General features: G+C 33.6%; 50 protein-coding genes, 6 tRNA genes, 1 rRNA gene and 1 other annotated feature. Of the genes, 51 read left to right on the top strand and 6 right to left on the bottom strand.

The features are described from left to right. Position 1: 1 nt before the first annotated feature. A 5S ribosomal RNA gene (gene rrf / locus QRN68_RS05725) occupies positions 2 to 117 on the top strand. Positions 118 to 331: 214 nt separating this feature from the next. Here rrf and mbcS read toward each other — a convergent pair. After that, complete coding sequence (mbcS, locus tag QRN68_RS05730; RefSeq protein ID WP_285395791.1) at positions 332 to 1,909, bottom strand: acyl-CoA synthetase MbcS; 1,578 nt, start codon at positions 1,907 to 1,909, stop codon at positions 332 to 334. 268 nt (positions 1,910 to 2,177) lie between these two features. Here mbcS and QRN68_RS05735 point away from each other — a divergent pair. The 28 genes from QRN68_RS05735 (at position 2,178) to QRN68_RS05870 (ending at position 31,315) form a co-directional block, all read left to right on the top strand. Beyond that, positions 2,178 to 2,254: transfer RNA gene (locus QRN68_RS05735), tRNA-Asn, on the top strand. A gap of 115 nt (positions 2,255 to 2,369) precedes the next feature. Beyond that, positions 2,370 to 2,444, top strand: a tRNA-Glu gene (locus tag QRN68_RS05740). 73 nt (positions 2,445 to 2,517) lie between these two features. Next, positions 2,518 to 2,593 (top strand) — tRNA-Val (locus QRN68_RS05745). Between the two features lie 14 nt (positions 2,594 to 2,607). Then, positions 2,608 to 2,691 (top strand) — tRNA-Tyr (locus tag QRN68_RS05750). Between the two features lie 15 nt (positions 2,692 to 2,706). Continuing rightward, positions 2,707 to 2,781, top strand: a tRNA-Gln gene (locus QRN68_RS05755). A 12-nt stretch (positions 2,782 to 2,793) separates the two neighbouring features. Then, positions 2,794 to 2,866, top strand: a tRNA-Lys gene (locus QRN68_RS05760). A gap of 294 nt (positions 2,867 to 3,160) precedes the next feature. After that, complete coding sequence (gene rocF / locus QRN68_RS05765; protein ID WP_285395793.1) at positions 3,161 to 4,066, top strand: arginase; 906 nt, start codon at positions 3,161 to 3,163, stop codon at positions 4,064 to 4,066. Between the two features lie 133 nt (positions 4,067 to 4,199). Next, a complete protein-coding gene (sigW, locus tag QRN68_RS05770) occupies positions 4,200 to 4,763 on the top strand; it encodes an RNA polymerase sigma factor SigW (protein ID WP_285395794.1) in 564 nt (187 codons plus the stop codon). Between the two features lie 13 nt (positions 4,764 to 4,776). Beyond that, complete coding sequence (locus tag QRN68_RS05775; RefSeq protein WP_285395795.1) at positions 4,777 to 5,403, top strand: anti-sigma factor family protein; 627 nt, start codon at positions 4,777 to 4,779, stop codon at positions 5,401 to 5,403. A gap of 149 nt (positions 5,404 to 5,552) precedes the next feature. Further along, a complete protein-coding gene (gene cdaA / locus QRN68_RS05780) occupies positions 5,553 to 6,389 on the top strand; it encodes a diadenylate cyclase CdaA (protein ID WP_285395796.1) in 837 nt (278 codons plus the stop codon). Beyond that, a complete protein-coding gene (locus QRN68_RS05785) occupies positions 6,382 to 7,521 on the top strand; it encodes a CdaR family protein (RefSeq protein WP_285395797.1) in 1,140 nt (379 codons plus the stop codon). The genes cdaA and QRN68_RS05785 overlap by 8 nt, the downstream gene beginning before the upstream one ends. 322 nt (positions 7,522 to 7,843) lie before the next feature. Next, positions 7,844 to 9,196, top strand: a complete 1,353-nt coding sequence (gene glmM, locus QRN68_RS05790) for a phosphoglucosamine mutase (RefSeq protein WP_285395798.1) — start codon at positions 7,844 to 7,846, stop codon at positions 9,194 to 9,196. Between the two features lie 425 nt (positions 9,197 to 9,621). Continuing rightward, positions 9,622 to 10,143, top strand: a complete 522-nt coding sequence (locus tag QRN68_RS05795) for a type 1 glutamine amidotransferase domain-containing protein (RefSeq protein ID WP_285395799.1) — start codon at positions 9,622 to 9,624, stop codon at positions 10,141 to 10,143. 932 nt (positions 10,144 to 11,075) lie between these two features. Beyond that, positions 11,076 to 12,878 (top strand): glutamine--fructose-6-phosphate transaminase (isomerizing), encoded by a 1,803-nt coding sequence (gene glmS / locus QRN68_RS05800; protein ID WP_285395800.1) that lies wholly within the window; start codon positions 11,076 to 11,078, stop codon positions 12,876 to 12,878. Positions 12,879 to 13,800: 922 nt separating this feature from the next. After that, positions 13,801 to 14,217, top strand: coding sequence for a hypothetical protein (locus QRN68_RS05805; RefSeq protein ID WP_285395801.1), 417 nt, complete (start codon positions 13,801 to 13,803; stop codon positions 14,215 to 14,217). A 228-nt stretch (positions 14,218 to 14,445) separates the two neighbouring features. Then, complete coding sequence (locus QRN68_RS05810) at positions 14,446 to 15,210, top strand: hypothetical protein (protein WP_285395802.1); 765 nt, start codon at positions 14,446 to 14,448, stop codon at positions 15,208 to 15,210. Then, positions 15,207 to 16,493, top strand: a complete 1,287-nt coding sequence (locus tag QRN68_RS05815) for a hypothetical protein (RefSeq protein ID WP_285395803.1) — start codon at positions 15,207 to 15,209, stop codon at positions 16,491 to 16,493. Before QRN68_RS05810 ends, QRN68_RS05815 begins: the two co-directional genes overlap by 4 nt. Positions 16,494 to 16,500: 7 nt before the next feature. Then, positions 16,501 to 17,157, top strand: coding sequence for an ABC transporter ATP-binding protein (locus tag QRN68_RS05820; protein ID WP_285395804.1), 657 nt, complete (start codon positions 16,501 to 16,503; stop codon positions 17,155 to 17,157). Positions 17,158 to 17,404: 247 nt separating this feature from the next. Further along, a complete protein-coding gene (locus QRN68_RS05825) occupies positions 17,405 to 19,489 on the top strand; it encodes an ATP-dependent nuclease (RefSeq protein WP_285395805.1) in 2,085 nt (694 codons plus the stop codon). Next, complete coding sequence (locus tag QRN68_RS05830; protein WP_285395806.1) at positions 19,489 to 21,468, top strand: UvrD-helicase domain-containing protein; 1,980 nt, start codon at positions 19,489 to 19,491, stop codon at positions 21,466 to 21,468. Before QRN68_RS05825 ends, QRN68_RS05830 begins: the two co-directional genes overlap by 1 nt. Positions 21,469 to 21,910: 442 nt before the next feature. Beyond that, positions 21,911 to 22,672: a PDDEXK family nuclease gene (locus tag QRN68_RS05835; RefSeq protein ID WP_285395807.1), complete on the top strand. Its 762-nt coding sequence runs from the start codon at positions 21,911 to 21,913 to the stop codon at positions 22,670 to 22,672. Further along, a complete protein-coding gene (locus QRN68_RS05840; protein WP_285395808.1) occupies positions 22,662 to 24,740 on the top strand; it encodes a Mu transposase C-terminal domain-containing protein in 2,079 nt (692 codons plus the stop codon). Before QRN68_RS05835 ends, QRN68_RS05840 begins: the two co-directional genes overlap by 11 nt. A gap of 12 nt (positions 24,741 to 24,752) precedes the next feature. After that, positions 24,753 to 25,655: a TniB family NTP-binding protein gene (locus QRN68_RS05845; protein ID WP_285395809.1), complete on the top strand. Its 903-nt coding sequence runs from the start codon at positions 24,753 to 24,755 to the stop codon at positions 25,653 to 25,655. 65 nt (positions 25,656 to 25,720) lie between these two features. Further along, complete coding sequence (locus tag QRN68_RS05850) at positions 25,721 to 27,523, top strand: TniQ family protein (protein WP_285395810.1); 1,803 nt, start codon at positions 25,721 to 25,723, stop codon at positions 27,521 to 27,523. A gap of 18 nt (positions 27,524 to 27,541) precedes the next feature. Continuing rightward, a complete protein-coding gene (locus tag QRN68_RS05855) occupies positions 27,542 to 29,614 on the top strand; it encodes a TniQ family protein (protein WP_285395811.1) in 2,073 nt (690 codons plus the stop codon). Positions 29,615 to 30,113: 499 nt separating this feature from the next. Further along, positions 30,114 to 30,326 (top strand): hypothetical protein, encoded by a 213-nt coding sequence (locus QRN68_RS05860; RefSeq protein ID WP_285395812.1) that lies wholly within the window; start codon positions 30,114 to 30,116, stop codon positions 30,324 to 30,326. Positions 30,327 to 30,449: 123 nt separating this feature from the next. Beyond that, a complete protein-coding gene (locus tag QRN68_RS05865; RefSeq protein ID WP_285395813.1) occupies positions 30,450 to 30,836 on the top strand; it encodes a septal ring lytic transglycosylase RlpA family protein in 387 nt (128 codons plus the stop codon). Between the two features lie 17 nt (positions 30,837 to 30,853). Next, entirely contained in the window at positions 30,854 to 31,315 is a 462-nt protein-coding gene (locus tag QRN68_RS05870) for a hypothetical protein (protein WP_285395814.1), read from the top strand. A 110-nt stretch (positions 31,316 to 31,425) separates the two neighbouring features. Here the strand turns inward: QRN68_RS05870 and QRN68_RS05875 are convergent, their stop codons facing one another. Continuing rightward, positions 31,426 to 31,854, bottom strand: a complete 429-nt coding sequence (locus tag QRN68_RS05875; protein WP_285395815.1) for a hypothetical protein — start codon at positions 31,852 to 31,854, stop codon at positions 31,426 to 31,428. 848 nt (positions 31,855 to 32,702) lie between these two features. On the opposite strand from QRN68_RS05875, the gene QRN68_RS05880 reads away from it, so the two are divergent. From QRN68_RS05880 to tyrS, 6 genes are all read left to right on the top strand, one after another. After that, positions 32,703 to 33,662 (top strand): hypothetical protein, encoded by a 960-nt coding sequence (locus QRN68_RS05880; protein WP_285395816.1) that lies wholly within the window; start codon positions 32,703 to 32,705, stop codon positions 33,660 to 33,662. Positions 33,663 to 33,830: 168 nt separating this feature from the next. Then, positions 33,831 to 34,142, top strand: coding sequence for a hypothetical protein (locus QRN68_RS05885; protein ID WP_285395817.1), 312 nt, complete (start codon positions 33,831 to 33,833; stop codon positions 34,140 to 34,142). Positions 34,143 to 34,275: 133 nt separating this feature from the next. Continuing rightward, positions 34,276 to 35,844, top strand: coding sequence for a glycoside hydrolase family 10-like protein (locus tag QRN68_RS05890; RefSeq protein ID WP_285395818.1), 1,569 nt, complete (start codon positions 34,276 to 34,278; stop codon positions 35,842 to 35,844). 892 nt (positions 35,845 to 36,736) lie between these two features. Continuing rightward, positions 36,737 to 37,240 carry a GNAT family N-acetyltransferase gene (locus QRN68_RS05895; RefSeq protein ID WP_285395819.1) on the top strand — a complete coding sequence of 168 codons (504 nt, stop codon included), beginning with the start codon at positions 36,737 to 36,739 and terminating at the stop codon, positions 37,238 to 37,240. 312 nt (positions 37,241 to 37,552) lie between these two features. Continuing rightward, positions 37,553 to 38,089 carry a DUF7010 family protein gene (locus QRN68_RS05900; protein WP_285395820.1) on the top strand — a complete coding sequence of 179 codons (537 nt, stop codon included), beginning with the start codon at positions 37,553 to 37,555 and terminating at the stop codon, positions 38,087 to 38,089. 226 nt (positions 38,090 to 38,315) lie between these two features. Continuing rightward, positions 38,316 to 38,557, top strand: a binding site (T-box leader). A gap of 134 nt (positions 38,558 to 38,691) precedes the next feature. Then, positions 38,692 to 39,906 (top strand): tyrosine--tRNA ligase, encoded by a 1,215-nt coding sequence (gene tyrS / locus QRN68_RS05905; RefSeq protein ID WP_285395821.1) that lies wholly within the window; start codon positions 38,692 to 38,694, stop codon positions 39,904 to 39,906. A 131-nt stretch (positions 39,907 to 40,037) separates the two neighbouring features. On the opposite strand, the gene QRN68_RS05910 is transcribed toward tyrS, so the two are convergent. Next, positions 40,038 to 41,702, bottom strand: coding sequence for a methyl-accepting chemotaxis protein (locus QRN68_RS05910; RefSeq protein WP_285395823.1), 1,665 nt, complete (start codon positions 41,700 to 41,702; stop codon positions 40,038 to 40,040). Between the two features lie 424 nt (positions 41,703 to 42,126). On the opposite strand from QRN68_RS05910, the gene QRN68_RS05915 reads away from it, so the two are divergent. From QRN68_RS05915 to QRN68_RS05940, 6 genes are all read left to right on the top strand, one after another. Then, positions 42,127 to 42,408 carry a CD3324 family protein gene (locus QRN68_RS05915; RefSeq protein ID WP_285395824.1) on the top strand — a complete coding sequence of 94 codons (282 nt, stop codon included), beginning with the start codon at positions 42,127 to 42,129 and terminating at the stop codon, positions 42,406 to 42,408. A gap of 133 nt (positions 42,409 to 42,541) precedes the next feature. Next, positions 42,542 to 43,123, top strand: a complete 582-nt coding sequence (locus QRN68_RS05920; RefSeq protein WP_285395825.1) for a GNAT family N-acetyltransferase — start codon at positions 42,542 to 42,544, stop codon at positions 43,121 to 43,123. 42 nt (positions 43,124 to 43,165) lie between these two features. After that, positions 43,166 to 43,738: a GNAT family N-acetyltransferase gene (locus tag QRN68_RS05925; RefSeq protein ID WP_285395826.1), complete on the top strand. Its 573-nt coding sequence runs from the start codon at positions 43,166 to 43,168 to the stop codon at positions 43,736 to 43,738. Positions 43,739 to 43,869: 131 nt separating this feature from the next. Then, complete coding sequence (locus QRN68_RS05930) at positions 43,870 to 44,373, top strand: GNAT family N-acetyltransferase (protein WP_285395827.1); 504 nt, start codon at positions 43,870 to 43,872, stop codon at positions 44,371 to 44,373. A 5-nt stretch (positions 44,374 to 44,378) separates the two neighbouring features. Beyond that, positions 44,379 to 45,314 (top strand): alpha/beta fold hydrolase, encoded by a 936-nt coding sequence (locus QRN68_RS05935; protein ID WP_285395828.1) that lies wholly within the window; start codon positions 44,379 to 44,381, stop codon positions 45,312 to 45,314. Positions 45,315 to 45,549: 235 nt separating this feature from the next. Next, entirely contained in the window at positions 45,550 to 45,741 is a 192-nt protein-coding gene (locus QRN68_RS05940; RefSeq protein WP_285395829.1) for a hypothetical protein, read from the top strand. On the opposite strand, the gene QRN68_RS05945 is transcribed toward QRN68_RS05940, so the two are convergent. Then, a complete protein-coding gene (locus QRN68_RS05945; protein WP_285395830.1) occupies positions 45,731 to 46,300 on the bottom strand; it encodes a TetR/AcrR family transcriptional regulator in 570 nt (189 codons plus the stop codon). The genes QRN68_RS05940 and QRN68_RS05945 overlap by 11 nt on opposite strands. A gap of 124 nt (positions 46,301 to 46,424) precedes the next feature. On the opposite strand from QRN68_RS05945, the gene QRN68_RS05950 reads away from it, so the two are divergent. The 6 genes from QRN68_RS05950 to QRN68_RS05975 all read left to right on the top strand — a co-directional run bounded on the left by QRN68_RS05950 (position 46,425) and on the right by QRN68_RS05975 (position 50,875). Then, complete coding sequence (locus tag QRN68_RS05950; RefSeq protein WP_285395831.1) at positions 46,425 to 47,369, top strand: DsbA family protein; 945 nt, start codon at positions 46,425 to 46,427, stop codon at positions 47,367 to 47,369. Positions 47,370 to 47,399: 30 nt separating this feature from the next. Further along, positions 47,400 to 47,702 (top strand): monooxygenase, encoded by a 303-nt coding sequence (locus QRN68_RS05955; protein ID WP_285395832.1) that lies wholly within the window; start codon positions 47,400 to 47,402, stop codon positions 47,700 to 47,702. Positions 47,703 to 47,906: 204 nt separating this feature from the next. Beyond that, a complete protein-coding gene (locus QRN68_RS05960) occupies positions 47,907 to 48,764 on the top strand; it encodes an ABC transporter ATP-binding protein (RefSeq protein WP_285395833.1) in 858 nt (285 codons plus the stop codon). A 4-nt stretch (positions 48,765 to 48,768) separates the two neighbouring features. Beyond that, positions 48,769 to 49,383, top strand: coding sequence for an ABC-2 transporter permease (locus QRN68_RS05965; RefSeq protein ID WP_285395834.1), 615 nt, complete (start codon positions 48,769 to 48,771; stop codon positions 49,381 to 49,383). Between the two features lie 387 nt (positions 49,384 to 49,770). Next, on the top strand, positions 49,771 to 50,148 hold the full coding sequence (locus QRN68_RS05970; RefSeq protein ID WP_285395835.1) for a GntR family transcriptional regulator: 378 nt from the start codon (positions 49,771 to 49,773) through the stop codon (positions 50,146 to 50,148). A 112-nt stretch (positions 50,149 to 50,260) separates the two neighbouring features. Next, entirely contained in the window at positions 50,261 to 50,875 is a 615-nt protein-coding gene (locus QRN68_RS05975) for an ABC-2 transporter permease (protein ID WP_285395836.1), read from the top strand. Positions 50,876 to 50,915: 40 nt separating this feature from the next. Here the strand turns inward: QRN68_RS05975 and QRN68_RS05980 are convergent, their stop codons facing one another. After that, positions 50,916 to 52,535, bottom strand: coding sequence for a hypothetical protein (locus QRN68_RS05980; RefSeq protein ID WP_285395837.1), 1,620 nt, complete (start codon positions 52,533 to 52,535; stop codon positions 50,916 to 50,918). Between the two features lie 2 nt (positions 52,536 to 52,537). Further along, positions 52,538 to 53,314, bottom strand: coding sequence for an ABC transporter ATP-binding protein (locus QRN68_RS05985; protein WP_285395838.1), 777 nt, complete (start codon positions 53,312 to 53,314; stop codon positions 52,538 to 52,540). Positions 53,315 to 53,451: 137 nt separating this feature from the next. On the opposite strand from QRN68_RS05985, the gene QRN68_RS05990 reads away from it, so the two are divergent. The 4 genes from QRN68_RS05990 (at position 53,452) to QRN68_RS06005 (ending at position 57,531) form a co-directional block, all read left to right on the top strand. After that, positions 53,452 to 54,153 carry a class I SAM-dependent methyltransferase gene (locus tag QRN68_RS05990; RefSeq protein WP_285395839.1) on the top strand — a complete coding sequence of 234 codons (702 nt, stop codon included), beginning with the start codon at positions 53,452 to 53,454 and terminating at the stop codon, positions 54,151 to 54,153. A gap of 11 nt (positions 54,154 to 54,164) precedes the next feature. After that, complete coding sequence (locus QRN68_RS05995; protein WP_285395840.1) at positions 54,165 to 54,689, top strand: GrpB family protein; 525 nt, start codon at positions 54,165 to 54,167, stop codon at positions 54,687 to 54,689. 468 nt (positions 54,690 to 55,157) lie between these two features. Continuing rightward, positions 55,158 to 56,606: a MocR-like pyridoxine biosynthesis transcription factor PdxR gene (gene pdxR / locus QRN68_RS06000; protein ID WP_285395841.1), complete on the top strand. Its 1,449-nt coding sequence runs from the start codon at positions 55,158 to 55,160 to the stop codon at positions 56,604 to 56,606. Further along, complete coding sequence (locus QRN68_RS06005) at positions 56,590 to 57,531, top strand: D-alanine--D-alanine ligase (RefSeq protein WP_285395842.1); 942 nt, start codon at positions 56,590 to 56,592, stop codon at positions 57,529 to 57,531. Before pdxR ends, QRN68_RS06005 begins: the two co-directional genes overlap by 17 nt. Positions 57,532 to 57,671: the final 140 nt, after the last annotated feature.

Here is a 57,671-nt window from a genome sequence, read left to right on the forward strand (position 1 = left end):
GTCTAGTGATGATGGCAAAGAGGTCACACCCGTTCCCATACCGAACACGGAAGTTAAGCTCTTTAGCGCCGATGGTAGTTGGGGGCTTCCCCCTGTGAGAGTAGGACGTCGCTAGGCGCAAAAAGTCGCTGCTGATAAACTCAGTAGTGGCTTTTTTTTGTCTTCATTCAGCAAATCTTTTCTGTGCGAAAGCTAAGCGACAGCAACAAATGTTTTTTAGCGAAAGCAATAGGGGAACTTATTTTAAAGAATAGCAAAGAGTAAATAGTAATATATATAAAAGACATTTCAACCGAGTAATGATCGATGAAATGTCTTTTTTTATTATATTTTATACAGTTGCTGCTCGTAGGTCTATACGACGAATCTTGCCAGACGTTGTTTTTGGTAGTTCATCAATAAAGACAATACTACGAGGATATTTATAAGGTGCTGTTAATGCTTTAACGTGCTCCTGTAGCTCTTTTGTTAACTCGTCTTCATCTCGATCTCTGAAGCTTTCTCGCAAGATGACGAAGGCTTTAACTATATTTCCTCTAATTTCATCTGGTGCTGCAACAACAGCACATTCTTGTACAGCTTCATGTTTATTTAAAGCATCCTCTACCTCAAATGGACCAATTGTATAGCCTGATGAAATAATAATGTCATCTCCTCGACCTTCAAACCAGAAGTAACCGTCTTCATCACATTTTGCTTGGTCACCAGTAATATACCAATCGCCACGGAAGGCAGCTTGTGTACGTTCAGGCTCGCGGTAGTACTCTTTAAATAGAGCAGGAGATGTTTTGTGTACAGCAATATCTCCGACTTCTCCAATCGGTACCTCGTTGCCTTCATGATCTATAATACGCACAATATTGCCCGGGGTAGGAACACCCATTGATCCCGGACGTAACTCGATATTTTCAAGTGTGCCGATTAATAAAGTATTTTCCGTTTGGCCATAGCCATCACGCACTTTAAGACCAAAGTTGTTCTTAAATGTTTCGATGACAGGTCGATTTAAAGGTTCACCAGCAGAAACAGCACTACGTAGGGAAGATAGATTATAGTCTTTTAAATTATCAATCTTCGCCATAATTCGATATTCAGTTGGCGTACAGCATAATACATTGACCTTCTCATCTTGAATCAGTTGAAGGTATGTTTTTGCATCAAATCCTCCGTGATAGACAAATGCAGTTGCACCCAACATAATAGTAGATAAGAATGGGCTCCAAATCCATTTTTGCCACCCTGGAGCTGCTGTAGCCCATACTAAATCACCTTCGCGTACACAAAGCCATTTAGAAGCGGCTGTTCTAATATGTGCATATCCCCAACCGTGCGAATGAACAGCTCCTTTTGGTTTGCCAGTCGTGCCAGATGTATAAGAAAGAAATGCCATATCATCTCGTTTTGTGGCAGCTGCTGTAAATGTATCTGGCTGTGTACTAGCCAATTCATCTAAAGATGTCCAATCGCCTGTAGCAGTACCAATGATCAATTTATTATTTAAAGCCTCTACTGAAGAAGTAATACGATCAACTTCACTAGTGAACGCTTCATAGGCAATTACGGCTCTTGCAGAAGAGTGCTCCATACGATATTCTAAATCACTTGCACGTAACATTTCTGAACATGAAATAGGAACAATACCAGCCTTTAGACAGCCAAGGAAGACAAAGTAAGCCTCAGGCAGACGTGGAATAATAACTAATACGCGATCTCCTTTTTGAAGCCCCTTCTTCGTAAAGGCATGCGCGTATTGATTCATTTTTTGTACAAGCTCAACATAGGAAATTGTTCGGCGCTCTTGTTGAGTATTTAGCCATCGTATTGCTTGACGATTACTATCTTGAGAAAATTTCTCCAATTCCTCTGTAATATTATAAAATTCTGGTGCAATTAAATCATTTGTTACCATGTGAACATTCCTCCCCCAAATAAATCTAATAGAAAATTCATAAAACTATTTCTATTTTAACAATTACAATAATATACAGCAAGAATATTTTGTACATAAGACAGAAATATTAGATTAAATAGAGAACTATTATCGTATTAGTTGATGTCTAGGAAAACTTCGACAAAAAATATAAAAAATTTCATGAAAAGTATTGCATAATTTATAATGGTTGCTATAATAATAAATGTACTTGAGAGGTTTTAAAAACCAAATTGAATACTATTGTTCCGAAGTAGCTCAGTTGGTAGTAGCACCTGACTGTTAATCAGGTTGTCGCAGGTTCGAGTCCTGCCTTCGGAGCCATTTTTTTGCCCATTTTTAAGTTGAAGTTATACATATAAAAAGTTACAAAAAAGTGTTGCAATAATAAGCAAATAGTGTTACAATAAGTCTTGTCTTGTTTGAGACGTTAATAGATGGCCCCTTGGTCAAGTGGTTAAGACACCGCCCTTTCACGGCGGTAACACGGGTTCGAATCCCGTAGGGGTCACCATTTTAAAAACTTTGTAGTAATGCAAAGGCTTAAAAAGAATATAAACTGTTAAGAAATACACACCTGTTTCTATGGAGGATTAGCTCAGCTGGGAGAGCATCTGCCTTACAAGCAGAGGGTCGGCGGTTCGAGCCCGTCATCCTCCACCATAATGTGTTATTTCGGAGGGGTAGCGAAGTGGCTAAACGCGGCGGACTGTAAATCCGCTCCTTAGGGTTCGGCGGTTCGAATCCGTCCCCCTCCACCAGTTTTTATAAATGATTGGGGTATAGCCAAGCGGTAAGGCAACGGATTTTGATTCCGTCATGCCTAGGTTCGAATCCTAGTACCCCAGCCATTTTTCTTTTATGAGCCATTAGCTCAGTTGGTAGAGCATCTGACTTTTAATCAGAGGGTCGAAGGTTCGAGTCCTTCATGGCTCACTTTTTTATAAAATAATACATATTCAAAAGTGTTACATTAACTACAGATACTAATCTCTTGCTGAAAACAGCAGGAGATTTTTTTATGTCTTTTTTCTGGCTCTTCACCGAAATATGTGCTTGACTGCACATTCTGCTCCGCTTTGCTCGGAATGCGACAAGGGGACTCGCGTTCCGCAGCTTCATATACCTTCATACCATTTAAATTGTATAAATATGCAGAAAGTTGTTAGGTTGAGCCAAGGTGGATATAGGCTTTACAATAGTCTTACAACTTAAAGGGGGTATGAAAAAATGAATAAACTAAATATTTCTATTATTGGTGTGCCAACTGATTATGGACAAACACGTAGAGGAGTCGATATGGGGCCAAGTGCTATCCGCTATGCAGGTGTAGTAGAACGCTTGGGAGCAATTGGTCATGAAGTACATGATCAAGGGGATATACGTGTTAGTCAGAAACAAGAGGGCACTATTGTCGATAAACAACTACTGAATTTAGAGGAAGTAATTGATGTAAGTACATCATTAGCAAATAATGTAAATAAAGCGGTGGAACAGAAGAAGTTTCCACTTGTATTTGGTGGTGATCATAGTATTGCTATTGGAACGCTTGCAGGGCTTGGGGAGCATTACAAAAACTTAGGCGTTATTTGGTTTGATGCGCATGCTGACTTAAATACACCTGAAACGACACCGTCTGGTAATATACATGGGATGCCGTTAGCTGTTAGCATTGGACTAGGTCATGAACGCTTAGTGCAAATTCGTAATTATGCACCGAAAATTAAACCTGAAAACGTCATTATTATTGGGGCACGTTCTGTAGATCCAGGTGAGCGTGAATTGATTCGTCAGCAAGGAATCAAGGTGTACTCAATGCACGAGGTAGATCGTCTTGGTATGACGCGTGTAATGGAAGATGCTCTTTCCTATTTAAGAGAGCGCAATGTAGATGGTCTGCATTTATCACTCGATCTAGATGGGTTAGATCCACTGTATACTCCAGGGGTGGGGACACCTGTACCTGGTGGTATTACGTATCGAGAAAGTCATTTAGCGATGGAAATGATTCAGGAGTCAGGTATGCTAACATCTGCAGAATTTGTTGAGGTTAATCCAATTTTAGATGAAAAGAATAGAACAGCAGATGTTGCCGTTGCATTAATGGGTTCTTTATTTGGTGAAACACTAGTTTAAAGAAATTTAACAAAAATTTGCCTATTGCCACAATGTATAAAAATTTTTTGATATAATTAATAATAAAATGAAACTTTTCTTATAAATGGGTCGTATAGTATAAGACAGTTGTAAAGGTGGAGAAATCAACACAATGGATGCGTTAGTAAACAAGAAAATAAAACAAGTGCTTAAAGGCGATCAAAACGCATTTGCCGATATTGTGAGTCTCTATCAGCACAAACTGTACCAAGTATGCTATAGGATGTTATCGAACAAGCAAGAATCTGAGGATATTGCACAGGAAGCGTTTGTTCGTGCCTATATGAACTTGCATACTTTTGATCAGAAAAGAAAATTTTCGACGTGGCTTTATCGCATAGCGACAAACCTCTGCATAGACCGTATTCGGAAGAAAAAGCCGGATTACTATTTAGATGCGGAAGTAGCTGGTACAGAGGGGCTTGATATGTATTCGCAAATCGCAGCAGATGACCAGCTACCAGAGGAACAGGTAGAGCAAATGGAGCTACAAGATCGAATTCAATATGAGATTGGATGTTTGCCGGATAAATATCGTTCGGTTATAGTATTGAAATATATTGAAGAATTATCTTTGCAGGAAATTAGTGAGATTTTAGATATGCCTCTTGGAACGGTGAAAACGAGAATTCACCGCGGACGTGAAGCATTACGTAAGCAATTAAACAATCTGTAGGAGGGGAAGCGTCATGAATACTTGTCCAGAGCATATAATAGACTATATGCATGATTATTTAGATGGTGACATTAGTCGTGAGCATGAGCAAGAGTTAAAACAACATTTGCACACATGCAGTGATTGTAAACAATTGATGCAGGAATTGAGTGAAACAATCGCCTTTGTGAAGAGTGCTTCCCATATTACAGCACCTCCGCATTTTGAAGCAGCCGTGATGGCTCGTTTACCGAAACCCAAAAGTCGTGTAGGCATGCAAAAATGGATTCGCCGGCATCCGTTCTTTGTGGCAGCAGCAGTTTTTTGTTTATTCATGAGTGCAACTTTACTTGGTACTTTCATGGATGACCAGCATTTCTCCGTGACTAAACAACCAAACCTAGTTGTTGAAGGACAGACGGTTATTGTGCCGGAGGGGGAAGTTGTCAAAGGCGACATTGTTGTTAAAAATGGTGATTTAATTGTTGAAGGTGAAGTGGATGGCAATGTTACAGTTATTAACGGACAATATATGGCATCTTCAGCAGTTGTTTCAGGTAAAATAGAGGAAATTGATGAAGCATTCGAATGGCTCTGGTATACGATCAAAAATTCAGTAAAGGATGCCATGACATTCGAAGAGAAACAAGCAACTAAATAACACTCTATACGTCCTAAAAGATAGTGCACGTGAGAGGCTGAAAGGTCTACTCTTTTGAGTAGACTTTTTATTTGAAAAAAGTTACATTTGTTAAGAATGTGCTATACTTAAATGTGTATGGATTCGCAATGAAAAGTGGGGGATGCCACATGCAAATTATCGAACAATTCGCTGATTTAACACCCGTGAATATTGTTATTAACTTCATAGATGTACTGCTTGTTTGGTACGTTGTTTACAAAATTTTAACCCTCATTAAAGGTACGAAGGCTGTCCAATTATTAAAAGGAATTTTCGTAATTATTATTGCGCGTATCGCTACTGATTATTTAGGGTTACAAACATTAGGTTGGATGCTAAAGCAAGTTATCGAGTTCGGTTTCTTGGCGATTATTATCATATTCCAACCTGAGATAAGACGTGGTCTTGAACAAATTGGTCGAGGAAAGCTATTCCAACGTTCAACTAGTCAAGAGGAGGAAGAGCAAACGAGACTTATTGAGGCCATGAAGAAATCTGTTAGTTATATGGCCAAACGTCGTATTGGGGCGTTAATTTCTATTGAGAAAGAAACTGGTCTAAATGAATATATCGAAACAGGTATAAGTCTAGATGCTGATATCTCATCTGAGTTACTGATCAACATCTTTATACCTAATACACCACTTCATGATGGAGCGGTTATTATGCAGAAAGATAAAGTAGCGGCAGCAGCTTGTTATTTACCGCTTTCTGAAAGCCCGTTTATCTCCAAAGAGCTTGGGACACGCCACCGTGCTGCACTTGGCTTAAGTGAAGTGACAGATGCTATTACTATTGTCGTATCAGAGGAAACTGGCGCCATTAGTATTTCACTGAATGGTAATCTACATCGAAATCTTTCTCTAGAGGAATTCGAAGAACTGTTACGTAAAATGTGGTTCGGAGCAGTGCAAGAATCAAATGCATCCTCTAAGTTGACTTGGAGGGGGAAAAAGAATGGATAAAATGATGGATAGCCCTCGGGTGTTAAGAATCATCGCATTATTTCTAGCTATTTTGCTATTTTTCTCCGTACGTACTGAATCGTCTTCTTCAAATAAAACAATAATAAATGAGCAAACAGCGGTAATTCGCGATGTACCAGTAGATGTTTTTTATGATGATCAGAACCTCATTGTTACAGGCATACCAAAGACCGTGGATGTTACGATAAAAGGTCCGTTGCCACTTGTTATACAAGCACAGACAGCGAAGGATTTCTCCGTATTCGCAGATTTAAGTAAATTACTAATTGGTGAACATAACGTAGAGCTGAAGTACGAGAATATTTCTGATAAGTTGCAAGTTACATTAGACCCAGCGACTGTAAAGGTAAATATTGAGGAAAAGGTCACGCAGGAATTTCGTGTTGACCCTGAGATGAATCAACGTTTAATTGAAGAAGGCTATATATTAAAGGGCATGACTGCTAATCCAGCTACGGTGTATGTTACAGGTGCCAAAAGTATTATTAAAAATATTAGCTCTGTAAAAGCTACTGTAACGGGTGAGCAAGGCCTGAAAGAACCGTTCTCACAGGAAGCGACAGTTAAAGTACTAGATCGTGATTTAAATAAGTTAGATGTGAAGATTGAACCAGAAACGGTGAAGGTACAAGTAGATATTGGAGCATACAGTAGAGAGTTGCCTGTTGTGCTTAAGGAAGTAGGGAAAGCGGCGGATGGTATTACCGTCAATAAATTAACATTTAGTCCTACAACGGTGAAAGTGTATGGTAGAAAATCTATCCTAGATGCTTTAACGGCAATACCAATAGAGGTGGATCTATCAAAAATTACAGAATCAAAAACTTATGAATTTGATGTGAAATTACCAAAAGGTGTGACAAAAGTATCTGATCCGAAAATTAAAGTGAAAGCAGATATTTCGCAGGTAGAGCAGGAAAAAACAACAACGACTACAACAACGACTACAACACCTGCTCCTACACCAACACCGGATACTAAGCCTGACACTAAGCCAGATACTAAACCTGATACTAAACCTAAGCCTAATCCGGCGCCTCCATCAGAGGAATCTAGCACTCCTTCTGAGGATCACACGCCTACTGAGAAAACAGAAGATATTGATTCTTAAACAATAACTGACTATAATTTTATTTTGATTCAGTAGAGATTTCGTTCTCTTTCGGTAAGGGTATTCATTTTCGGTTTTGAAACACTAACGAAAACAAAGTACTCAGGCTAAAATCAAAATACCCTATGCTAAATTAATCTGTGCTGATTAGAAAGTGTAACTCATTACAAGCCGGATAAAATTTGCATAGGGGCATAATTAATAGTTACCAGTAAATGAACGAAAATAGACTTTTCCAAAAGTAAGCAGATGAGCGGTCTAGTTAGTTGTCAGTGTAGACAAGCATGACCTCCGTCTTGCATTGAAGGAGAGAATAATCAAAATGGGTAAATATTTTGGAACAGATGGCGTCCGTGGCGTCGCGAATAGTGAATTAACACCGGAGTTTGCATTTAAACTTGGCCGCGTAGGTGGCTATGTTTTAACGAAGGATGCAACTGACCGTCCAAAGGTTTTAATCGGTCGTGACACACGTATTTCAGGTGAAATGCTTGAAGGTGCACTTGTAGCTGGTCTTTTATCAATCGGCGTAGAGGTGATGCGTCTTGGTGTTATTTCTACACCAGGTGTGGCTTACCTTACTCGAATTATGAGCGCAGATGCAGGCGTCATGATTTCAGCTTCACATAACCCAGTTGCTGACAATGGTATTAAATTTTTCGGTCCTGATGGCTTTAAGCTAACAGATGCGCAAGAAGCTGAAATCGAAGCGATACTAGATGCACAAGAGGATACATTGCCACGTCCAATCGGGGCTGATTTAGGCTCTGTAAGCGACTACTTCGAGGGTGGACAAAAATATATTCAATACTTAAAACAAACAGTGGATGAAGAATTTGATGGTATCCATGTAGCATTAGATTGTGCGCATGGTGCTACGTCTTCACTAGCTACACATCTATTTGCAGATTTAGAAGCTGATATTTCAACGATGGGTGCCTCACCAACAGGTTTAAATATTAATGACGGTGTTGGTTCAACACATCCAGAGGGCTTAGCTAAATTTGTTACAGAAAAGGGTGCTCATGTTGGCTTAGCATTCGATGGCGATGGTGACCGTTTAATCGCAGTAGATGAAAAAGGTACTATTGTTGATGGTGACCAAATTATGTTCATCATTGGGAAGCATTTGAATACAGTTGGTCGTTTGAAAAAGCAAACAATCGTGTCGACAGTTATGAGTAATATGGGCTTCTACAAAGCTGTTGAAGATAATGATATGCATAGTGTACAAACAGCTGTAGGTGATCGTTATGTCGTAGAAGAAATGCGTGCTAATGATTATAATTTAGGTGGCGAGCAATCAGGTCATATTGTTTTCCTAGACTTTAATACAACTGGTGATGGCTTATTAACAGGTATTCAGCTTGTCAACATTATGAAAGCTACAGGCAAAAAGCTGTCAGAGCTTGCATCTGAAATGAAAATTTTCCCACAACGTTTAGTCAACGTACGTGTAACAGACAAGCATGCCGTGACGGAGAATGAAAAGGTTGCTGCAGTGATTGCTGAGGTAGAAGCAGAGATGGCTGGTAACGGTCGCGTTCTAGTGCGTCCTTCTGGTACAGAGCCACTTGTACGAGTAATGGTGGAAGCGGCTACAGAGGCAGACTGCGAGCGTTACGTAGAGCGTATTGCAGATGTTGTCCGTGCTGAAATGGGTTTAACAGAATAAACAGTTTATCTTCATTCCGTTGGTGATAAACGCCTACTGAATGAAGATAAAGCCTCCGGACACATTGTTTGTCTGTAGCGACAGCAACAAATGTTTTCTGTGCGAAAGCGTAGTGCAAACGTAGCGACAGCAACAACAAATGTTTTCTGTGCGAAAGCGAAGCGACAGCAACAATTACGCCAAGGCGATATTGATTAACTCGATTTCCTTTAATAGGAAGTCGGGTTTTTTATTAGGCACAAGAAAGTGATGGATAGAAAAGCGAAAGTTGTGGATAGAACTATCGAAATGATGGATAGAAAAGCAAAAGTGACGGATAGAACGCCTTTGTGCTTCAAGTATTGAAAGCTCGCCGACGAAATGAATGTTTTTGAAGAGAATGGGAACATTAGTATAGAGTCACATTAACAAGGAGTTGTATTGTAATGGCTAAAATTGCTACAGTGATTACTAATATGTTTGAGGACGCTGAATTTACGAGTCCAAAGGGAGCGTTAGAAGCGGCAGGTCATGAACTAATTACGATTGATACGACAGCTGGCATTGAGGTAGAGGGTAAACATGGAGAGAAGGTGAAAATTGATAAAGCTATCGATGAGGTAACGGCTTCTGAATTCGATGCCTTGTTCATCCCAGGTGGTTTTTCTCCGGATATATTACGCGTTGATGATCGTATTGTGGCATTTGTAAAGGAATTTATGGATGATATGAAACCGACCTTTGCTATTTGTCATGGACCTCAACTCCTCATTACAGCAAAAACATTAAATGGTCGAGACACAACGGGCTACAAATCGATTCGAGTAGATTTAGAAAATGCGGGTGCGATATTCCATGACGAGGAAGTATTTGTTTGCCAAAAACAATTAGTAACGAGTCGTACACCGGAGGATCTGCCGGCATTTAATCGAGAAATCGTAAAATTATTGGAAAGTAAAGAAGATTAATCATAAAAGGCACAAGCGAATTTACCTGTGCCTTTAAGTACTAAATTTTATTACAACAACCCTACTTCTTTTTAACGCTATAATGGCATTGGTAGTTTGCCCAAGTCCAATAACAGTGTCAATCCAACCCTCTATAAAAAAATGCTTCATAGCCACCACCTGTTAGAAAGCCAATTAATCCCCCGATACTTAATCCTAAAAACAGGAATCCACCAATCGCCTCAAAATCTGCGGGATTACGAGTTTCGTAATACTGCTGAAAGCATCATTTAAATCCTCAGATTCCTCAAAGTTACTGGCGAATTTTCTTTCCTTCTAAGAGAAAAAGATTGCTAGAGCGCAGAGACTTAGCATCATATTTTTAATAGGAATTTCCAATTGTTGTTTTATAGCAGATGTTTGTCTACATTTTGTCACTAAAAAGGAGGATAAGTAGGTGTTTTTTATAACGAAAATTTGACGTATAGCATATGATTGAGTATGATAGTGAAGTTGAAGATGAGGTCCGACCTTATCATTTAACGAGCGCATAAGGAGGGAAGGAAGAAAGCGCAAAAGCGGAAAACAATTATAGCGCCTGAGCTGAAGAAATTGGACGAAAGTATCTTCAGCAGACGAGGTGGAGGTTTATCGAAAATTCGGCGGATGCCTCCCGATCGACATACCCGATTGTCACTTTTCATTTTGAAAGCATTTGAGTGATTGAATGTACAGAAAATGGAGAAGGTATAGTTAAAGCAATAGATAAATAGAGAAACCTCTCGTATCGAACGATAACTATTCAGACGGCTGAATGTTGATAATGTGCATGTATTTGTATGCTTATTTTATTAAAAAATTAAGCATGGCTTTTACATTCATAAAAAAATTCGATAGGTAGAGGTCAAATTTGTCATTGCGTCAAATTGACAATATCGGAGGATAAGAAATTTATGTGTGGAATTGTAGGATATATTGGTGAATCAGATGCAAAGGAAATTTTATTAAAAGGTTTAGAGAAACTAGAATACCGTGGCTATGACTCAGCGGGTATTGCAGTACGCAATGAAGAAGGTGTAACAGTCTTCAAAGAAAAAGGACGTATTGCAGATTTACGTGAAGCTGTAGACGAAGACGTTGCTGCTAAAATTGGTATTGGTCATACACGTTGGGCAACTCATGGTGTGCCAAACCGTTTAAATGCGCACCCTCATCAAAGTACATCAGGACGTTTTACGCTAGTGCATAATGGTGTTATTGAAAACTATCATTTATTACAAAAAACTTATTTAAAAGGCATTCCGATGAAATCTGATACAGATACAGAGGTTATCGTGCAATTAGTAGAGCTATTTGTGAAAGAAGGTCTAAGCACAGCTGAGGCGTTCCGCAAAACTTTATCTTTATTACACGGCTCTTACGCATTAGCTCTTTTAGATGCAGAAGAGGCTGACACAATTTTCGTTGCGAAAAACAAATCACCACTTTTAGTAGGTGTTGGTGACGGCTTCAATGTTGTAGCTTCAGATGCGATGGCGATGCTACAAGTAACAGATCAATATGTGGAATTACACGATAAAGAGGTCGTAATCGTACACAAAGCTAAAGTTGAAATTACGAAAATAGACGGTACAGTAGTAGAGCGTGCACCATATACAGCAGAGCTTGATATGAGCGATATTGAAAAAGGTACTTACCCTCACTATATGCTTAAAGAAATGGATGAACAGCCAACAGTTATTCGTAAAATTATTCAAGCATACGAAGGCGAAAATGGCGAATTAACAATCGACGCTAATATTTTAGAAGCGTTACAAGCAGCAGACCGCCTATACATTATTGCAGCCGGCACAAGCTATCATGCAGGCTTAATCGGTAAGGAATATTTTGAAAAAATGGCCGGTATCCCAGTAGAAGTTCATATTTCAAGTGAATTCGGCTACAATATGCCGTTACTATCAGAAAAACCATTGTTCATCTTTATTACACAATCAGGTGAAACAGCAGATAGCCGTCAAGTACTTGTAAAAATTAAAGAGCTTGGCTACCCAACGTTAACAGTGACAAATGTACCTGGCTCTACACTATCACGTGAAGCGGATCATACGCTTTTATTACATGCAGGTCCAGAAATTGCAGTAGCTTCAACAAAAGCGTATGTAGCACAGGTAGCTGTACTTGCTCTAGCAGCATATGTAACTGCGAAAGCTAATGGCAAAGGCTTAGAATTCGATTTAAAACAAGAGCTTGCGATTGCGGCAAACGGTATTCAAACAATTATCGATTCAAAAGATGTATTAGAGGATATCGCAGAGGACTACTTAAAAATCGCACGCAACGCATTCTTCATCGGCCGTAACATAGACTTCTATGTAAGCCTTGAAGGTGCTTTAAAGCTAAAAGAAATCTCTTACATCCAAGCAGAAGGTTTTGCAGGGGGCGAATTAAAACACGGTACGATTGCCTTAATCGAAGAAGGTACACCAGTGTTTGCTCTTGTAACACAAGCAGCAGTAGGATTAAACATCCGTGGTAACGTCAAAGAGGTAGCTGCACGTGGAGCATATCCATGCATTATCGCGATGGCTGGCGTAGACGAAGACGGTGACCGTTTAGTAATCCCTCATGTACATGAATTACTAACACCACTTGTATCTGTAGTGCCATTACAATTAATCAGCTATTACGCAGCACTACACCGCCGCTGTGATGTGGATAAACCACGTAACTTGGCTAAATCAGTGACTGTTGAGTAAGTGATGAGAATGTATAAAAATGTGAGTTATAACTAATACTGTCACAATTTATAATTATATTTGTCATAAATATATAAGAAGATGTGACATCCAAAAATAAACCTTGATACAGTGTAGTCGTAGCTGTATCAGGGTTTTTGTTTTTCTTAAAATGTTTTTTAATTATTAAATAAATAACATATACAGTTGAATATAGCAGCAAAAATTATAATTAATGTTGTCACTTTATCATTTTAAATATAATTGTTGAGTTACAAAAAAATACATTACGATAAAGTTCTATCTTGATATTATATAGAACAAATAAAGTAAGAAATGTACAAAAAATATGAAAACATAAAATACGCTAATACACTTATGTAATTTGATAAATTAAACTGAATAAATAAAATTGCCTTTTTCGACTTTATTAATTGGATGAGTAAAACCAAAACTACTATGAAGCAATTAAATAAGCTAAAAATCTAAACGCTTATTTAGTATGCCCATCTTAGTTTTGGTTTTTTATCTATAAAAATAAGGATAGATTTAAAATACAAACAATATAATTTTTTATAATTATACTCAAAATTCACCACTTAAAAGAGATATTATTTTCTTATCGTGATATAGATAATTAAATTTCAAAAAATTATCGTATTTAGAACAAAACCAATTTATTTAACTGAATTTTCAGATTTTGTAAATTGATTTTCGGGAAAAATTCCTTTATCGCCGTTGGAAGAAACAATAGTCATTGCAGATGAGTTAGGTATAAAAAACACTAAAGATCACAAAGTTAAACTATTTTACAAAATTATACTAAAAATGTAATTGACATTACAATATATCTGGCTTAATATAATAATTACATAATTACCAATGTTAATACATTTTATTTTAAAATTGGTAATTATGTAATTTTACATAAGGAGTGTTGGATATGAAAATTACTAAATGGATTATGGCTGGTGCTCTTACACTAAGTTTAGGCACAATAGCTACTGCAAATGCTGCTGCAACTGAAGAAGAAGCAACTATTTATGGTGGCTGGAGTGAAGATACGGGTTATTTCAGTAACTTCCCACAAAATGATGGTATGTCTTTATTTGCAAGTGATGATGGTGCTGACCATAATGCAACTAAAGAGCGAAAAAATTCAGGTTCAACAGTTATGGAGCGTACTCATGCAAAAACAGTATGGACTGGAACCCATTACACTAGAGCTCGTTACGAAGCTGGCAAAAAAGTTGAGGCAGATAGTGATCGTCAATGGAATATAGGTGATACATCGAAAGCAACTAGCGGCTGGCATACTGGAGATCTTAATTGGGTTGCTAAAAGTTATTACGGAAGGTAATATTTAGGGGGGAAGGGGTAGTCGGTTGATTATCCCTTTCTTTCATTAAGTATGTATATGAAAAATAATTCATTATCACGTAAATTTATCTTTCTTACTTTTATATCATTTAGTAGCATCGCGTCCTTGCTTTATATTATGAACTCTCTCAACTATGTAAATATGATTAACAATGGATATGTCCATAAAAATGCGGTAGATTTCATTATCAGTACAGAAGAATCTTCTTTGGATATTGAATTAGAAAAACCCTATTTGTTGATGCAACATAATTCTGAAAACCCCATGCTAAGGTATGTTTTTATTAATAAATCGGTTAAATTACCGCCTATAAAATATCAAAAAGAAAATATTTCAGAGGAATATGTTATAAAAGGAAGTCTTTCCCCAGTAGATGATCTTTCGGAAAACATGAAAAGACGTATTATTGGAGAATTTGATACTCCAAAATCTTATATATTAAATAGTCATATCTGGTATATATCAGAGTCTTTAAATATTAACTTAGAAAATGGAAAGAGGTTTACTCTTAACGTAGAAGATAGGGAAGCGATTAAATTAATACCAGAAATCTTCCCGGATGTTAACTATAAAATAATTGATGCTGAAGAAAGTGGGACCTACATACTAAAATCGAATATTTTGGTAGAAGCATTCTTAATTATTACTATAATTCTTGTAATATTAGTTCATACTGCTACACTCTTTTATTCCATTAAAAATAAAAAATCATTTGTTCAGATTTTATATCTATCAGGAGGGAAATCCCACGTAATATTTAGAAAAATTTTCAAGAAAGAATTTATTGTAGTATTAATCGTTATAGTACTTGAATCTTTATTACTGATAATGATTAACAACTTCTACTCACTTTGGGGTAACAAGTGGTTGTACTTATCAATTTCTTACATGCTAATATTCTTTATAGTATATTTTTTAGCGTGTTTACTATTAACAAAGGCCTTGATTAAAAAAGGAGTAAGATCATTTTGAACTCAGCCAGATTTAAAATTAAAAATAAAAAAGTGTTTAAACTATTTACAATGTTACTCTCATTTATATTTTCCCTAGTTCTATTTGTTATGTTGATCAATATAAATATTTCAAAAATAGAAATTAACTCAGCGAAGAAATTCAACAATCAAAACATGTATCAAATTACGGACATGCTTATTAATGAGCGGGAAATTGAATTTTTTAAAGAGGTTCAAAATTATGATGTCCTCAATGAATTCAAGAATCATATATTAGAGAATAATAAAGTTGATGTTTATAGTACTGTATGGCAACCAATAGGCTTAAAAGAATATCCCAATGATGAAAAGTTCGCAGCTTATTATGAAAGTGAATTAAGTGATGCACTCTTTGATTTAGATGGTAACTCATATCGTGCAAGCAAAGCTATACAAGTTAATAAATCGGTATTTGATTATAATGTCTTTGAATTTGCAGAAGGAAAGAGATTTGATGATAGTTCTTATCTTTATACACCTGGGAATAACTCAATACCTATAATTCTAGGATCTGACTATAATAAATACTATGAATTGAATGACAAACTTGAACTGTATTATTATGGAGAGCATTTCGTAGGTGAAGTCATTGGCTTTGCTAAGGAAAATACCTCTATTTTCACAAAACAAGAACCACAACAATTAATAAATCGTTTTATCATCTTGCCTTCTTTATCTTTCTCTGAAAATCCTTCAGAACTGTTACGAAAAAAAGAAGTGGGTGAAACTTTTGTAAAGGCTCTTCTATTGAGTCAAACCAATAGTAACTTAGTTACCCAATTAAACCCACTTGAAGTAAAGAAAGAAATAGCTGAGATAGAAAAAGTCACAGGTTTTAGTGACTATCAAATTATTGGAGCAAATTCTTTATCAGTTAATCTTTTACACACAATGATTGACTCAAATCAGACAATTATCTATACAATTTCAGGTGTTGTATTTGTTTTAATTCTGATCGCTTTATATTTCTTAGTTAAGAGTACGATCAAAAGAGAATTTGATACCTATTTAGTTTACATTATCAATGGTATTACTAATAATAAAATTAAACAAACTATTCAAGTAGAATTTTTAACCCACACTGGGATTGGTATAGCCTTGGCGTTGTTGTTAACCGTTATATTGTTAGAAAATACTTCGATTTTATCTATCTTAGTATTCGCAGGATTAATTGTATGGCTATTATTGGGTGTTGTTGCTAATGTTTTAGTAAGCAAATTATTAGCAACAACTAATGTAATTGAAAAGTTAAAGGGTGATTAAAATAGGCTTGATTTCATTAAATAGTATAATAAAAATGTATAATGAAAAAAAAATATTAAATAATATTAATTTAGAAATTGAGGATAATCAATTCATCTCGATAAAGGGGCCAAGTGGCGTAGGTAAGAGTACGCTCCTAAACATACTGGCTGGTCTTGAAAAATCTGATAGCGGTAAATATATCTTTTGTAATACCCCAATGCATGAACTAAACTCGGACAAACTTTCTGAGATAAGGGGAAGTCAAATGGGATACATTTCACAATACAATCCAATGATTCGTAAATGTACAGTACGAGAAAATATATTGGTACCATTATTTTTGGAAAAATATGATGAAAAACAAATTAATTCCTATATCGATGAGCTTAGCATGTATTTAAAAATCGAACACTTACTTGATAAGAAAATCGAAAAGTTATCCGGGGGAGAAAGACAAAGAGTAGGTATTATCAGAGCATTAATTAAAAAACCTAAATTGTTAATAGCGGATGAGCCTACAGGTTCATTAGATGAAGATACTACAATTTTAGTGTTTAACCTGTTTAAGAGACTATGCGAGAATCAAATGACTATCATAATGGCTACACATAGTCATCTAAGTTCTCAATATGCTGATAAAGAGTTCATATTGGATTCTAAAGGACTCACCTATAATTTTTAAAAGAATAGAAGTTACACGATGGAATGAGGGCAACTGTAAAGGAATGGTTCATTTCAGGTGCCCTTTTATTTCTTATATCTTAACTATAAACAATCTCTTACAGTCTGATTGCTGCAAGAGATTGTTTTTTATTATTCAAAAAAGGCCAATACGTTTCTAAAATAAAGATGGGGAAAATAGTATATTTTGTATAAAGTGGTATATAATTAAAGTGTCTATTTTTAGATTTATAAAAGGAGGAGTAACAGTGTATTTAGAAAGTATAAGTCTTTATAATTTTCGAAAGTATAAAGTTAAAGAAGATAATTCTGCAGGTATTACAGTATATTTTAATCCAAATTTTAATATACTAGTGGGGGAAAATGATGCAGGGAAAACAGCAATAATAGATGGGATTAGGTATTTATTAGGTAGTGTAAGTGATGAATTTGAAAGAATTAACCAAGAAGATTTTTATAGTCCATCTAAGGATGAATATGTAAACGATTTTTGTATAGAGGGAGTCTTTGGAGGGTTAACAGATAAAGAGGCAGGTTCCTTCTTAGAATGGTTATCATTTGATGAAAAGAAAAACTATAAACTAAGAGTAGCTTTAAGGGTAGAAAAAAGAATAAATGAAAATGGTACTGAGTATATTGAAAAGAAATTATTGGGCGGAGATGAAATTTTCGAGAGTAGGCTAGACAGTAAAGCAAAAGAGTTTTTAAAAACTACATATTTAAAACCGCTTCGTGACGCAAGTGCTGAATTAAAACCGGGCTTTAAATCTAGATTGGCAAATATTCTTAAAGCTCACCCTACTTTCAAAGGTAAAAAAGAAGTAGACCACCAGTTAGTAAAGGTTATGCAAGAAGCAAATAAACAAGTTGAAAATTATTTCGAAACTGATTATGTAACTGGTCATTCACTATTAACAGATATTGAGACATTATTAAAAGATTTTTATGACAATGCTGAACAAAGTAAATCGAAGGCGAAATTCGCTGTTACAAAAACAGATCTTACATCGATACTTAGGAAATTAAGTCTCAATACAGAAGATATTAATCTAGGCTTAGGAAATCAAAACTTACTTTTCATAGCTACAGAATTATTATTAATGAATAATTATCTTTCAGAAAAAGAAATTATTGGGCCTCAGATAACATTAATTGAAGAAATAGAGGCACATTTGCATACACAAGCACAAATAAGATTAATTAAATTCTTGGAAAAGGAATTAGAAGAGAAGCAGAATATTAGTCAATTTATTTTAACTTCTCATAGTCCTAATTTAATAGCATCAATAGATCCTAAAAATATAATTTTATTACATAGTAATTATGCGTATCCTATGGGAGAAGAGTTTACAAAATTGGAATCTATGGATTATAAATTCTTAGAAAGATTTTTAGACTCTACAAAAAGTAATCTATTCTTTGCCAAAGGGATTATCTTGGTAGAAGGAGAATCTGAAATGTTATTATTACCTGCTTTGGCAGATGTAATAGGATTCCCTATGTATAAAAACGGGGTTTCTTTAGTAAATGTCAGAGGTACTTCCTTTGAAAGATATATAAAGCTATTTTCTAGAACATCTCTTTGGACAAAGGAATTGGGATTTCCTTCTTTAAATATGCCTGTATCTATTATCACAGATGTAGATGTTATTCCTCATATATATTATGAAGAAGAAGGAGTATCAAAGGTTATATTTCGAATTGATAATGAATCGGAGTTAGACAAAATATTATCACATATAGAAGAAGAAAAAGAGAAGTTGAAAATGGACTATTTTGGAGAAGATTATTCTACCTTAAGAAAATTAGCAAAAGACTTTAAATTTAAAGTTTTAAAAGCAAATGAAGATGAATTAACCGCTATTATAGGGAAAGAAATTACATTTGATTATATAGAGCAACTGAATATAAAGAAGCAATCAAATTTATTGGAAAGGTACCGTAAAGACTATGATTGTAATCTTACTGTAAACATTGCTCCAAAATGGACCTTAGAATATAGTTTATCATTAAGCGTTTTAGCAAGACTTTTATATGAGAGTATTTATGAAATCCAAGGGCAAGATGTAGATTTAGAATTTGAAGAAACTCTTGCGGAAATTGAAGGTACTACGTTAAATAAAGAAAAAGCAGCTTATAAAATTTTCAAACCCTTAAACGATAAGAATGTGTCTAAAGCTGAAGTAGCACAGTTGTTAGCAACTAAGATAACTGATTTGAGCCAAAAAGAAAAAAGTATTTTAAGAGAAGCAATTCTAAAAGATCCACATTTAGAATATCTAGTCAGTGCAATCAAACATGCTTCAAAGACTTATCAAGAGGAGATAGAATAATGAATGAGCAAGTCTATCTTGATTTTCTAGAAGAAAAAATATTAAAAGGATTTAAATTTTCCCCTCAACAAAAAAGTGCACTTTTAAATAATAATTCAATAAATATTGTAGCAGGGCCTGGTGCTGGTAAAACAACGGTATTAACTGCAAAGTGTGCTCTAATGTTAAAACGTAATGAGTATAACAATAAAGGAATTTGTTTAATTACACATACAAATGTTGCAGTGGATGAAATTAAAATGAGATTGGAGCAATTAGGTTTTAATCAAATTGGCTATCCTAACTTTATTGGAACTATTCAAGATTTTATAAATAGCTTTTTTTCAAAAAAAGCTATTTATACAGTAATAGGAAAAAAGAATCTAAGAATTCTCGATGAGGATGAATATAAAGAAAAGTTTAATGAAAATTTCGAATGGTTAAAGCCGACAAACTATAGTTATACCCCTCCTAACGTATTTTCTAATAATGTAAAAACTACAATACATGAAGATCTAACATTTACTATAAGTAGTGAGCCTAATAATTACTATAAATGGGCTCTAAATGAATCAGTGAAAAGGTTGTTTGTAAATGGATATTTAACACATACACAATGTTTAGAATTATCAGAATGGTACTTTAAAAAATATAAAAATGAATTAAGATTATCAATTGCCAATAGGTTTGATTTTGTTTTACTAGACGAAGCTCAAGATACTAATAAGATCCAATATGAATTATTAAATGGCTTATTTTACAATAATAAAAATCTTGTTTTTCAAAGATATGGTGATCCATATCAAGCTTTATATAATATATATGATAATAATGAGGATGTCTGGGAACCAACAAAGGAATTAGCTGCGATACCCAAAATTGATATTTCAGATACATCTAGATTTGGAACGGAGATAGCTAAAATTGTAAAGAATGTGTGTATAGAAAAATATGACAGCTTTAATTCGTTGAATCTCGTGGATTCTTTTAAACCACATTTTTTTGTTTATGATAATGAGGAAGATTTGCAAGAAAGCTATAAAAAATTGATTTTACATTTAGAAAGTAAATCTGTAGATTTTAAAAAATCATTAAAAAAGGACGCTATAGTTTCCTTGACACACCCGGACTTAACGACATTGTTTAAAAGTTATTCTAGACCATTAGGGAATATTAAGAAGAATTTCCATAATATAAAAATTTCTTATATTTGGTTGCTAAAATTATTTTCTAAAGAACTAGATATATCTACTAACATGGTTAAAGAGCTATTAGATTTAAATATTGAATGTAAAGAGTTAATTAGCCAAATAGTTAGAGATATACTACTAGAAGATAAAAGTTTTGGGAACTTAGAAGGTAAGATATATAAAGCTTTGAACTTATTACTTAAAGACATAGGAGATAGTAAAAATGAAGAAGCTCCAACTGTTATGGAAGAATTGTTAGTAACAGAAGAATTGGTGGTAACAGAAGAATTAGTAATAACTGAGGAATTAGTAATAACTGAGGAATTAGTAGTAACAGAAGAAGTAGCAGTTACAGAAAATACGGTTGTTATAGTTGATTTAAAGAAAAGAATCGAATCTTTTCGTTTAGAAATTAGATTATTAGAGAAAGAAAGATTAAAAGCAGAACCTATAGATATTAAAGAATTTTATATAGGAACAATACATTCTGTAAAAGGAGAGACGCATCGTTCCACATTAATGGTGTTGAATTCTATATTAACAGACTTTAAGAGAAAAAATAGAAAAGAGTTTAAAATATTGCATTTGTTGAAGGACTATTTAAAAGGAAATTATATAGATCCAGAGACGATTATAGATGTAGAACAAAAAAAAGAGACAAAGAAAGCATTAAAGCTTGCTTATGTGGCTCTCAGTCGACCAACACATTTATGTGCGATAGCTATACCAAGGGACTTGGCAGACCAAGAGTTGTTTGATGATTTAAAGAGTTTCGGTTGGGAAGAATTTAAGTTGAAACAGACAAAGTAGTTGGAAAAATTAAAGTAATTTTTGTAAAAAGAGTTGTCGTTAAAAACATCAACTCTTTTTTACTTTTATTTTTTTATTCTCTAAGTGATTTCTCATTGTTTAAATGAATTTAATTCGGACTTGCTAGAAAAAATATAGAAAAAGCGCACTTTCTTCATATGTTAGTGGTTTGAAAATTAAAGCACGAGTCAAAATGGGAATTTACATCCAATTTTACTTGTGTTTTTTATTTTTATTTTAAAAAAATTAGGAGAAACACTCGGGGCAAGTATGTCTAGGCTTAATTTGAACTAAAGTAAAGATGAAATTACGTTTTTTATTTTAAATATTTAAAAAATTCATAAAAATATATTACAATATGTGTAACGATATTATTATCCATATTTTGTTTAAATGTTTTTTAGGTAGAGCATATTCTTGGTATAAGTATTTTGGAGGTCCAATGTCAAAGAAAAATATACAAAATGAACACTGGGAAGAAAATGAGTTTGAGTATTTTCCAAAAAGGAGAGTTAGCAATAAATTAAGTTGGAAAATACACCATATTGCCGGTTCTTTTTACAGCAATAAAATGGAAAGGACAATTGAGTATGAATCGATGGGAGAATGTTTATTTTATTTTTTCTTAGAACTGGCGAGAGAAGTAGAGCGATATTATGTACAACCATTAGAAATTGAAATTCCTTATCTTTCAAAAGATGGGGATAGAAAAAACTGGGTACATATTCCGGATGTATTGGTATTTGGTAATGGATTTAAACCAACGATATTTCAAATCAAAGAGATTCCACAGGAAAGTAAAAAACATGATTTTATAAATAAAATATGTCAAGAATACTCAGCTAAAAGGCAGTGGGAATACAAAGTTATTTATCCAAAGAAACTACCACAAAAGATTTTGTATAATATTAAATTTTTACAAGGAGCTATCCGTAAACGAAAGGGGTTTGATGAATGGATACCTGAAATAATTTATCGAGTAGAACATATGGAGGATGTAACAATAGACGAACTTGCTTCTAGTTTCTATCCTAAAGTGAACCCCCTACTAGTAATGCCAGCTATCTATCATCTTATTGCCACAGGAATTTTACAAATCAATATTACAAAGGAAATCGACCAGTATAGTGAAGTTAAGTTAAAAAAGCTAAACGAACAGCTATTACCATATCTGAATTTGGATGGTGAGTTATTTGAATATTAGTGAATTAAAATTAAATGGGGAAGTAACTTATTATGGTATGACATATATAATTTTGGCAATTGACCCACCTATCATTACTTTAAAAAGGAAAAATACTAGTGGAGATGCAATATCCATTAATTATTTTGAGTTAATAACAAACCCATCTTTTCATGCAGAAAGATCAGTCCAAAGATTTATTGAAAAAGACAATAATGTTTATTTTTCAGTTTTAGATTCTTTAGATGAAAAGAAAAGAGAAGAAGTATCAAAACGGTTGAAAATTATTAGACCTTTGTTATTACTAGAAAAATTAAAACAAAATCATTTTCCATCTTTTGTAGAGTTTCTTGAGAAATATAAAGACTTATTAAATGAAAATGATGATCCAGAGAAAATAAAACAAGAATTATTAATAGAGAGTTTAGCAATAAAATATTCTCTTTCAGACAGAACAATAAAAAGATATTTATCAAATTATCGTAAAGTCGCTCATGAGAATCCTTCATTTGGTGAAGAAGGGTTAATATCTAATGCAGGAACAGGATATAAATACCGTAATGATAATAAAACCTTAATAATTAATCACCCTGAACATCCAGAGATGATACTAGATCAAATTCAAATTCGTTTGAGTGATGAATATATACCAATAATTAAAGAAGTAATTGAAAATGATTATTTGACACTTCAACGTAAAAGTAAAGCGAAAATTATTGATTTAATTAATATTAAATGTTCAATTAATGGGATCCCACCTATAAAAAAAGAGACCATGTATAAAATATTTGAAAGGATCTCGACTAAAGTAGTTGAAAGAATGAGGTTTGGAACAAAGTCAATAAATAAGTATGAAGAAGTAAATAGAGGTTTTGCTAATAATGAAGCACTTTATCCACTGCATTTAGTAGAAATTGATCATACCCGAATGGATATTGAGGTAATTGACGAAAAAAATGGTGTTATTAAAGGGAGACCGTGGATAACATTAGGAATTGATGTATATTCAAGAATGGTTTGGTGTATGTATATTTCGTTTGAGCCTCCTTCTGCAAATAGGGTTAGAAAGGCAATTCAACAAGGGGTCCTTTTTAAAAATACAAAAGAACAATATGGAACCTTTAATGATTGGGAGATTTTTGGTATTCCAAACACTATACAATTTGATAATGGTTCAGAATTTAATAATCTTGCCATTAAGCGTTTAGTTAATGAAACACTAAAGTCGAATATTAGGTTCCGCCCAATAGCAACGCCTAGATATGGAGGTACTATTGAGAGATTGATTGGTACAATAAATACACAGGTTTTACACAATTTACATGGTACGACCAAAAGTAATATTTTTCAAAAAGGTGAGTATGATTCATCAGAAAATGCTTTATTGAGTGTTGAAAATGTTAAGGAAATTTTAACTAAGTATATAACGGATATCTATCATTTTAAAAAGCACGAAGGGCTACCATTAGATTGTAATTCGCCAATGGCACGTTTTCTTGAGGGGCTAAAGAAGAGAGGATTACCTGAATTTATAGAACCAGAAGAAGAAGATTTATTTAAGGTATCGTTATTACCATCACTATATAAACCTTATACTAGGGATGGCGTCCGGATTGATAATCGAATTTATAGATCAAATTCATTATCTCACCTAATAGATAAAAGGGAGGTAAAGTATAGAGTGAAATATGACATTGATGATATTTCTTACATATATATAAAACCTCCAAATGATAATTATTATGTAAGGATTAATATTGTTTATCCTCCTTATGAATCTGTTCAAGGGATGAATGCTTATACTTATAAATTGTTGTTGAAGAATTTAAAGGACAAGGGAGAAATAAGAAGGAATAAAATTGCTACAGAAGAACAAATTCTTCAGGCAAAAGCAGCTCTTCATAAAGATATTGAAAAAATGTATAAGACAAATAGAAGAACGAGACAACAATTGGAACGAATGGAATGGGAAGTTGAGGTAACTAATTTAAATCAAAAAGAAAAGGTTAATAAGAACAATAAACTTACCTATGAACAACTTATGGCTAATGCAATTAAAATTTTCAATGAAAGTTCGGATAAAAATTAAGGAAGTGGAAAAATGGTAATTAACTCAACAACTAATCCTTTTTCGGAGTTTGCTGATAGAGTCTTGAATTTAAATGTAGATCTTCCTAATGCTGAGTCAATTTATAAAGTTATGGATTCTCATATTAAAAGGATAGGGAAAACTAGACATCTTTTTATTACAGGAGCATCAAATGTGGGTAAAACTAAAATGGCGGAGAACTATATTCAAAGATATCCAGGGTATACCCTTACCGAAGAAGACGGTACAGAAATTGATATTAAACCAGTAATTTATATGGAAGCTCCTCACCCATTTACCTTATTAGAATTTTATCATGAACTAATATATGCGTTAGGCTCTCCACGTTTAGGAGGAGTACCAAAGATAAATGATCTGAAGGTTCGTGCATATCATTTAATTGATAGGCAAAGAGTGAAGATGGTTATTATAGATGAAATAAATAATATACAGACCTCTGGTATTAATAAAAATTCAGCTATGGATGCAATAAAACATATGGCTAACAAAACGAATGTTACATTAGTTTTAATGGGTACACCTGAAGCAGCAGAATTAAGGACCTTAGATGAGCAATATAAGTCAAGATATCGACCACATTCCATCAATCGTTTCACAGAATGTAATGAAGAATTTTGTTTATATTTAAATAGGATAGAAGAACAATTGAAATTTCCAAAGGAAATTGGTCTAGGAGATTTAAAAACGGGACTACCTCAAATCCTACATTATCAAAGTAAGGGAAAAGTAGGCTATTTAGTTCCTATTATTCAAGAAGCATATGATTTGCTAGGTGTTTTTCAAGAGTCATTCAATGATTTCAATAATGCCATTTTATCGCCATATGCACTGGATGAAGCGTATAAAATAATACAGGGTGATTTTATTGATGATATTCTAGATGAGAAACATTAAAGAAGGAAGTATATACCTATACCAAAAGGGAATAATTGTGTTAAAAACTTTTGGAGAGGTTATTATTGAAGACAGAATTCTTAACAATAAGAGTTAAACCTTATGAGGATGAATTGTTATCTAGTTTACTAATTAGATTAGCTAATGCTAATGGTATTGATGTTTTAAAATTCTGTTCCAGTTTTAATATCAGTACTTCACATTATCCACAAAAAAATGATTTAGATCTGATTGATTTTTATCCATTAAGTATTCTTGATATTGGAAAAATAGCAGAGATTAATAATTTAGATAAAACGATACTGCTCAATAAAACGTTTTTAAAGGTTATAAAGAAATTTACTGGTGAAAATTTCTCCAGAGTACGAAGTTTCACAGATATAATTAGGAAAAAGCTATATTATTGTCCAGATTGTCTAAAGGAAAATATTTATTATAGGATTTTATGGAAAGTAGAAGGCGTTAATGGCTGTTTAAAACATAATAAATTTCTTATAAATAAGTGTCACAATTGCAATAAAGATATTCTCTATAAGGAAGTATATGTTATTGGTTTATGTCCTCATTGTAATTTTGCTTTGAAAAATTGCAAATCTATACTTGATAAAAAAGTACATGTAGAAATAAACACTCATTTAATAAAATCTTGGGAGTTCTTATTGGGAGATAAAGCTCAATCTATTCATACTAATCAGATACCACTTAATTTATTGTATTTATTGAATGAATTTAAATTGGATTTAGATAGATCATTAGTTACCAGAAATTTGAACAAACATGCTTCATTATCTGTCTTGCTTCAGCATGTAAGAAGTACAAATGGATGTCGGAAAAATTTGCACATGAGTATTGTATTGAATATTTTAAAAGAACAAAACTATAGTTTGGAGCAATTTTTTAAACTGAATGTTCCGAATACTTTTATAACAGGACTTCAAACTAAAAAGAAAATAGATAATGTTTCATGTATGGCTCCTTGGTGTTCTTCTTTCGGAGAGTTTGGATCTTTAGTTAAAACTGGAACCAGCAAGAAAAAGAAAAAAGATGGGACAGAATTAAAATATTATCTTCTTTGTACTAAGTGTGGTTGTGAATATGCATTAAATCTTGATGATCAGCTTGTAGAACGAACATATTTTATTCACGCATATAAAGAATTTATTACTGTTAATACATCAAGTAGCAGTTTGAAACAACTTGCCACTAGTTTGAAAATGTCAATTGATAAAATAAAAAGGTGTATTTGTTATTTCATAAGTAGGAGTATGTTTAATAACTGTGCCTGCTCTGTAGACATTATAGTGGATTCAAATAAATTTAAAAAGATTCTTAATAGGATTAGGGAAGGTGATGGATTAAAGAAAATTAGAAGATGGAACATATGGGAAAATTACAATGAGTTTTTAATTTATAGATATCATATTGATGTAATAAATGAATTGCATACTAGAGGAAATTGCTCGAATAAAAGAAACTATAATTCAAACAATAACTCACAGTTTTTATTAGTGAAGAATACTGTAGATAGTATGGTTGAAATGAACGAGGATATTACAATTAAGAATGTAAGTACTAAATTAAAAGTCTCCCCTGAAACTATCCGTAATTGGGGAGGGAATAAGTATATAGCAAAAGTGAAAAGGCAGCAAAGAGAATTAAGGTTAAATCATTTAAGAGAGGAAATAAAAAATAAAGTAGAGTTTTATCTTATTGATACGTGTTCCGAAAATATCTCCTCTAAAGGATTATATGAATACTTAGAAATTAGAAGGACAGTTTTATGGAAAAAGGATAAGGAATTAACCCGATTTATAGCAGATAGATTGGGCACTCTTAAAGAACCAATAGTATCTCAATATAAAGATTAAATTTGGAAGGAGAGTTTCATGAAATTTAGAAAAAGATTCACTATTAGGGCTAAATTGATAGAGGGGGAGTCTTTATCAAGCTATCTCATTAGGACAGCAAATCTAAATGCTATCACCAGTATTGTTGAAATATGGCAATTGGTAAAGAACCAAGAATTATATAAAGTTGATAGGAATAAATCTCATAAGTTAGACTTATTTCCAAGTGATATTGTACAATTAAATGATTTATCAAATTTATTAAATATTCAAGCTGACGAATTGGTATTACATTCTTTTGAGCCAATAGTTAGCTTTTTTTATCCTGGAGCAGTTGGAAAAAGGATTTTTGGTAAAGAGATTGAGCTCAAACACCGTCGATTTTGCAGAAGCTGTCTAATGGAGAATGGAGCATTTCAACTTTTATGGCAAGTTGAAGAGATACATATGTGTTATAAACATTTAACTAGGATAGAATTAAAATGTCATAGATGTGGAAGTGAACAACCATACGTAAAAAAAAACCTTTTAGAACATCTAAAATGCAATTGTTGTAGTGAATTGTTGTTTGATGAGATAGCAGAACCTATCCACGATATTGATATAATAAACAAGCAATTACGGATATATAGGGATTGGAATAGTTTGTTTGAAATTTCAAATTGTTTGAAAAGAGACTATTCAGAGATGTTTCAACCAATACATCGAAAAATAGCAGTTATATTATTATATTTAACCACTCCGACTACAGTACGGATAAATTATAAGAAACACCCCTTCTTTTCTCCTTCGCAAGCCCAAAGATTATTAAAAATTGTGAGAAATAAATCTAATGACACCATAAGATTAGGATTTATATTAGATACATTGAGAGAATTAAACATTGAAATAAGCAATTTAATGTGTTTAAAAGTTCCAATATCTTTTATGAGGAGATTACTAAATAAAGCAAATGATAAGAAAATTCAGGTTGTTAATTGTAAATCAGAGTGGTGTGAATCTTATGGCACAGTTCATAAAATGGTAGATATGAAATTTTCTAATGGGAAATATGTGCCTAAAGAACATCTCTATCATCAAGTATGTGCGTGTACAGATTGCTGGATAAAGGTAGGTTTTAGTAAGGAACTATCAAAATGGGAGAATACAAATATTTCAAAGGATTTATTAGAGGAAATTAATAACTCAATAGATATGGGTTTTTCTGAAAAACAAATAATTGAGCAACTTAAAATAAAGTCTAATAAATTATATTTCTATATGGGATATATCTATCGTTATAATCCATTTCGTAAAAATAATTTAAATATAGAAGATAGAGTAAAGGAAATAAGTGGTAGTACATTAATAAACAATTTTGTTTTATTAAAGCCCTTTTGGAGAATGAAAGAATCGCTAACTAGACAAGCATTAAAACTTTTTGGGTGGGATGTTTTATCAACCTATTATTATTACTGGCATCCCGAGGTACAACAATACATATACTTAGAGGAAAATTCACGAGCAACAAATAGAAAAAAAAGAGGGAAATTAAAAAATGATGTGAACAGGGTGATTAGGCATCTAGATGAAAATGATATAGAGATATCTGTAAAAGAAGTAGCAGCTAGTTTAGGTATAACGGATAGAACCTTGCAATATCATAACCTGAGTAAGAATATTAATGAGGCAAAATTAATGAATAAAATAAATAAAGAGAATGAAGTAAAGTCATTTATTCTCGATAAAATAAATGAATATATTAAAAATAAAAAAAATCATGAAGAACCCATATTAGTACATGAAGTATATGTGTTTTTAGGGATATCAGTAAGAATTATGAAAAATAAATATCCGGAAATAGCACAGTTTATTTCTAATTCAGCAAAAGAAAATAAATCTGAACAAAAATTAATAAGAAGAAAGAATGTAGAAAAAGCCATAATTCAAATTTATAAACAATATGGTAAGGTTGATTACTCTCTTTTAAGTGAATATTTAGGAGTTACCAAAAAGACATTAACTAGCTCTAGTGGAGTATATAAAGGAATTTCTTCATTGATAAAAAATATATTAGCTGATTTAGAGAGAGATAAAACCTCTAACACAAACAATAAAAATTCTCTTTTTTAGAGGTATCAGAAACAGTTTATGACAGTATGAATTATAGAAATGGGGAGTTATGACAGTTGTTATTAAAAAAAATGACATAATTCCTTTATAAATTGGCTTAAAATACTTAATATTTATGACAGCATTAAATATAATTCACAAAAAAAGATGTAGATTTGAAATAAAGTTGCGATGTTTGTAAAAAAGATACGATGTTTAAAATAAAGTCGCGACGGTTGTAAAAAATTTGCGATGAAATGCCCCTTTCTAAAGGGGTGTTTTTTTATGTCTAAACAAGCAAGAAAATCTAAAATCGAAAAATGGATTAAAGAAGGTCGAGGTTCAGGTGTTGTTTATATCTTTTCTGAAATATATGTATATTTCTCCATATAAGATTGTTTATTAACTTTTTATACAATAAAATCTAACATTTATTCCCGATATGGTTGTTTTTATCAGTATTAAACCACTTTTAAATAATAAAGACCCTAATAAGATTAAATGGAAAGGGGGGGAGTTAATGACAATACCTAATCATGTTTTCAAGTGTATTCAAAAGGCCAGAGGTTGCCAGTCATTTTATGTGAATTGCATAGATAGCAATACCTCTTCTGAAGAAATTGAATTGCTCCAAGGTTTGGCCTTAGATACTACTAAACAAATAATAAAAATTAAAGAATTCTATAAAGAAAAAAATGGAATAGATTTAGTACCTTATCATCTTCATAAATAATTTTTGGTGGTTCAAATAAGGAAAAACTAAAGTGTCCAAAAACCTTTAGTTTTCGGTTCAAATCCGAATACCACCTCCAGATTTAAAGAGGTTTAAAAAATAAGAATTAGGAGGAATACAACGATGGCTGGTTACAATGGTATTGCTTCATGGAACAGGACTACAAACAAAGGAATGTGTGGAACGTGGGATAACAATAAAAATGTGGCAGCATATCCTCATGTGTTTCAAATGAATTCGGGAACCTGCGATCTAACTGGATGCAATAAACCCTTGGTCAAACTAAATTGCGGGAGTCAATTACTCGTTTCTCAGCCTTGTAGCAACAAATCAGTAAATGTAAATATAGCAGATTGTGGTCCTGCTATGAGTAATTATTGTAGTGATACAGGAGTGTATTGTAAACAAAATTATTTTCAAGGCAGATTAATTGATCTATCACCAACAGCATTCGCTGCTTTAGGTGATTTAGACCATGGAACTATGACAGTCAGGGTTGAATATTCATAAAAATGGAGGAGAATAATATGAATAACAACGAAACTTTTATTGTTACAGGTATTATAAAGGAAATTAAGGAAGATAAGATTTTTGTCACATCAAATAAGGAAATCTCCATTCTTTCTTTAAATACGCAGTCTATCATTTGGAAAGGAAAGAGAGGAAAAAAGATTAATGACCTACAAGAAAATGATTTCTTTTACGCCCGTGGCACAAAAAAATCGGATGATGTTCTATTGGTAGAGATTATTTGGGCTAATATTGTTAACGTCACGAGTAATGTACAGGGGATCTATGAAAACACATTAATTTTGAATAATAATGATAATGTTGATTTGGATCCTGACATTGATTTAATCGAAGAGGGAAGCAATGTAAAAGTCCTTGCGAAAGAGGGAGTAGTACAAAAAGGTGATTTTATTCAAGTAATCGGTTTGCTAGATCAAAAGAGTAACAGGATTAAAGCAACTAAAATTTTTAGATTTTAACTTCATAATTTTATTTCTTAAAGTTAAAATATTTATATAATATGAAAAGTAACACGCCCCTTTACAATATTATGTAAGGGGCGTGTTATATTATTAGGTTAGATAGTTCATTATCTGTAAGTATACCAGACGTACCAACCTTTTTCCTTATCCTTCACTACAAACATAATTCCAGTAGAAGCACTTGCACTAGGTAAAAACTTGGGAAATTCTAACTCAACCAACCAAGAATTTTCCGCAACTTCCTTGTTACATAACTTTTCAACCATTTTGTAGTATACCTTGTCATAATTAATTCCTTGAGCTTTATATAAAGGTTCAATTTCCAACACATTCCACTCTTTATACATTTTATCGGGATAAGCTATGGGCACTATTTCATTTAATTTCATTAAAAGTTCATTTTTATTATTTATAGATGTTTCAGCAAATGTTTTAGTATTTGGGCACTTAGGTACTAAATAAGGTAAATCGGCTTTTGCACTTGAAAACCAAAAAAGAAAACATGGCAACATAAAAAATGTAATAATTTTTTTCAAATAAATACACCTCAGTTATAGTATATTCCTTTGAATTGGTTTTAAACATTTGTTGTGTACGTTGCTGTAGCTATTACCAGCGGTGAAAGGCGATAGGGGATGGATGTTCGTTGGCACGGGCTTTCTGCTGAACACCAGATCCATCTACACGGTAAAAAGACCAAAAATCCCCCACTGACTGTCTAGCACAAATAGTTTTTCGTTCAAGTAAGAACTATTTGTAGTTTTTATTGTTAATTTTAACCTACCCAAAATGAACAATTGCTGATACTGGAAGTACAGCTGTGGCTTTAAAATAAAGTTACGATGTTTGTAAAAAAGGTGAGGAAATTTGACTTTTTCAAAAAAATTATAAGTGAGTTTTGATTAAACTTTTTTATAAAATGAAAAGGTATTTCAAAAATAAAAGAATCCATTTTGCTCAATCTTTTTTCAAAATACGTGGGTTTATTTTATTTTGAAATCAACGTTTGCAGCAAAATTTTAATTAAACTTTATTCCAAATCAACAAAAGATATGTTAAATGACAAATAGGTTGTTTAATTCACACTAATGTCGTTTGAAAAATAATAAAGTTGTTAAATAAAATGCGAGTCATTCTATTCAACAAAAGGACGCTTTTATGAAGTAACTAAAGCCTAATTTCTCACTTACATCACCGAGAAATTAGGCTTTTTTATATTTGGCTTTCCTTATCGTTGTAAATCCGCATTTACCTGAGGTTACCCCTTTTAGGTACTACTTATAAAAAAAGATTTCTTTCTCCTCCAATCCAAAAACAAACTTTTTAGAGGACCTCATACGTCTTACTTTTGTAGAGACAAAATGAATAAATGGAGGTTTAGAAAATGAAGAAGCAATACATAAAGAAAATTCCTTATTTAGCATTGGCAGGTTTAATTTGTGCAGTTGGAATCGGGGCGCCACAAGTTTCGTTGGCAAAACAGGCAGCTTCAGATTCAAAAGTGGTGGCTCAGCAATCCGAAAAAACGTTGCCAAAAGTAGAAATTGGTCAAAAATTTAGAGTACCCGAACTTAAACTTAAGGAAAATACGTATGTACTCGACTGCAAGGTGTCCGATATTGACGGTAATTCAGTTAAGGACAATGTGATATTGGTGGGTACAAAAGAAAAGATTGATGGCAAACTGGATGCCTATGCGAATGATTTATCCATCATCGTGCAGGAGGGAAAAACTAAAAAATATATAAAATATGATTGGTTGTCCAAAGGGACGGATGGAAAAATGTATGGGGAATCCGCCCGAGAGCCAAACTTGATTATTAGTGACTATACGGGCAACAAAGTGAACGATATTATCGTAACTGCCCCTCAAGGAGGAAATGGTGGATACGTGGATCATCTGATCTTAACTTGGGAAGGAAAAAAACTCAAAAATGTTTTGGCGGATAACCAAGAACTATACACGAATTCTCAGGCAAACTTCATTTTTAAATTGCCTGTTTCATGGAACGGACATTACAAAACAAGCCAATATTCAGGAAAAAATGCAAATCAAATCATGCCATCGGCTAAGCATGTAGTGCAGTTCGATTATACTGCGAAAAATGGAAAAGATACTGAGATGCTGCTGATGATCTCCGTATTTTCCAAAAATGATTGGAGTCGCCTCTCCAGCGAAGAAGGCCCGCCTGTAGGGAGCGTCATTACAAAAGCCAACGGCATGGTGTATGTGTATACGGTACCGCAGTCCAATCCGTTTGCTCCCCAGTCGAAAGACGGCAAGCTGTTTGACCAACTGTACGGTGATTTGAATATTAATAAATCTTTCAAACTGCTAAATTAGGTCTTTGCAAAAAAAACAAGCGCCTCGGTACGATAGGGTTGCATACAAGGTCGATGCCTCGAAATTAAACACCAATGTAGCTTTGTAAAAAAGATTGATCGTTTATAATAAAGATTGATAATTTGTAATAAAGTTTGGTAAAAATCATCTCGTTAGTTATCCTTTGAGATGATTTTTTTATTGGACATTTATGTTAAAACTGATGTTTATCTTGTGAAGAATTTCTTCCAATCCTTCCACCGTATGGTCCACTTTTATCAAACGAACTTAACAATTGACCAAATGATTGCTATTCAACGCTCTCATAAAATTGGCGTCAAGAATATTAAACAAATGGAAATTACCGGTGAAGGGAGAATAATTGGGGATTTGTGGTATTATATAGTGAGCGAAGAAACAAGAATAAAATTTTCCAACGAGCTTCGCAAACAATCGAAATTACCAATAGAGGGTCCTACTGATAAAATGATACAGACCTAATTACTGTAAGACACTTTTTGGAAGGATAAATCAGTTCCTACTTTTATAGAATAGGCTGATATGGTATTTACTTAGGTTATAGTAACAGCTAGGTTTTAATAGCTGAAAATTAAAAGGAGAGATTTCATTAATTATGTTTAAAAATTTTTTTGGAAAGTGCATAGTAACTTTTTTTGTTTTACTTTTACTTATCCCTGTTTTTACAAATCAAAAGGCTACAGCTAATTCACTACCTCAAAATGAAATGCGTGCAGCCTGGATTGCAACAGTATCTAATATTGATATGAAGGCAGGTATGAGTAAAACCCAATATACTCAATGGGTTCAAAGTACCTTAGACAAATTAAAAGCTGATAACTTTAATACAGTTATTTTTCAAGTTAAGCCATTAAATGATGCACTGTACCCGTCTAAGCTTGCTCCATGGTCATCGTATATAACAGGCAATAAACAAGGGACCAATCCGGGTTTTGATCCATTGCAAATAATGCTGGACGAAGCACATAAGCGAGGATTAGAACTTCATGCTTGGGTAAACCCATATAGGGTCACTATGCCTTCGCAATCTTTGTCTAATCTTGCTGCCGATAATGTAGCCCGTAAAAATCCTAATTGGGTAGTGAAATACGGTAAACAATACTATTTAGATCCTGGTTTGCCGGAAGTTCAAAATTACTTATTATCAACCATAGAAGAATTAGTAAGCAACTATGATATCGACGCTGTACATATGGATGATTACTTCTATCCTTATAAAATAAAAGGAGAGACTTTTCAAGATCAACAAACTTTTAAAAAGTATGGTGGCTCATTCAAGAATATTGAAGACTGGCGCAGAAATAATGTTAATCAATTAGTAAAAAAGGTTTATGCAAGTATTAAGGCAATTAAACCTCATGTTCAATATGGAATATCACCGTTTGGAATTTGGCGAAACAAAGGGCAAGATTCTACTGGTAGTAACACGAATGGAATGAGTAACTACGATGATCTTTATGCTGATACAAGACAGTGGATTAAAGATGGAAGTATCGATTATATTGCTCCTCAAATCTATTGGTCCAGAAATCATAAAGCAGCAAATTACTCTGTTTTATTAGATTGGTGGGGAAGAGAAGTTCAAACGTACGCAAAAGTCCATCCTGTTAATCTATATATTGGCATGGCTAATCATAAAGTTGGAAATGATTCTGATACTGCATGGAATAATAAGACGGAACTTATCAGCCAAGTAATCGCCAACAGAGCAAATAAAAATGCTCAAGGACAAATGCATTTTTCTCTAAGAAGTATTAACAATAACGCTCTTGGATATGCTTCTTATCTAAATCAGCAACTATACAATTATAAAGCTTTAACACCTACAATTTATTGGAAAGACTCTGCAATACCTTTATGTCCAACTGATGTTAAATTGAGTAAAGAGTCTTTCGGCATGAAGCTTACTATTACAGATGAAAATAGTACTCAACCAAGGAAATATGTAATATACCGATTTGATGGAACAAAAGAAGGATCATATGAAGACGTTAAAAATATAGTAGACGTGGTTTATAACACACAAGGTAATACTATTTATGTAGATACTATTGCAAATAAAAGTAAAGTATACACATATGGTATAAAGTCTATATCTGCTACAGGTGTGGAAAGTAAAACTGCTTTTGTTCTAAAAGACGGAAAGCCTTACCAGCAGCAATAGAGCCAACACCTGAAGGGCCAGATAAATGTTTATAAGGTGGTTTTAATCAAACTTTCTTTCAAAGAAACAAGATGGAAACATTGAGAGTTATTACTGCTATCGAATAATATAGCGGTATCCATTTGAGACCATTTATATAAAATCGTATTTAAGGTATCAATACCTTAAATACGATTTTTTTTATTTCACAAACAGTCCATTTTATGGAATAACACCTTTAAAATCTGGATATTTGTGTTAAAATTTCTCTGTATTGTTTTCCATCTAAAATGAATAAGAGAGGTCTTTGAGATTTATGGGAGAAGCTTGTAATTTGAGCTGTGGACATTGCTCTTACAATCAAAATGTTTTTTTAGGAATTGGATTTAGGTATATAAACTTGAGTTCGATTTTAGAATGGTATGAGGAAGAAGAAGGTCGGCAATACATTAGAGAGTTTATTAATAACAAGGAAACGTCTTTTGAATGCTACGTCGGTCTATATGTTTGTCAGAATTGTTGTTACCTATTAAATAAAGCACATTTACATATGAAGTCAGGAACCCAATCTTACACGAACACTCATACTTGTCCTCGATGTAATACTCAAATGTCGTCAAAGCCTTTAGTCGATATTAATCAAAGTGATGTTCTAGATTGTCCAGATTGTGGGCAAGAAAAGCTAAAGGTGAGTTTTTATATGGATTGGGACTAGGAAGTTGGTTCTTAAAATTCTCTTTTTATTTTTAAAATAAACATTAGATAAAAACTAGATGGAAGGTCAGCATAACTTTTGAACATTCCAAAAGATTAAAGGAATAATACAATGTTAATTAGATTTTCGCACCATCTTTTGCATAATTAAAAATATGAGTATTTCGAAAAAAGAAAAGGACAGGAGTTAAAATCAAATATGTTTGAGGATGCTAAAAAAATAGTTTTTAGGCCTTTAAAAAGTGATGATTATAAATTTGTTCTTCATTGGAGTATGGACGAAAAGTTTTGTGAAGCTAATGGGTGGGAAAAAAATCGGGATGAAGAAGAATTATATAATTGGTGGCAATGCTGTGTGAATATGGATCGTAAGGATTTTATTCGCTTAGGAATTGAATATGAGAAAAGATTAATTGGTTATGTAGATTTAGCAGAGATTCAAAATAGCCGTGCAGAAATAGGTATTGCTATTGGTGAAAGTCAGTTGTGGGGAAAGGGTATAGGAACTACCGTAACCCGAATGTTTATTAATTATGCGTTCGAGAAGTTTAGTATTACAAAATTTTATAGTGAAACACATGAAACTAATTATCGTTCAAGAAAAATGATGGACAAGTTAGGTTTTAAAGAAATTAGTAGAAACGGGAGCGAATTTTATTTAAACAAGGAAACACCTCTTATACAGTATAAATTGTATCTGTAGTTTTACTTAGGGGGCTATGTTAAATTATTGTATTTCTAAAAATATACAACTTGTATATAAGTTGATTGGAGTAAAGGTTAGACACCACTAGGTAAGCACCCAGTCGGAACGGAAATTAACCACACGTTATGGTGATGAGCCACGATACTATATCTCTTAAATTAAAGAAGTAAAAATGAGATTTAATCAACGGTATAACCATCTAGATGGATGAAATATCTTTGAATGGTAAAAATTAAAAAAAGTAATAGAAAATTATTCTAAAAAATGTTATATATTATATTGGAAACATATTAATAGGAGCTGAGTTTTTTGGAAATAAATACATCGAGAGATGATATAGCACTGCGAGGGAAGCGAGGTTTACATTTTATCCTTGCATCAATAATTATTTGGAGTTCAATTTTTATAATATGGTTGCTTCCGATAAATGATATATCAACTAGAAATTTATTAACATTTTGTTTTACTGCAGTACTTTTACCATTGGCTTTTCTAATCTCGAAATTAGTTAAGGCAGAATTTTCAACCAAAGATAACCCATTAAATAATTTAGGTATAATATTTTCCTGTAATCAAATTTTATATATTTTGATTGCTATATGGATTTATCAAGCAGTTCCTGAAAAATTAGTTATGATATTAGCTATAATATTTGGAGCGCACTTATTACCTTTTGGATGGTTATATAAATCTAATGCATATTATGTAATGGCTATAATCGTTTCTTTAACGTCTTTGATTATAGGAGTTAATTTTAGTCCAACAATATTGGCTCTTGTTATGATCTTTTTGGAGATTGTATTTTCAATATGGTTATATTTCGAAATGAAAAATGTTAAACAGTAGGATAGCTATAGTCCCAACAATAATTGGGAAAAAAATTTAAGCAACGCATTTTGATCTTTGTTCAAACTAGATGCCACCAGGAAAGCACCAAGTCGGTATGGAAATCAATCTGCGGTAGTTTAAAAATTAGGCAGAAAATTAATTTATTGACAATTTGAATAATAATACTATAATAATCAACAAGATTGCATAACGAAGAATTGTTGAAAACAATTTGGAGTATAAGAGTAAAGCGTTGAAGAGAACGAGTAATTTTAATGGAACTTACAGAAAGTAGCCGGTTGATGAGAGGCACAAGGAAAGTTAAAATGAATACATCTTGGAGCTGCGTACCGAACTTTAGTAGGCTACGACGGGTTTGCATCCGTAATCAATGCAAAGGTATCGCAATTTAGCCGTACCTATTGAGGAGAGTTATGTGAATGACTCTTAAATTAAGGTGGTAACACGTTCATACACGTCCTTTAGGTTAATTCCTAAAGGGCGTTTTTTTATCTTCATTCAGCAGAAGAGCATCTGCTGAAATGAAGATAAAGCCTCAGGCGGATGTAACGGATTTTTGCTCTTGCAATATTAATTCAAAATTTAAGGAGTTGTATTGTATGTTTTTAAAACCAGAGGAACAATTAGAAATTATTCAAAAAGGTGTAGATAAGATTGTTAATGCAGAAGAGTTATTAGCAAAATTGGAGCATTCTTTTAAAGAACAAAAGCCTTTAACGATTAAGCTCGGTTTAGATCCTTCTGCACCAGACATTCATTTAGGGCATGCTGTTGTTCTACGGAAAATTAAACAAATGCAAGATTTAGGTCATCGTGTTGTAATTATTATCGGTGATTTTACAGGCCGTATAGGGGATCCAACTGGAAAGGCAAAAGGGCGCGTCGCACTAAGTGATGACATTGTAAAGGAAAATGCTAAAACATATTGTGAGCAAATTTTTAAAATTTTAGATAAAGAAAAAACGACTGTACGTTTTAATAGTGAGTGGTTATCAAAATTAACATTTGAAGAAGTCATTAAATTAGCTGCGACCACTTCTGTAGCGCGTATTTTAGAACGTGATGATTTCCAAAAACGCTATAACAGTCAAGTGCCAATTGGTATTCATGAATTTTTCTATCCTTTGATGCAAGCGTATGATTCAGTCGAAATTTCTGCTGATATTGAATTAGGGGGTACCGATCAAACGTTTAATATTTTGATGGGCCGTACATTACAAAAGCATTTAGGGCTCGAAAAACAAATTGCTATGTTTATGCCCTTATTAGAAGGCTTAGATGGTGTTGAAAAAATGAGTAAAAGCTTAGGAAATTATATTGGAGTAAATGAAGCACCAGAAGTAATGTTCAAAAAAGTAATGGAAGTACCTGATGCATTAATTATTAAGTACTTTGAGCTAGCAACAGATGAGCATCCTAAAGTGATTGAGGAAGTGAAAGATCGATTATCAAAAGGTGGAAATCCTCGAGATATAAAACTAGAGTTAGCAGAGCTTATTACTACTTTATATTATGGTGAAGAAGCAACAAAGGGAGCGAAACAATATTTTGAAACAGCATTTCAAAAGAAACAAATCCCTGATAATATACCGTCAGTGCTAATTGAAATAGGGAAAGAATCGGTGCTAGATATAATTCCAGCATTAATGGCTAAAAACTATATAAAAAGTAAAAGTGAATTTATACGATTAATTAAACAAAATGGTGTTTCTTTAAATGGTGAAAAAATTACAGTAGATGACACTGACCGAGTTTTAATGAATGAGGAGGTTTTACAAATTGGGAAGAAACGATTTATTCGGTTTATAAAATAAGGGACCAAGTTGTACTTTTTTAGTGGAATAGTCATAAGGATTCCTTTACGAAGTGTTTGTAATCAAACTAACCAGTTGCTAAAAAAAGCTGATTCAGAGAATCAGCTTTTTTACTATAGAAATCAATATAATTAAATAGTGAATTTTTTCATTTCATCTCTTAGAGCATCAGCAATAGCATCTAGTTCCTTAGCTTTTTCAGAAACGGTCTCGATGCTTTTCATTTGTTCATTTGCGGAAGCGGAAACTTGTTCTGTTCCTGCAGAGGTTTCGACTGCAGAAGCAGAGATGTTTTGAACCACACCAATGATTTGCTCTTTGCGCTCATTCATCTCGTGAGATAAATGTTTCACCTCTTGTGCTACTTCACTCGTTTGGTCTAGAGCTGCCTTTATTGTATTAAATATCTCACTCGTATTTTCTGTAGCTTTTGCATTTTGTTCAACAATGCTAAGGCTTGTACCAATTTCCTGTACAGCATTTTTAGAAATATCCTGAATGGCGGTGATTTTGTTCTTAATATCTTCAGTTGCTATAGATGTCTGTTCTGATAATTTTCGAATTTCATCAGCAACTACTGCGAAACCTTTTCCTGCTTCGCCTACGCGAGCTGATTCAATGGATGCATTCAGTGCCAATAAATTCGTTTGAGTCGCGATATCTGTAATTGTATTGACAATACTTGATATATCAGATGAAGTTTTGTCTACTTCCTGAACGATATTACTTACCTGTTGTGAAGACACACGATTCTTCTCTGACCAAATAGAGAGTTGGTTGACGGTTTCCACACCTTGATTACTTAAGTGATCAATATCCTCTGTCATGGAAGCGATCTTCTCTGTTTGCGCCATAACGCGATCAATGTTTACAGAAAGTTGATTTAATTGTTCAGCACTTTGTTCTGTGTCATGAGCCTGCTCTTCTGTAGCTTTTGCTATTTCATTAATGGCTGAGCTAATTTCATCAGTTGTACGTACCGTATCTTCTGATATTTGCATCAGAACCTTTGAGGAATCTGATAACTCGGAACTTGTTTTATGTATGTTGACGGTAACATCCTTTAATGCTGATCGCATGCCAGAGATGCCTTTTGCCATGAGACCAATTTCATCTTGATGATTTAATAACTTCTCTAATTCTGGATTTTCTGTAAAGTCTAAGCTTGCTGTTTGATGAATGGCCTTTTCAAGATTTTTAATGGCAGCCACAATGCGACCAATAATCCACCACATTAAAGCACCTATAATTAAAAAGCTTACTACACCGGTAATAATCTGATAGCTTAGAACAGAGTTTGTAATTGATTGAATGCCGCTTTCAGGCACCCCAACGTCGAGCACGCCATAAAGTTTGCCATCCTTATAGATAGGCTCCATTATGTCATATGTCCAAATACCTTGAACTTCAGCGTACCATCTTGTGAACTGATTTTTCCCGTTTTTAGCCCCATCAATCGTGTAATCATCCTCATACACTTTTCCTAATTTATTTTTATCACTATGTGCCACCGCTTGAACGTTTGTATCAATGACAACTGCATAAGTCACATTATCTTGTTTTGATTTTGTTTCCACAAAATTTTGTAAAGATGGAATGGGGTCACTCTCTGAATTTAAGATGGTTTCCGCTTGTTTTGCCATTTCAAAGACTTGTTCGTTGGCTTTTTCAATTAATACTTCTTTGCTATTTTTTCCAACAAACCATACTCCGAATACAGAATTGACTACAGAAGACAATAATAATAAACCTAATGTAAATAACAATAATCGACGCTTAATACTTTTACTTTTCATATAGTCTCCCCTTTTAAAATAATGAATATGTAAATTGAGTTATTGAGGTTCTTTATTCCTATAAAAACTCAATAAATGCTTATTTTTCAACTATAGTATTGTGCAAAAAAGACGAATTGTCAATGATAGATTATATAAGACTTATTACTTAATGAATGAGAAAGTAGGTGTGAAAGTCCTTTTATTGATTGATGAAATCTCTGTTTTAGAAAATGAATAGTAAGTTGGTAAAACGAAAATCAACCACACGTTATGGTGATGAGACAATGCTTCAAACTATATGGTATAATATGGGTTAGACTTACTGAGATACAAGGGGGATTGTTTGATGAGAAGGTATACTATTTCTGCATAGCAAAGGCTATTGCAATATAAGATAAATAGCTTTTGCTCTTCCTAAAAAAATTTCATTTAGGAGTGCAATATGAGCTATAAAAAAGCAAAGCATATTCTACCAGCTGAGTTACTTGAGTTAATACAAGAATATGTTGATGGTGAATATATTTATATACCGCGAAGAGCAGAACATAAAAAGACTTGGGGATCTAGTACTGCAACAAGAAAAGATTTGGAAGTAAGAAATTCTACTATTTATAACGATTATCTATCGGGAGTGGACACGGCTACTTTAGGTGAAAAATACTATTTGTCCTCAAAGAGTATTCAAAGAATTGTACTAGAAGAGAAAAGAAGAAGAATAGAATAAGCCAGTGTGGTTTTTAACTGCATTGGCTTATTTTCTTTTATGAAATATGTATGAGGTTTTTTCCAGGAATAGAGGTCAGCTATAATCTAATCAGATTCTTTTGATTTTCATTCAAAAAATAGGAGAGAAAGAAATGAACTTTTCCAAATTATTAGGAAGCACTTTCCCAACAGTACAAACTGAACGAATTAAATTAAGAAAGTTGAAGTCGGAGGATGCTCCTACGTTATTCAATTATTATTCAAATGAAAATGTATATCGATATCTCGATTGGAATGGACCAGAAACTTTAGAAAGAAGTTATGAAGTAATTAACGCTTGGAACGAAGGCTATGATGAAGGTTGGATTATTCGTTTTGCTATTGCAAACAAAGTAACTGATGAAATTATTGGTACTATTTTCTTGAGTGAATTTGCAGGCAAACGAGCTGAAATTGGCTATGAATTATCTGAAGAGTATTGGCATCGTGGTATTATGTCGGAAGTTATTAAAGAAGTATTATCAATAGGATTTAATCAGTTAGGTTTAGTAAGAATACAGGCAATTGTTACGGAAGAAAATATAGCTTCTAAGAAGTTATTGACGAAATTCAACTTTAAGGAAGAAGGCTGCTTAAGACAATTTGAATGCCATAGTGTTACGGGAGAATGTAAAGATATGTTGATCTATAGTTTGTTGCATACAGAGTTTTTGCAGAAGAATGACGAGTATTGATCTGGATTATTTTACATATATCACAAGGACTAGGGGATGGGTATGAACAATTTATTTACAATCGACTGTGGTGAAGTATTACTAAGAGAATTTAGAATTGAAGATGTGGATGCGATTTATGAACTTACCTCGCAGCCTGAAGTTTATGAGTTTTTGCCAGATTGGCGTTCAACGAAAGAACAACGATTAAACTGGGTTACAAATTATGAGGCTCCAGATAATAAGGAATTTTTGGCTGCGGTTCCGAACATCGACGGGGTAAATTGTTTAAAGTTAGGAATAGTATTAAAGGAAACAGGCGAATTTATTGGCTTTTGCAATACATGTATGAAAGAAGAGCTGCGTGAACCAAATCGTGAAATCGCCTATGCTATTTCAAAACATTACAGAAATCATGGATACACAACAAAAGCTGTAAAAGGATTAATACGCTTTTTATTTGAAAATACAGATGTGGAACTACTTAATGCTGTTGTTCTTCCTCATAATGTAAGCTCCATTAAAGTAATTCAAAAATGTGGTTTTTGTTTTAATGGAAATGTAGAAATTGAAGGAGTGCAACATTACCATTATATTCTCCATCAAGACAAATGGAAAAGCAATATACAAGCTTAAACAATGATTCCAATTTTAAAATAAACTCTTCGATATGATATCGTAAAAGTTTTATTTTCTCTTTTTTCCAAATGTGGATTGCGCTATGTATATAATAGCTATAGAAAATTTAAGTAAGGGGATGAGTTCGTTTGGACATATCAATTAATAGTTTACAAGAACGTGATGCTGAAGAATTGTATCAGTTTGAAAAGAATAATAGATTATTTTTTGAACAAATGGTACCTAGTCGTGGGGAAGATTATTATAAGTTTGAAACGTTTAAAGTAAAACATAGAGATCTTTTAGCTGAACAACAAGAAGAAAAATCAAAATTCTACTTAATAAGGGATAACTCAGGCGATATTATTGGAAGAATAAATTTAGTAGATATAGATAAAACGAATGATATAGCAGAAGTTGGTTACAGAGTAGGTAAAGAATATGGCGGCAAAGGGATAGGGGCTAAAGCCTTAAAGCTACTATTAGAAACAGAGATTAGTGTGAAGAAGATTAAAGCAAAAACAACAACAAATAATATTGCATCTCAAAAGATTCTTGAAAAAAACGGTTTTAAACAAGTGTGTGTAAGTGATGATGAGTTCGAGATGAATGGTGAAAAGCTGCAGTTCATCGATTATATTTTGGAACGCTAAAAGCCATGATATTTTTTGCAATTATTGCTGCAATATTTTTGTTGATCGTTACAGTAAGTTATCTTATTCATCAAAACCAATTATCAAAGGAAGATAAACTATTTACTCCAACAGGAAAAATGGTAGAAGTTAGTGGTCAGCAGATGCATGTGTACATAGAAGGAAATGGTGAAGAAACGCTTGTATTTATGTCCGGGGGTGGCACTAGCTCACCTGTTTTAGATTTTAAATCATTATATTCCTTGTTAAGCGATAAATATAGAATAGTTGTCGTTGAAAAGGCAGGTTATGGATTTAGTGATATTACTGATTCTGACCGAGATATTGAGACAATTTTGCATGAAACAAGAGAATCACTCTTAAAATCAGGCGTTGAAGGACCTTATATTTTATTTCCTCATTCTATGTCTGGTATTGAAGCATTGTATTGGGGTCAAGTTTATCCGGATGAAGTAAAAGCGATTATAGGATTAGATATGGCCGTACCTGCTGCATATGAAGATTATGATATAAATATGCCTCTAGTTCATTTAAGTGCCTTTGCTGCGAGTATTGGTCTAATTAGATGGATTCCAAGCATTTCCGAAAGTGATGCCATAAAATATGGGGCTTTAACAGATGAAGAAAAAGAATTGTATAAAGCTATTTTTTATCGTAGAACACTAACTACAAATATGATTCATGAAATTAAACATATTAAAGCAAATGCTGAGAAGGTAGAAGCGGCTGGAATATCAAATGTTCCTATGCTTTTGTTTGCATCAAACGGTCAAGGGACAGGTTGGAATGAAGATACGTGGAATGAATTTCAAAAGGACTTTATCGGTAAGCGCAAAGACGGCAAATTAATAAAACTAGATTGCTCTCACTATATTCATGATATTGAATTTAAGCGAATAGCTGATGAATCAGAAAAATATATAGAGAGTTTAAATCGGTAACAGGCGTGTTGATTAGGAAAAAATAGGTTTATTATTGAGCGGAAATCAGAGCCTTCTAATTTAATTAGTGTGGATAAAAATGGTTAATCTATAAACCTGAATCGTTAATTTAAATAGAATGGATGACATTTGTTAAGACGTATGTTTTATATATAAGTTGAATGGAGTGGAGGCTGGGCGACTCCTTGGGGATCAGCGTCACAGATGAGACCCTGCAGCGAAGCGGATGTTTTCTGTGCGAAAGCGTAGTGTTAACGTAGCGGCAGCAAATGTTTTATCTGTGCGAAAGCGAAGCGGCAGCAACAACGAAGCGGCTCATCGGACGCCCCCAGGAAGCTTTGCTCTGTGCGAAAGCGAAGCGGCAGCTACAAAGCGCCCAGTCGGAACGAAATCAACCACACGTTTTGGTGATGAGCCTAGTTTTTAGAATCAAAAGTAATCCCAGATAGTATATAAGGAACTGATAATTTAATAAATTCTTCTGGGGATGTATTCATACTATTTTTTCTCCATTCCACAGAAGCACCGTAAATTCCCCAACTTAGAATGACAGCAGTAGTTTTTAGAGCTGCATCCTCTTGTATCTTTTTTTGTTTTAATAACATCTTGTAAAAAATGATTTCGAGATGCTCCCTAATAATTCGGGAGATAGTATCTTCGTATCCTCTATGACAACGGTTAGATAAAGATGTTTGAAAGTTCGTTATGGCTGTAAAAATACGAATAATCGATTCTTCATTTAGTTCGTTTTTCTCGAAGCTACTACAATTTAAATTAATTAATAATACCTCGGATAATACCTTTTCCAATAAGTCATAGACATCCTCAAAGTGATAATAGAATGTTGCGCGATTAATCATAGCCTCTGTTGTAATATCTTTCACAGTAATACTCTTAAATTCTTTTTTACCTGAAAGTTCAATGAAAGAATCCATGATTAATTTGCGAGTACGAAGAACACGAAGGTCAGTCTTTGGTTGAGTCATATTGTTGTGTCACTCCTCCCACTTTTTAAACAATTCCTGCAATGTGTTGTATAAACGACAAATCTAATGAACTATTGGTATTGTTTATCTTCATTATTTACTAAACTATGCTTATAAAGCAAATATGAGTCGGAAAGTGGTGAATATAGTGACGAACAATAATAATTTAATCTGTGATTTAGAAACAGGCGTCTGTGGTGTTACAGAAAATGATGAGATGCAGGTGATTGATTTCAATCAAAAAAGGAACTCGATTGATTTATATTATGTGACAGACCCAATTTGCTCTCATTGTTGGGCATTAGAGCCAGTCCTTCGTCGCTTTGTCGTGCAATATGGTCATTATGTCAATTTCCATACGGTAATGGGAGGTTTGCTAGAAAAGTGGGCTGGCTTTGCCGATGTATCTAACGGCATATCAAGTCCATCAGATGTTGCAGGACACTGGAGAGAGGTTGGCGAGCATAGTCGTATGCCAATTGATGGTACGCTGTGGTTTGAAAATCCCATTCAATCATCCTATCCTCCTTCTAGAGTCTTTAAAGTGATTCAAAAACAAAGTGGGGCATTAGCAAATGTATTTTTACGCCGTGCAAGAGAAGCCGTTTTTGTATTTAATCAAAATATTGCAGAGGAATCTGTTTTGATTGAAATCGTCAATAATCTTGGACTTGATGGAGAAAAAGTTGTAAAAGAAGCTGAACTACCAATTGGACAGCAATTATTAAACGAAGATTTTGAGCTAGCTTCACAACTAGGCGTTAGAGGATTTCCAAGCATTATCATGTTGAACGGAGAAAATAAAGGTGTAAAAATTGTTGGCAGCAGAACGTTAGAGTCCTATGTTGCTGGGTTAAAACAAGTTCTTAATGTAGATGAACTCCAACCAAAACAACAGCCAACACTCTTTAGTTTACTTGAGAAAGAAAAGCTACTATTTTCGAAAGAGATTGAAGAAATGTATGATATTGAGCAAAAGGATATCAACATATTTGTTGAAAAAGAGCTTTCATCAACTGCTTTTGATACGAAAGAATTGCTTGGTGAAACCTATTTTGTAAATAAATAATTGTAGAACAAACTAAATGGGAGTGTTATCGTGAAATATTTATTACAAGTTGATTTTGCAATGGATGGACCATTCGGTGAAGAAATGTCTGAGGCATTCGCTGATTTAGCGAAAAGTATTAACGAAGAGACGGGTATGATTTGGAAGGTTTGGACTGAGAATGCCGCGACCAAAGAAGCTGGTGGGATATATTTATTTGAAACCAAAGCAGAAGCTGAGAAATATTTAATTATGCATTCAGAGCGATTAACAAGTTTCGGTATTGCAAATATCCGTGGGAAAATCTTCGAAGTGAATGAAGTATTATCAACAATTAATAATGCGCCGATTTAGGGCTATATTTAGAAATAGTGTCAACTAGAGCATGAGATTTGTGATTTAACAATCTCATGTTTTTTGTGTTCAATAATAATTTTACTTGCAAAATAAGTTTAATGTGTATATATTGTATATAAAGTATATATACATTATTAAAAAGAGTATTTGCCTTAAGGAGCTCAAGGAAATGCTTACATTATTGCATACGGAGGATGGATGATGGAAAATGTCATTGAATTACAGCATGTTCATAAATCTTTTAAAGGATTTCAGATAAAGGATTTTTCTATTAACGTAAAAAAGGGCTTTGTCACTGGATTTATCGGGGGAAATGGTGCAGGGAAATCTACAACAATAAAATTAATTATGAACCTACTAAAACAGGAGAGTGGTACTGTTTCAGTGTTTGGGATGGATTATAAGAAGCATGAAAAAGAAATAAAGGAACGTATTGGCTTTGTCTATGATGAAAATGTCTTTTATGAAAATATAACGTTAAAGGATATGAAAAGGATTATTAAACCAGCCTATAAAAACTGGGATGATAACGCCTTTCAACGTTATGTTGATCAGTTCGAACTACCATTGAACAAAAATATGAAGACCTTTTCAAAGGGGATGAAGATGAAAGCTTCGTTAGCCATAGCTCTAGCTCATCATGCAGAATTAATTATTATGGATGAGCCAACTGCCGGCCTAGATCCGATATTTCGTAGAGAGTTACTAAATATTCTACATGAATTAATGCAAGATGAAGATAAAACGATTTTCTTTTCGACACATATTACAACAGATTTAGATCGTATTGCTGATTATATTACCTTTGTTCATAATGGTGAGCATATATTCACGAAGGAATTTTATAAGATCGAAGAGGAATATGCCATTGTCAAAGGGACATTGAATTTATTGGATCAGGAAACGGAACGAGAGTTTGTTGCAATCCGAAAAACGAATACAGGCTTTGAGGCATTAACAGCTGATAAAAATCGTGTGGCAAACATATTTGGGGATTCTGTAATTATGGAAAAACCAACACTTGAAGATATTATGTACTATACGAAAAAAGGATGGTAATGGAATGATTAATCTAATATTTAAGGATGTTTTAATACAAAAGAAATTAATTTTATTTTACATTGCTACCATTATACTTTATTTATTTATAGATGTGTCCCTAGTAAAGATAGGATTTCTATATAGTATGGTTTTTATCACTCAGTCCTTTTCTTATGATGAAAAAGATAACGCTAATATTCTGCTTAATTCGCTTCCATATACGAGAAAGGAAATTGTTAGCTCGAAATATATAGGTTCATTAATATATACATCACTAATTATATTCATTACTTATTTAGGTAATTTCCTCTTAAACGGAAAAGAGGTATTGTTTTTATGGAAAGATATATTGCTAATTATCGGTCTTGTTATGGTAGCTATTTCATTCATACTTCCAATCTGTTATAAATTTAAAACACAATCTTTAATGATTGCTGTAGGTGCTTTATTTGGTATGTACATGGTAATCATTAATTATTTATCTCCTACTCTTAAGGATACATTAAAAGACCTGATACAAAAGTTCATGACTTTACAAGAAATTCAAATGTATTTTGTAGCTTTCCTTACAATCATTATTTTATATGTGGGATCATGGCTACTATCTATTCGTATATATGAGAGAAAGGTTTTTTAAAATAAAACAGCTTGAGCCTAGTGATGTAGGCTCAAGCTGTTTACGTGCGTTTTAAAAGCTATCTTATAACGAAATCCGGGCATCGTCGATTTCATTATAATTTCTTCCGATGCTGATGTAACATATGATGGTGTACAAGCTGTCTGTTGTTATAAAGCTGGGATAATTTTTGTGAAGCAGAAAATTATACTCAAAACAATATACAATGTAATCTCTAAGTGGAAAGACATTATAAATCCAATTTGTTTTATATTTCCCTAATGTCCAAGCATAAGTACAGCTGACGAAATAATTAGCATGTAGAAATAAAAATTTACATGGCACATGCTAATGGAATAACCAACGTCTTCTGTGCTGATCACATAAAAATAAAGAAGAGGTATTTGCATGCAAATTATTATTTCAAACAGTTCAAAAGAGCCGATTTATGAGCAGATTTATGCTCAAATCAAAAAACTTATTTTAACAGGTGAATTACAAGAGGGGCAGTCATTGCCGTCTATGCGCCAGCTTGCAAAGGATTTAGAAATTAGCGTTATTACAACAAAACGCGCTTACGAAGAGCTTGAAAAAAACGGATTTATTTATTCTATCGTTGGAAAAGGTTCGTTCATCTCCGAACAAAATAAGGAAATGATGAGAGAAAGAAAAATAAAGGTAATCGAAGAAAATCTGTTGATTGCCATTCAAAACGCTAAAGAAATGAACATTGGCTTAGCAGAGCTCAAGGAAATGCTCACATTATTGTATTCGGAGGATGAGTGATGGAAACAGCTGATAAAAATCGTGTGGTAAACATATTTGGAGATTCTGTTATTGTGGAAAAACCAACGCTTGTAGATATTATGTAGTATACGAAAAAAAGGATGGAAATTGTATGGTTAATCTTATACTTAAGGATATTTTAATACAAAAGAAATTGATTCTATTTTACATTGCAACTATCATACTTTATCTATGGATAGATACGTCCCTAGTGCATATAGTTTCTATATATAGTGTAGTATTTATCATGAATGCTTTTTCTTACGATGAAAAAGATAACGTAAATACTTTGCTTAATTCGCTTCCATATACGAGAAAGGAAATTGTCAGTTCAAAATATGTAGGTGTATTAATATTTACAGTTTTATTTATAATCATTACATCTCTAGGCGATTTCCTCTTAAATGGGAGAGAGGTATTGTTTTTATGGAAAGATATATTGCTAATTATCGGTCTTGTTATGGTCGCCATGTCATTCATGCTTCCAATCTCTTATAAATTTAAAACGAAATATTCACTGATTGCTGCAGGCGTTTTATTTGGTATCTATCTAGTAACAATTAAATTTTTGATTCCTAATTTTAATGATCAATTAAGAGAATTGATTCAAAAGTTTATGACTTTACAAGAAACGCAAATGTATTTCGTAGCTATCCTAACAACTGTTATTTTATATATTGGATCGTGGCTACTATCTATTCGTATATATGAGAGAAAAGCTTTTTAAAGTAAACGGCTTGAGCCCAGTAATCTAGGCTCAAGCCGTTTTACGTACGCCTAAACACAAGTTTCCATAGAAAGAAATTCGTGATGACAAGCGCGATTAAGTAAATTATTGCACCATAGGAAATACGAGCTACCATGAAGTAATGCAGTCCTGCTAGAGCACCCAGTGGAATAACCAACAAAAGCGTTTTCCAGCCCTGAGCATCACCAATTTCATTATAAGGCTTTGTGAAAGGAATCTCGCTACCGGTGCTGATGTAGCAAATGACGGTGTACATACAGCTAGTCACTAATACAATCAGTAAATCTGGAATAATTCTCGTACCGTAAATGAAGCAGAAAATGATACTTAGAAAAATATACAATGGAATATACAACTTAATCAGAAAAGCTTTTAAGCTACCTTTTTTTAAGTCTGTATAATCTTTGAGTGGCAAGACTTTATAGATCCAAGCTGCTTTATACTTTTCTGAATGTCTAAGCATTAGCACAGCTGACGGAATAATGAGCATGCTGAAATAAATATTTAAATAGCCCATACTAACGGAATAATCAACATCTTCATTCCTTGAAAGAGTAAACATAAAAATAAATGGAATGATAAAAGAAAAGCCTAAAGATGGATATACTTTCAGTTTAAACTCTCGCTCTTGTTTCATCATAAGGGAGGCGAAGCGGTAGAACGCTCTTTCTTCATTCGTTCTACAAATGATTTTTAACAAAAGCGTTTTAAGTCGATTGTTCTTTTCTTTTTTCGATTTGCTTGTGCTTAATAGTTTTTGTAAATTACGTTCAAAGGTCGGAGTCAGTTTTACATAAAGCCAAATCGATAGTATGGGTATGACGATAGCAAAAATGCAGTAGACCACTGTAAATAAAGAGGTGTCGCCATTTAGCAATAGCTCATAAGGAGCGGCAAACCACATTGGGATGAGGAAAATGCTCCACCAATGAAATGCTACCACCATATCAAAATTGACGAATTCAAAGGACCTAATAAGAACTTGATAGCCAATCATCAGCATTAATGATAAGCCGATTTGCACATAATTAATAACATCTTTCAATTTTTCTCCATCAAAGAATCGTAAAATAGCAATATATAAAATAGCGGTAAGAGCAACAATAAATAGATTGATGAAGATTAGCTCAAACACCGTTAAAATAAAGAATGCAATCCCTTGATTGAACAAGCCAACTAAAAGTGGGATTGCTGTTAATGCGATGGTTAAATACGTCAAATAGATAAAAATATGCATAAACTTTGCCGCATTAATCGTTCTAGCAGAGATAGGCTTAGTAGAAAGAATGCTTCTATCCCTAACATCCAACAGAACGGAAGAAAAATCAGAAATCAAAGATGTCATTATTAAAAAAATAATCATTGAATATGAAATACTCATTTGGAAAAGAAAGTTTTGACCAAAGCCCATAAACGGAATTAGCACCAGTCCGAATAAAGTATAGATCCATAAAGATTTAATATAGCCATATTTTTGATTGTCCTTTTTGTTGGATTGGTTAAATAATGTCGGTACTTTGCGTTCATCCATCGTTAACTTAATATGGAGAATCTTTCTCATGGTTTCGTAATCAATGCCCATTTTTACAAAAATAAATTGAATTTTATCAAGCAGTTGTAGGGTTTTGAAATCGTTCATGATCATACCTCTTGTACTATAGAAACGAATTTCTCACCAATTTCCTTATGCTCATGGAAGCCTGTTAATTGATTGAAAATCTTTTCCAGAGTCCCTTCGGTATTGTCTGCTTGTAGTTGGGCAAATGTCCCATCGGCAGCGATTTTTCCATCATTCAACAAGATGATACGACTACTGATTTTTTCTACAACATCCATAATGTGCGAGGAGTAGAATATTGTTTTTCCTTGGGCAGCCAGTTGAGTCAAAATTTCTTTGAAGATCATCACACTATTCGCATCTAGCCCATTAATTGGTTCATCCAAGAACAAAAGATCTGGATTATGTATTAGGCTGGCGATAATCAGCAGTTTCTGCCGCATTCCTTTAGAATAAGAAGATATTCTTGCATGATACGCTTCTCCGACTCCAAACAATTCCATTAAGGATTTAGATTTATCAGCAACAGCCTCTAATTCAAGACCATAAAGCTGGCCAATAAAGGTTAAATACTCATAACCAGTTAAGTTATCATAAACATCTGCTATTTCTGGTACATAGCCTATTCTTCTTTTATATTCAATGCAATCTTGCCCAATATTCTCTCCGAAAAGCTTAATTTCTCCACCGTAATCGCCTTCAATCCCTAAAATGATTTTGACAGTTGTACTTTTACCAGCGCCGTTCGGACCTATATAACCAATTATTTCTCCTCTTGAGACGTGCAAGTCGATTCCTTTCAATATTTCCTTGTTACCATAATTCTTCGTCAAATTCGTAATCGTCAAGATTTCTTCCATGTTGCAGCTCCTTTCTGTTTATCATATGTTTATCTTATGTTTAGTGTAATCGATTTGGGGAGAATATCCATAAATATAGTATAATAAAAAGAAAGAATATTTCGTTTTCTGTAAAAAAGTCAGAACGGGGGCGTGAAATGTTAATTAATTCGAATGAACAATTGCTTGTTTTATTGGATAATGTATTGCGTGAACCACAAAATTTTTGGAATGAATTTTATGATCAAACATTTAAAAAGATACCTTTCTTTGTAAATAAACCTGATGAAAATCTAGTAAGCTATTTTGAAAATAAGATCATTCAGCCAAGAGAAGTTCTAGAGTTAGGTTGTGGTCCAGGACGAAATGCCATTTACTTAGCTAAGCAAGGTTGTTCAGTTGTTGGTGTTGATATATCGGATAAAGCATTGCAATGGGCGCAAAAGAGGGTTGACGAAGCAAACGTGAATGTAGATTTAATGTGTGCCAATATTTTTGAGCTGGATTTACAAGAAGAGAGTTTTGATTTTATTTATGATTCAGGCTGTTTTCACCACATAGCCCCTCATCGGCGTGTGACGTATATTGAATTGGTTCACAAATTATTAAAGCCTAATGGATCCTTCGCTTTATGTTCGTTCGAGGAACATGGTGCATATGGCGGTTCTGCCATCTCTGATGAAGAAGTTTATATAAAACGTAGCTTAGCAGGCGGATTAGGGTATACCAAAAATCAGCTAAGAGAAATCTTTCAGTCATTAGAAGCAATTGAGATACGAAAAATGATAGCCATGTCCGATGAAGACGAATATTTCGGTTTGGAAGGATTTTTAGTAGGTTTATTTAAGAAAATTGATTAGGTGGTCAGTTGATGGGGGAAATTAGGGTTCAACTGTCTGAGTATAATTCAAACTGGGAACAACAATATGCAGATGAACAAAACAGAATTAAAGAAGCTTTAGGCGATAAAGCTATTCGTATTGAGCATATTGGAAGTACATCGATAAAGGGACTTGAAGCAAAACCGATTATTGATATTCTTGTAGGGGTACCGAGTTTAGAGGAAGTGGTAAGCTTTATAGATGCCTTAAGTAAAATTGACTATGAATATGTTCCAAAACTAGAGTTCAACGATAGAAAATTTTTTAGAAAGGGATTGTGGGGGCAGGGAACAAGCCATTTACATATTTGTGAATATAACAGTAATGAATGGATTGAAAAATTATTGTTCCGTGATTATCTTAGAACGCATCCCGAAGCAGCAACTGAATATGCTATGTTAAAAAAACAACTAGCCACTAAATATTCACATGATCGATCGACATATACGAAGGAAAAAGAGCCGTTTATCCACTTGATTATCTCTAAAGCGAAGACGGTATGGCTTAAAGAATAAACATTCAAAACTTAAAAAACAATCCGCATGGGCGCTATCGGTAGTCTGTTTTCTGTTTCATTTAATCTTCTTCGGGAAATGAATTTTAGGTGTAGGTGTGGCACGATTATTGTCAGCTTTATCAGTGCCATCGCGGGGTCATTTCCACCGCTTGAAGTATTCGTCTCTACCAAAGCTGCAACATTTCTTTATTTGCTAAATCGTTTAATTATCTGCTCTCTACTATATCCTGAAGTGGAGGAACTAAATCAGATTTAGTGAAGTCGTTAGAAAAACAAATTCGCTATTTTGAATTAACTCCCATTTTGATTTATTTTTTTCAAAATGGGAGCTTTTCTTTTATTATAAACACAACGCTTACAATATATATTGTTTCTTTGAGCAACCACTTCGAAAGAAAATTCCTGATGGCGTGGACCTTTTAGGTTAAATGTAGTTATGCAAAAATGAAGCAAGGGGGTCAGGGGAGTGTTTAATGATTTTAAGCTTATAGATGATCGTCCGGTATATGTGCAGTTAAAGGATTATTTAAAAGAAATGATTGTAAAGGGACATCTGCTGGAGCATCAGAAGCTTCCGTCTACCCGTGAACTAAGTAAATTATTATCAGTCAGCAGAAATACGGTACTGAATGCATATGCAGATTTAGAGCAAGAGGGTATCATCTATGCGATGAAGGGAAAAGGGAACTTTGTAGGAAAGGTTGCAACATTAAAAACACCATCTATTGAACTTAACTGGAAGGGAAGACTCAATAAAGCTACCTTGTTAGCGGATGAAATTGATTTAATGCGGCAAGATATTCACTGGGAAAAAGGCATGATTTCATTTAATAGTGTTGCCCCTGAAGAAAAGCTTTTTGATGTTGAAAATTTCAAAAGAGCTTTTCTGACTCGGATGTCCCTTGAAGGGGATATCGTGTTGAATTATGGATATGCAAAGGGCTATAAACCTTTAATCGAGTACCTTCTGCACTATATGGAAATGAAGGGCGTCGATATTTCCAATAAAGATATTTTGATAACGAATGGCTTTACAGAGGGACTGGATATTTTATTATCCTCCTTAGCTAAAAGATCTGGGCGTGTGATTTGTGAAAATCCTACACACCATGCGGCATTAAAGCTTTTTCGCTTACATGGACTTGAAATACACGGGATTGACATGAGGGATGATGGTATCGATATTTGCCAAGTTGAGAAAAGCTTATCGAAAAAGGAATTTGATTTTGCTTATCTCATCCCGTCCTATCATAATCCGACTGGGATTGTTACCTCCTCTGAAAAAAGGAATGAAATTATTAACCTTTTTTCGAAACATGAAATTCCTATTGTGGAGGATGGTTTTAATGAAGAATTACGTTATTCAGGCTCCCATTTCGCACCGTTAATGACCTTTATCGGAGCGGGTAACAACGTTATTTATATTAGTAGCTTTTCAAAAATTTTATTTCCAGGCTTACGTGTTGGTTGGATTTTAGCAGATAAGCAACTCATCCACTGTTTGGAAAGTATGAAAAGGGCGCGTACTATTCATACATCAACACTAGATCAGGCTGTCCTTTATCAATATTTACAGGACGGCTATTTTGAAAAGTACTTAAAAAAAGCCAGATCGGTCTATAAGAAAAAATATGAGCTAGCCCGTCAAGCTTGCAAGCAGTACATTCCTTTTAAAAGAATGACTGGAGATGGTGGTCTTCATCTCTTTATTGAGCTGGAGGAAGGAATAAACGCTCGAATCTTATTAGAAAAGTGCTACAAAAAGGGAGTTGTTTTTTACCCTGGAGATGTTTTTTACACGAATGGTGGGGGAAGTAACACATTTCGATTAGGATTTTCTCGGTTACAGGACGAGGATATTGTCCTTGGTATTCAAATCATTGGCGATACTTTAAAAAATGATATGGGGAGTTGAAAAAGTGAGAGTTGGCGTATTTATGGGAGGGGTATCCTCGGAAAAACAAGTCTCAATGATGACAGGGCAAGAAATGATTGCTCATTTAGATAAGAGTAAATATGAAGTTGTAGCAATTGAACTACATGACAAAAAAGAGCTTATAGAAAAGGTGAAAAATCTCGATATAGCCTTGTTAGCGCTTCACGGGAAATTTGGAGAAGATGGAACGATTCAAGGTGTGCTAGAAACGATGGGTGTTCCATATACCGGAAGTGGAATACTATCAAGCAGTATTTGTATGGATAAAAATATATCGAAGAAAATTTTACGTTATGAGGGCGTTGAAACACCAGACTGGCTTCATTTTTCAAATATAGAAGAGCTTCAGTTAGATGAAATAGAAAAAATGGGCTATCCGCTAGTCGTAAAACCAAATTCGGGTGGCTCTAGCGTAGGCGTACAAATAGTACATGATAGTGAATCTTTACTAGCTACTGTTGCTGAAGTATTCAAATGGGACTCTGAAATGATTATTGAAAAGTATATTAAGGGCGATGAAATAACATGCGCTATTATGGATGGTAAACTTTTACCTATCATCTCAATCAGACATACTGCAGCGTTTTTTGACTATAAGGCGAAGTATGATGATGCAGCAACAATTGAAGAGGTTGTTGAATTACCACCTGCAACTCAAGAACGTGTTGCTAAAGCTGCAAAAGCCTGCTATAACGCATTAAAATGCAGTGTTTATGCAAGAATTGACATGATGGTGAAGGATGGAATCCCATATGTCATGGAGGTCAATACATTGCCAGGGATGACCCAAAATAGCTTGCTACCTAAAAGTGCACTTGCGGCTGGAATAACTTATACAAAACTTTTAGATAGGATTATTGAAATTTCCCTACAGGTTAGGGGACATGGGGATATTGAAAGTTGACATTTGTAGAACGTAAACCAACCCCACATTATGGTGATAATCCAGTATGAGTAGCTAAAAATTCAATAGAAAAAACACCTCTTTGTTGATTTTTAAAGGGATAATCCCAATTTTCAACAAAAGGTGTTTTCTCAGTTGTC

It is taken from the genome of Lysinibacillus sp. fls2-241-R2A-57, from assembly GCF_030209535.1.
In the GTDB taxonomy this organism is placed as follows: Bacteria; Bacillota; Bacilli; order Bacillales_A; family Planococcaceae; genus Lysinibacillus.

What these genes read in the sequence shown, in the direction of transcription:
- mbcS (WP_285395791.1), bottom strand. Translation starts at nt 1,909, where the DNA reads ATGGTAACAAATGATTTAATTGCACCAGAATTTTATAATATTACAGAG.
- rocF (WP_285395793.1), top strand. Translation starts at nt 3,161, where the DNA reads ATGAATAAACTAAATATTTCTATTATTGGTGTGCCAACTGATTATGGA.
- sigW (WP_285395794.1), top strand. Translation starts at nt 4,200, where the DNA reads ATGGATGCGTTAGTAAACAAGAAAATAAAACAAGTGCTTAAAGGCGAT.
- QRN68_RS05775 (WP_285395795.1), top strand. Translation starts at nt 4,777, where the DNA reads ATGAATACTTGTCCAGAGCATATAATAGACTATATGCATGATTATTTA.
- cdaA (WP_285395796.1), top strand. Translation starts at nt 5,553, where the DNA reads ATGCAAATTATCGAACAATTCGCTGATTTAACACCCGTGAATATTGTT.
- QRN68_RS05785 (WP_285395797.1), top strand. Translation starts at nt 6,382, where the DNA reads ATGGATAAAATGATGGATAGCCCTCGGGTGTTAAGAATCATCGCATTA.
- glmM (WP_285395798.1), top strand. Translation starts at nt 7,844, where the DNA reads ATGGGTAAATATTTTGGAACAGATGGCGTCCGTGGCGTCGCGAATAGT.
- QRN68_RS05795 (WP_285395799.1), top strand. Translation starts at nt 9,622, where the DNA reads ATGGCTAAAATTGCTACAGTGATTACTAATATGTTTGAGGACGCTGAA.
- glmS (WP_285395800.1), top strand. Translation starts at nt 11,076, where the DNA reads ATGTGTGGAATTGTAGGATATATTGGTGAATCAGATGCAAAGGAAATT.
- QRN68_RS05805 (WP_285395801.1), top strand. Translation starts at nt 13,801, where the DNA reads ATGAAAATTACTAAATGGATTATGGCTGGTGCTCTTACACTAAGTTTA.
- QRN68_RS05830 (WP_285395806.1), top strand. Translation starts at nt 19,489, where the DNA reads ATGAATGAGCAAGTCTATCTTGATTTTCTAGAAGAAAAAATATTAAAA.
- QRN68_RS05835 (WP_285395807.1), top strand. Translation starts at nt 21,911, where the DNA reads ATGTCAAAGAAAAATATACAAAATGAACACTGGGAAGAAAATGAGTTT.
- QRN68_RS05845 (WP_285395809.1), top strand. Translation starts at nt 24,753, where the DNA reads ATGGTAATTAACTCAACAACTAATCCTTTTTCGGAGTTTGCTGATAGA.
- QRN68_RS05855 (WP_285395811.1), top strand. Translation starts at nt 27,542, where the DNA reads ATGAAATTTAGAAAAAGATTCACTATTAGGGCTAAATTGATAGAGGGG.
- QRN68_RS05860 (WP_285395812.1), top strand. Translation starts at nt 30,114, where the DNA reads ATGACAATACCTAATCATGTTTTCAAGTGTATTCAAAAGGCCAGAGGT.
- QRN68_RS05865 (WP_285395813.1), top strand. Translation starts at nt 30,450, where the DNA reads ATGGCTGGTTACAATGGTATTGCTTCATGGAACAGGACTACAAACAAA.
- QRN68_RS05870 (WP_285395814.1), top strand. Translation starts at nt 30,854, where the DNA reads ATGAATAACAACGAAACTTTTATTGTTACAGGTATTATAAAGGAAATT.
- QRN68_RS05880 (WP_285395816.1), top strand. Translation starts at nt 32,703, where the DNA reads ATGAAGAAGCAATACATAAAGAAAATTCCTTATTTAGCATTGGCAGGT.
- QRN68_RS05885 (WP_285395817.1), top strand. Translation starts at nt 33,831, where the DNA reads ATGATTTTTTTATTGGACATTTATGTTAAAACTGATGTTTATCTTGTG.
- QRN68_RS05890 (WP_285395818.1), top strand. Translation starts at nt 34,276, where the DNA reads ATGTTTAAAAATTTTTTTGGAAAGTGCATAGTAACTTTTTTTGTTTTA.
- QRN68_RS05895 (WP_285395819.1), top strand. Translation starts at nt 36,737, where the DNA reads ATGTTTGAGGATGCTAAAAAAATAGTTTTTAGGCCTTTAAAAAGTGAT.
- tyrS (WP_285395821.1), top strand. Translation starts at nt 38,692, where the DNA reads ATGTTTTTAAAACCAGAGGAACAATTAGAAATTATTCAAAAAGGTGTA.
- QRN68_RS05910 (WP_285395823.1), bottom strand. Translation starts at nt 41,702, where the DNA reads ATGAAAAGTAAAAGTATTAAGCGTCGATTATTGTTATTTACATTAGGT.
- QRN68_RS05915 (WP_285395824.1), top strand. Translation starts at nt 42,127, where the DNA reads ATGAGCTATAAAAAAGCAAAGCATATTCTACCAGCTGAGTTACTTGAG.
- QRN68_RS05920 (WP_285395825.1), top strand. Translation starts at nt 42,542, where the DNA reads ATGAACTTTTCCAAATTATTAGGAAGCACTTTCCCAACAGTACAAACT.
- QRN68_RS05925 (WP_285395826.1), top strand. Translation starts at nt 43,166, where the DNA reads ATGAACAATTTATTTACAATCGACTGTGGTGAAGTATTACTAAGAGAA.
- QRN68_RS05935 (WP_285395828.1), top strand. Translation starts at nt 44,379, where the DNA reads ATGATATTTTTTGCAATTATTGCTGCAATATTTTTGTTGATCGTTACA.
- QRN68_RS05945 (WP_285395830.1), bottom strand. Translation starts at nt 46,300, where the DNA reads ATGACTCAACCAAAGACTGACCTTCGTGTTCTTCGTACTCGCAAATTA.
- QRN68_RS05950 (WP_285395831.1), top strand. Translation starts at nt 46,425, where the DNA reads ATGAGTCGGAAAGTGGTGAATATAGTGACGAACAATAATAATTTAATC.
- QRN68_RS05960 (WP_285395833.1), top strand. Translation starts at nt 47,907, where the DNA reads ATGGAAAATGTCATTGAATTACAGCATGTTCATAAATCTTTTAAAGGA.
- QRN68_RS05965 (WP_285395834.1), top strand. Translation starts at nt 48,769, where the DNA reads ATGATTAATCTAATATTTAAGGATGTTTTAATACAAAAGAAATTAATT.
- QRN68_RS05970 (WP_285395835.1), top strand. Translation starts at nt 49,771, where the DNA reads ATGCAAATTATTATTTCAAACAGTTCAAAAGAGCCGATTTATGAGCAG.
- QRN68_RS05975 (WP_285395836.1), top strand. Translation starts at nt 50,261, where the DNA reads ATGGTTAATCTTATACTTAAGGATATTTTAATACAAAAGAAATTGATT.
- QRN68_RS05980 (WP_285395837.1), bottom strand. Translation starts at nt 52,535, where the DNA reads ATGAACGATTTCAAAACCCTACAACTGCTTGATAAAATTCAATTTATT.
- QRN68_RS05985 (WP_285395838.1), bottom strand. Translation starts at nt 53,314, where the DNA reads ATGGAAGAAATCTTGACGATTACGAATTTGACGAAGAATTATGGTAAC.
- QRN68_RS05990 (WP_285395839.1), top strand. Translation starts at nt 53,452, where the DNA reads ATGTTAATTAATTCGAATGAACAATTGCTTGTTTTATTGGATAATGTA.
- QRN68_RS05995 (WP_285395840.1), top strand. Translation starts at nt 54,165, where the DNA reads ATGGGGGAAATTAGGGTTCAACTGTCTGAGTATAATTCAAACTGGGAA.
- QRN68_RS06005 (WP_285395842.1), top strand. Translation starts at nt 56,590, where the DNA reads ATGATATGGGGAGTTGAAAAAGTGAGAGTTGGCGTATTTATGGGAGGG.